59 protein-coding genes, 2 tRNA genes and 1 pseudogene (2 of these 62 running past the window's edge) are annotated in these 56594 nt (G+C 69.1%); 45 read left to right on the top strand and 17 right to left on the bottom strand.

Annotated features, from left to right (window positions below; translation table 11 throughout):
• From ACSU1G_RS24515 to ACSU1G_RS24470, 10 genes and pseudogenes are all read right to left on the bottom strand, one after another.
• Positions 1-803: the 5' portion of a hypothetical protein gene (locus tag ACSU1G_RS24515; protein ID WP_439282622.1), read on the bottom strand. It extends 235 nt beyond the left edge of the window; the window shows 803 of its 1038 coding nt (coding positions 1-803); its start codon is at positions 801-803; the stop codon falls past the left edge of the window.
• 31 nt (positions 804-834) lie between these two features.
• Positions 835-1152 (bottom strand): hypothetical protein, encoded by a 318-nt coding sequence (locus tag ACSU1G_RS24510; RefSeq protein WP_439282621.1) that lies wholly within the window; start codon positions 1150-1152, stop codon positions 835-837.
• A 76-nt stretch (positions 1153-1228) separates the two neighbouring features.
• On the bottom strand, positions 1229-1861 hold the full coding sequence (locus ACSU1G_RS24505) for a hypothetical protein (protein ID WP_439282620.1): 633 nt from the start codon (positions 1859-1861) through the stop codon (positions 1229-1231).
• A gap of 102 nt (positions 1862-1963) precedes the next feature.
• Positions 1964-2296 (bottom strand): hypothetical protein, encoded by a 333-nt coding sequence (locus ACSU1G_RS24500; RefSeq protein WP_439282619.1) that lies wholly within the window; start codon positions 2294-2296, stop codon positions 1964-1966.
• 1 nt (position 2297) lies between these two features.
• Complete coding sequence (locus ACSU1G_RS24495; RefSeq protein ID WP_439282618.1) at positions 2298-3134, bottom strand: RNA polymerase sigma factor; 837 nt, start codon at positions 3132-3134, stop codon at positions 2298-2300.
• Positions 3135-3180: 46 nt separating this feature from the next.
• Complete coding sequence (locus ACSU1G_RS24490; RefSeq protein ID WP_439282680.1) at positions 3181-3690, bottom strand: hypothetical protein; 510 nt, start codon at positions 3688-3690, stop codon at positions 3181-3183.
• A gap of 381 nt (positions 3691-4071) precedes the next feature.
• Positions 4072-4269, bottom strand: a pseudogene (locus ACSU1G_RS24485) (helix-turn-helix domain-containing protein); the annotation flags it as partial.
• A complete protein-coding gene (locus ACSU1G_RS24480) occupies positions 4266-5426 on the bottom strand; it encodes a DUF2637 domain-containing protein (protein WP_439282617.1) in 1161 nt (386 codons plus the stop codon). The gene ACSU1G_RS24480 and the pseudogene ACSU1G_RS24485, both read right to left, overlap by 4 nt.
• 17 nt (positions 5427-5443) lie before the next feature.
• Positions 5444-6325 carry a DNA-binding response regulator gene (locus ACSU1G_RS24475; RefSeq protein ID WP_439282616.1) on the bottom strand — a complete coding sequence of 294 codons (882 nt, stop codon included), beginning with the start codon at positions 6323-6325 and terminating at the stop codon, positions 5444-5446.
• Between the two features lies 1 nt (position 6326).
• Positions 6327-6536 (bottom strand): helix-turn-helix domain-containing protein, encoded by a 210-nt coding sequence (locus ACSU1G_RS24470; protein ID WP_439282615.1) that lies wholly within the window; start codon positions 6534-6536, stop codon positions 6327-6329.
• A gap of 155 nt (positions 6537-6691) precedes the next feature.
• Between ACSU1G_RS24470 and ACSU1G_RS24465 the strand changes: the two genes are divergently transcribed.
• A complete protein-coding gene (locus ACSU1G_RS24465) occupies positions 6692-7069 on the top strand; it encodes a helix-turn-helix domain-containing protein (RefSeq protein ID WP_439282679.1) in 378 nt (125 codons plus the stop codon).
• Here ACSU1G_RS24465 and ACSU1G_RS24460 read toward each other — a convergent pair.
• Positions 7031-7102, bottom strand: a tRNA-Asn gene (locus ACSU1G_RS24460). The two genes, ACSU1G_RS24465 and ACSU1G_RS24460, sit on opposite strands and share 39 nt — an antisense overlap.
• A gap of 116 nt (positions 7103-7218) precedes the next feature.
• On the opposite strand from ACSU1G_RS24460, the gene ACSU1G_RS24455 reads away from it, so the two are divergent.
• Positions 7219-8736: an MFS transporter gene (locus tag ACSU1G_RS24455; protein ID WP_439282614.1), complete on the top strand. Its 1518-nt coding sequence runs from the start codon at positions 7219-7221 to the stop codon at positions 8734-8736.
• On the opposite strand, the gene ACSU1G_RS24450 is transcribed toward ACSU1G_RS24455, so the two are convergent.
• Positions 8733-10379 (bottom strand): ATP-binding cassette domain-containing protein, encoded by a 1647-nt coding sequence (locus ACSU1G_RS24450; RefSeq protein ID WP_439282678.1) that lies wholly within the window; start codon positions 10377-10379, stop codon positions 8733-8735. The two genes, ACSU1G_RS24455 and ACSU1G_RS24450, sit on opposite strands and share 4 nt — an antisense overlap.
• A 253-nt stretch (positions 10380-10632) precedes the next feature.
• Between ACSU1G_RS24450 and ACSU1G_RS24445 the strand changes: the two genes are divergently transcribed.
• The 8 genes from ACSU1G_RS24445 (at position 10633) to ACSU1G_RS24410 (ending at position 18017) form a co-directional block, all read left to right on the top strand.
• Positions 10633-11844, top strand: coding sequence for an MFS transporter (locus ACSU1G_RS24445; protein ID WP_439282613.1), 1212 nt, complete (start codon positions 10633-10635; stop codon positions 11842-11844).
• A gap of 70 nt (positions 11845-11914) precedes the next feature.
• Positions 11915-12430 (top strand): ferritin, encoded by a 516-nt coding sequence (locus ACSU1G_RS24440; protein ID WP_439282612.1) that lies wholly within the window; start codon positions 11915-11917, stop codon positions 12428-12430.
• A 217-nt stretch (positions 12431-12647) separates the two neighbouring features.
• Positions 12648-13535, top strand: coding sequence for a phage holin family protein (locus ACSU1G_RS24435; protein ID WP_439282611.1), 888 nt, complete (start codon positions 12648-12650; stop codon positions 13533-13535).
• A gap of 24 nt (positions 13536-13559) precedes the next feature.
• The gene (locus tag ACSU1G_RS24430) at positions 13560-14204 is read left to right on the top strand and encodes a CDP-alcohol phosphatidyltransferase family protein (protein ID WP_439282610.1); all 645 of its coding nucleotides are present in this window, start codon (positions 13560-13562) and stop codon (positions 14202-14204) included.
• The gene (locus tag ACSU1G_RS24425; protein ID WP_439282609.1) at positions 14201-15115 is read left to right on the top strand and encodes a DMT family transporter; all 915 of its coding nucleotides are present in this window, start codon (positions 14201-14203) and stop codon (positions 15113-15115) included. Before ACSU1G_RS24430 ends, ACSU1G_RS24425 begins: the two co-directional genes overlap by 4 nt.
• A 46-nt stretch (positions 15116-15161) precedes the next feature.
• Positions 15162-16361 (top strand): glycosyltransferase, encoded by a 1200-nt coding sequence (locus ACSU1G_RS24420; protein WP_439282608.1) that lies wholly within the window; start codon positions 15162-15164, stop codon positions 16359-16361.
• Between the two features lie 40 nt (positions 16362-16401).
• A complete protein-coding gene (locus ACSU1G_RS24415; protein ID WP_439282607.1) occupies positions 16402-17907 on the top strand; it encodes a lipase maturation factor family protein in 1506 nt (501 codons plus the stop codon).
• Positions 17908-17943: 36 nt separating this feature from the next.
• A tRNA-Ile gene (locus ACSU1G_RS24410) sits at positions 17944-18017 on the top strand.
• Between the two features lie 37 nt (positions 18018-18054).
• Here ACSU1G_RS24410 and ACSU1G_RS24405 read toward each other — a convergent pair.
• Entirely contained in the window at positions 18055-19215 is a 1161-nt protein-coding gene (locus tag ACSU1G_RS24405; protein ID WP_439282606.1) for an S-layer homology domain-containing protein, read from the bottom strand.
• 287 nt (positions 19216-19502) lie between these two features.
• On the opposite strand from ACSU1G_RS24405, the gene ACSU1G_RS24400 reads away from it, so the two are divergent.
• Positions 19503-20666, top strand: coding sequence for a glycosyltransferase (locus tag ACSU1G_RS24400; protein WP_439282677.1), 1164 nt, complete (start codon positions 19503-19505; stop codon positions 20664-20666).
• A gap of 68 nt (positions 20667-20734) precedes the next feature.
• On the opposite strand, the gene ACSU1G_RS24395 is transcribed toward ACSU1G_RS24400, so the two are convergent.
• A complete protein-coding gene (locus tag ACSU1G_RS24395; RefSeq protein WP_439282605.1) occupies positions 20735-21337 on the bottom strand; it encodes a M23 family metallopeptidase in 603 nt (200 codons plus the stop codon).
• A gap of 367 nt (positions 21338-21704) precedes the next feature.
• Between ACSU1G_RS24395 and rpsB the strand changes: the two genes are divergently transcribed.
• The 6 genes from rpsB to ACSU1G_RS24365 all read left to right on the top strand — a co-directional run bounded on the left by rpsB (position 21705) and on the right by ACSU1G_RS24365 (position 26887).
• Positions 21705-22676 (top strand): 30S ribosomal protein S2, encoded by a 972-nt coding sequence (rpsB, locus tag ACSU1G_RS24390; protein ID WP_439282604.1) that lies wholly within the window; start codon positions 21705-21707, stop codon positions 22674-22676.
• Between the two features lie 129 nt (positions 22677-22805).
• The gene (tsf, locus tag ACSU1G_RS24385) at positions 22806-23642 is read left to right on the top strand and encodes a translation elongation factor Ts (protein WP_439282603.1); all 837 of its coding nucleotides are present in this window, start codon (positions 22806-22808) and stop codon (positions 23640-23642) included.
• A 158-nt stretch (positions 23643-23800) separates the two neighbouring features.
• The gene (gene pyrH, locus ACSU1G_RS24380) at positions 23801-24619 is read left to right on the top strand and encodes a UMP kinase (protein WP_439282602.1); all 819 of its coding nucleotides are present in this window, start codon (positions 23801-23803) and stop codon (positions 24617-24619) included.
• 51 nt (positions 24620-24670) lie between these two features.
• Positions 24671-25228, top strand: a complete 558-nt coding sequence (gene frr, locus ACSU1G_RS24375) for a ribosome recycling factor (RefSeq protein WP_439282601.1) — start codon at positions 24671-24673, stop codon at positions 25226-25228.
• A 15-nt stretch (positions 25229-25243) separates the two neighbouring features.
• A complete protein-coding gene (locus tag ACSU1G_RS24370) occupies positions 25244-26161 on the top strand; it encodes a phosphatidate cytidylyltransferase (protein WP_439282600.1) in 918 nt (305 codons plus the stop codon).
• A gap of 99 nt (positions 26162-26260) precedes the next feature.
• Positions 26261-26887 (top strand): DivIVA domain-containing protein, encoded by a 627-nt coding sequence (locus tag ACSU1G_RS24365; protein ID WP_439282599.1) that lies wholly within the window; start codon positions 26261-26263, stop codon positions 26885-26887.
• 52 nt (positions 26888-26939) lie between these two features.
• On the opposite strand, the gene ACSU1G_RS24360 is transcribed toward ACSU1G_RS24365, so the two are convergent.
• The gene (locus tag ACSU1G_RS24360) at positions 26940-27413 is read right to left on the bottom strand and encodes an Lrp/AsnC family transcriptional regulator (protein ID WP_439282598.1); all 474 of its coding nucleotides are present in this window, start codon (positions 27411-27413) and stop codon (positions 26940-26942) included.
• Between the two features lie 180 nt (positions 27414-27593).
• Between ACSU1G_RS24360 and pdhA the strand changes: the two genes are divergently transcribed.
• From pdhA to ACSU1G_RS24345, 3 genes are read left to right on the top strand one after another with little or no spacing between them, the layout of a single operon-like run.
• Positions 27594-28736, top strand: coding sequence for a pyruvate dehydrogenase (acetyl-transferring) E1 component subunit alpha (gene pdhA, locus ACSU1G_RS24355; protein WP_439282597.1), 1143 nt, complete (start codon positions 27594-27596; stop codon positions 28734-28736).
• 20 nt (positions 28737-28756) lie between these two features.
• Entirely contained in the window at positions 28757-29812 is a 1056-nt protein-coding gene (locus ACSU1G_RS24350; RefSeq protein ID WP_439282596.1) for an alpha-ketoacid dehydrogenase subunit beta, read from the top strand.
• Between the two features lies 1 nt (position 29813).
• Positions 29814-31253, top strand: coding sequence for a dihydrolipoamide acetyltransferase family protein (locus ACSU1G_RS24345; RefSeq protein WP_439282676.1), 1440 nt, complete (start codon positions 29814-29816; stop codon positions 31251-31253).
• A 15-nt stretch (positions 31254-31268) separates the two neighbouring features.
• On the opposite strand, the gene ACSU1G_RS24340 is transcribed toward ACSU1G_RS24345, so the two are convergent.
• Positions 31269-31733 (bottom strand): GNAT family N-acetyltransferase, encoded by a 465-nt coding sequence (locus ACSU1G_RS24340; RefSeq protein ID WP_439282595.1) that lies wholly within the window; start codon positions 31731-31733, stop codon positions 31269-31271.
• 52 nt (positions 31734-31785) lie between these two features.
• On the bottom strand, positions 31786-32391 hold the full coding sequence (locus ACSU1G_RS24335; protein ID WP_439282594.1) for a TetR/AcrR family transcriptional regulator: 606 nt from the start codon (positions 32389-32391) through the stop codon (positions 31786-31788).
• Between the two features lie 116 nt (positions 32392-32507).
• Between ACSU1G_RS24335 and ACSU1G_RS24330 the strand changes: the two genes are divergently transcribed.
• From ACSU1G_RS24330 to ACSU1G_RS24210, 25 genes are all read left to right on the top strand, one after another.
• Complete coding sequence (locus ACSU1G_RS24330) at positions 32508-33719, top strand: acyl-CoA dehydrogenase family protein (RefSeq protein ID WP_439282593.1); 1212 nt, start codon at positions 32508-32510, stop codon at positions 33717-33719.
• Positions 33720-33866: 147 nt separating this feature from the next.
• On the top strand, positions 33867-34271 hold the full coding sequence (locus ACSU1G_RS24325; protein WP_439282592.1) for a DUF485 domain-containing protein: 405 nt from the start codon (positions 33867-33869) through the stop codon (positions 34269-34271).
• A gap of 62 nt (positions 34272-34333) precedes the next feature.
• The gene (locus tag ACSU1G_RS24320) at positions 34334-35893 is read left to right on the top strand and encodes a solute symporter family protein (RefSeq protein WP_439282675.1); all 1560 of its coding nucleotides are present in this window, start codon (positions 34334-34336) and stop codon (positions 35891-35893) included.
• A 203-nt stretch (positions 35894-36096) separates the two neighbouring features.
• Entirely contained in the window at positions 36097-37335 is a 1239-nt protein-coding gene (dxr, locus tag ACSU1G_RS24315; RefSeq protein ID WP_439282674.1) for a 1-deoxy-D-xylulose-5-phosphate reductoisomerase, read from the top strand.
• Positions 37336-37337: 2 nt separating this feature from the next.
• Complete coding sequence (locus tag ACSU1G_RS24310) at positions 37338-38711, top strand: M50 family metallopeptidase (protein ID WP_439282591.1); 1374 nt, start codon at positions 37338-37340, stop codon at positions 38709-38711.
• 97 nt (positions 38712-38808) lie between these two features.
• The gene (locus ACSU1G_RS24305; protein WP_439282590.1) at positions 38809-39279 is read left to right on the top strand and encodes a hypothetical protein; all 471 of its coding nucleotides are present in this window, start codon (positions 38809-38811) and stop codon (positions 39277-39279) included.
• 18 nt (positions 39280-39297) lie between these two features.
• Complete coding sequence (locus ACSU1G_RS24300) at positions 39298-39612, top strand: YciI family protein (RefSeq protein ID WP_439282589.1); 315 nt, start codon at positions 39298-39300, stop codon at positions 39610-39612.
• 80 nt (positions 39613-39692) lie between these two features.
• Positions 39693-40616 (top strand): hypothetical protein, encoded by a 924-nt coding sequence (locus ACSU1G_RS24295; RefSeq protein ID WP_439282588.1) that lies wholly within the window; start codon positions 39693-39695, stop codon positions 40614-40616.
• A 65-nt stretch (positions 40617-40681) separates the two neighbouring features.
• Positions 40682-41845, top strand: coding sequence for a flavodoxin-dependent (E)-4-hydroxy-3-methylbut-2-enyl-diphosphate synthase (ispG, locus tag ACSU1G_RS24290; RefSeq protein ID WP_439282673.1), 1164 nt, complete (start codon positions 40682-40684; stop codon positions 41843-41845).
• Positions 41799-42731: a GNAT family N-acetyltransferase gene (locus ACSU1G_RS24285; protein ID WP_439282587.1), complete on the top strand. Its 933-nt coding sequence runs from the start codon at positions 41799-41801 to the stop codon at positions 42729-42731. Before ispG ends, ACSU1G_RS24285 begins: the two co-directional genes overlap by 47 nt.
• Positions 42732-42793: 62 nt before the next feature.
• Positions 42794-43654 carry a hypothetical protein gene (locus ACSU1G_RS24280; RefSeq protein WP_439282586.1) on the top strand — a complete coding sequence of 287 codons (861 nt, stop codon included), beginning with the start codon at positions 42794-42796 and terminating at the stop codon, positions 43652-43654.
• Between the two features lie 55 nt (positions 43655-43709).
• Positions 43710-45488, top strand: a complete 1779-nt coding sequence (locus ACSU1G_RS24275) for a proline--tRNA ligase (protein ID WP_439282585.1) — start codon at positions 43710-43712, stop codon at positions 45486-45488.
• Between the two features lie 2 nt (positions 45489-45490).
• Positions 45491-46282 (top strand): sulfite exporter TauE/SafE family protein, encoded by a 792-nt coding sequence (locus ACSU1G_RS24270; protein ID WP_439282584.1) that lies wholly within the window; start codon positions 45491-45493, stop codon positions 46280-46282.
• A gap of 108 nt (positions 46283-46390) precedes the next feature.
• The gene (gene rimP, locus ACSU1G_RS24265) at positions 46391-46996 is read left to right on the top strand and encodes a ribosome maturation factor RimP (RefSeq protein WP_439282583.1); all 606 of its coding nucleotides are present in this window, start codon (positions 46391-46393) and stop codon (positions 46994-46996) included.
• Positions 46997-47965, top strand: coding sequence for a transcription termination factor NusA (gene nusA / locus ACSU1G_RS24260; protein WP_439282582.1), 969 nt, complete (start codon positions 46997-46999; stop codon positions 47963-47965).
• Positions 47966-48026: 61 nt separating this feature from the next.
• Positions 48027-48338 carry a YlxR family protein gene (locus ACSU1G_RS24255; protein WP_439282581.1) on the top strand — a complete coding sequence of 104 codons (312 nt, stop codon included), beginning with the start codon at positions 48027-48029 and terminating at the stop codon, positions 48336-48338.
• A gap of 134 nt (positions 48339-48472) precedes the next feature.
• Positions 48473-51373 (top strand): translation initiation factor IF-2, encoded by a 2901-nt coding sequence (gene infB / locus ACSU1G_RS24250; protein WP_439282580.1) that lies wholly within the window; start codon positions 48473-48475, stop codon positions 51371-51373.
• Between the two features lie 64 nt (positions 51374-51437).
• Positions 51438-51911: a 30S ribosome-binding factor RbfA gene (rbfA, locus tag ACSU1G_RS24245; RefSeq protein ID WP_439282579.1), complete on the top strand. Its 474-nt coding sequence runs from the start codon at positions 51438-51440 to the stop codon at positions 51909-51911.
• 32 nt (positions 51912-51943) lie between these two features.
• The gene (truB, locus tag ACSU1G_RS24240) at positions 51944-52930 is read left to right on the top strand and encodes a tRNA pseudouridine(55) synthase TruB (RefSeq protein ID WP_439282672.1); all 987 of its coding nucleotides are present in this window, start codon (positions 51944-51946) and stop codon (positions 52928-52930) included.
• A complete protein-coding gene (locus ACSU1G_RS24235; protein ID WP_439282578.1) occupies positions 52927-53286 on the top strand; it encodes a hypothetical protein in 360 nt (119 codons plus the stop codon). The genes truB and ACSU1G_RS24235 overlap by 4 nt, the downstream gene beginning before the upstream one ends.
• Positions 53279-53761: a hypothetical protein gene (locus ACSU1G_RS24230; protein ID WP_439282577.1), complete on the top strand. Its 483-nt coding sequence runs from the start codon at positions 53279-53281 to the stop codon at positions 53759-53761. Before ACSU1G_RS24235 ends, ACSU1G_RS24230 begins: the two co-directional genes overlap by 8 nt.
• Before the next feature lie 43 nt (positions 53762-53804).
• Positions 53805-54761, top strand: coding sequence for a bifunctional riboflavin kinase/FAD synthetase (locus tag ACSU1G_RS24225; RefSeq protein ID WP_439282671.1), 957 nt, complete (start codon positions 53805-53807; stop codon positions 54759-54761).
• Positions 54758-55588 (top strand): class I SAM-dependent methyltransferase, encoded by an 831-nt coding sequence (locus tag ACSU1G_RS24220; protein ID WP_439282576.1) that lies wholly within the window; start codon positions 54758-54760, stop codon positions 55586-55588. The genes ACSU1G_RS24225 and ACSU1G_RS24220 overlap by 4 nt, the downstream gene beginning before the upstream one ends.
• Before the next feature lie 109 nt (positions 55589-55697).
• Positions 55698-55967, top strand: a complete 270-nt coding sequence (rpsO, locus tag ACSU1G_RS24215) for a 30S ribosomal protein S15 (protein WP_439282575.1) — start codon at positions 55698-55700, stop codon at positions 55965-55967.
• A gap of 248 nt (positions 55968-56215) precedes the next feature.
• On the top strand, positions 56216-56594 hold the start of the coding sequence (locus ACSU1G_RS24210; RefSeq protein ID WP_439282574.1) for a polyribonucleotide nucleotidyltransferase. 1898 nt of this gene lie beyond the right edge of the window; 379 of the gene's 2277 nt are visible here — the first part of the coding sequence; the start codon lies at positions 56216-56218; its stop codon lies off the right edge, out of view.

The following is a 56594-nucleotide window of genomic DNA, read 5'->3' as shown; positions in this document are numbered from 1 at the left end:
TCAGAGCCGATCGATGCGGAGATCATGCCGATCTTCACCACCAGTGCCGCCGCCGGTTTGGCCAGGATGAGCGCGAAGACCACCGACAGCCACCGGGAGAACACCGCTTTGGCCGGCTCCAGACTCAGGCTGAACACGGCGGCGGGCATCATCGCGGTCAACACCACGATGACCACCAGGCGGAAGATCATCATGAGCATCAGCAGTAGGCAGACCAAGACAATGATGATGCCGATGATGAACGGCAGGATCGCCATACCCGGGTTCTCGTTGTTGGTGGCCATCTGCCACTGGGCGTAGTTCTCATCCATCAACACTTCACCGTTGGCCGGGTCATAGGTCAGCCCGAACAAGTGCAGGATGGCCCCCAACGCGGCTTCGTCCCCGCCAGTCTCCCCGACCTGCAGGATCCACAGGCTCATCTGGTCTACTGCGCCGAGCACCACGAACATCAGCCCGGCGACCACGTACACCGCTGGGACGGACACCACGGCGACCGTCAGTGCCCGGATCACCCCGGCCGTAGAAGATCGGAACAGGGACCAGATCACCTGTACAGCGACGAAGATCATCAGGAAAGGGATCATGGCCAGCACCATGACGTTGAGCATCCCCGGGTGCTCAATCGTGGTGGCCGCCTGACCATCCACGTTCACCACCACGGTTCCGCCCACGATGGTCATCCACCACTCACTGGTCATGGACCCGGCCGAGAACGAATCCCGAATGAAAGCCCATGCCGCGGTGGCGAACGCCAGGATGCCGTCACGCAGGAATGCCTGCATCGGTTCCAACAGATTCAAGACCGGCCCCTTCCTGCCGCGCGCATCAGGTTCAGGCGAACAGGGGGACCCCGGTCGCCCAGGCGATGATCCCGCCGGCCGATCCGATGATGACGGCTCCGAGCGTTCCGTAGAGCAGGACCTTGAGTCCCGCGCCCTGGGCGTTAGGGCCCGCGCCGAGCTTGCCTGCGGCCCAGAGCACTGCGCCCAGGACGAGCACGATGCCCAGCACCACGATGGCGGTGGCCATGACCATCCCGCCGATGTTTTGCAGTGAGGGCATCCACGGGGCATTGAAGTTCGGGCTGATGCCCGGGTTATAGCCTTGAGCGACTACCGCCAGATCAGTCAGCTCATTCAGTTCGTTCATAGTTGGTTTCCTTTTGCTCGTGCCCCTCTACAGGGCGTCACCCATGCCCCCTTCGGGCACGGGAAGCGTCTGGGACTTACGCAGGGCACCCGTCACCGACGATGACTTTCCTGGCGTCCGTGGCAGCAACCCCGCCGAAGCCGATACCGCTGCTCTCGATCCCGATCTCGACTTCAGTGCACTCGGCCGCCCGAGTGTTTTCTCTCGAACAGTCCGGGCCGGCCGGGTACCACTTCAGAGATCTCATCTGTGGCTGCTGATTCGATTCATTGACGCGATAGTCGATCTGCTGACCGGCGACCTTCGACGCCAGCGCATACCGCTGCTCATTGGACGGTGGGTTGGACTCATCATCGAAGTCGCGCACGGCCTGCGAAGTGCAGGTCGTCTTGGGAGCTTTCCGGTCGATGACGACCTGCCCGGGTCGGGCGGCCTCGGGCATCAGCGAGGACGTGCCCATAGTTGATCCCCACTGCACCGCCCCGCCAATACTGCCCAGCACCACAGCTCCGACTACGCAGGCAGCGATCATCTTCAGGCCCTTGCCAGAACTGTTCGACGAGCTGGACAACCTGCCCCCGGCCCACCGGATGACGCCTAAGACAATGCCAATGCCCAGAAAGATGATGGCCGCGCCAAGGAATAGGCCGGCGACCGCGTTGAGACCGCCTGGCCCGGTCAGGCCCCAGGGGTCAATACCGTCGAGCATGGTGTCCTCCTTGAATGGTTCCTTGAGAGCAGTTCGCTTTCCGACACGACGATGTGTGTCCGCGTCGGCTCCCTGTGCCTGCGGCCCGACGCTTGGTCAATCTCAGAAAATGACAATCACAATGAAGACCACGGTCCAGAGCAGTAAGGCGATCACGGCTCCCACGGCCAGCAGCACCCGGCCGCGTCCGGTCGAGGCCCAGTCCGGCACCCACCGACGCGCCGAGTCGGGAAGATCGGCTTCCATCGTCGTGGCGATCCAGGTCTCGCGGGACTGACCTACCTTGGCCCGCCGCTCTGCTCTTCTGCGCCGTCGACGTTCACCACGGGACTCGCGGACACCGCTCATGTTGTCCCAGGTGGAGGCAACACCGGCACTGGGCAGGTCTTGGTCATCTGTGGTGCCGTCGTGGGCGGTTCGGATCGGGGAAGTCATCTCACTGCCTCGTCTTTGGCTCTTCGGACAACACGGTCATCGCGACCTGCAACAAGTGCCGGGTCTCGGCCAGGTACTGCCGGGCCGTATTGCGGCTGAACCCGGTCACCTCCATCACATGACCCACGGTCACCGCCTCGAACCGACCACCGGCCTGCGCGCAGGCCAACGCCATTTGTCGGACCCAGTCCCCGGACTCCCCATCGGCCGGCAGACACCCGATCAGCGTCCGCATCGTCACCGGGCCACCGGCATCCGCAGCTTCCTGGGCCCGGGTCACCACCTGACAACACCGGATCATTTCCCGGCGAGACTGGCGCAGCACCTCGGCCGAGACACCCAGTCCCCGGGCCGCCAGCGCCACGTCATCACCGAACACCAGCACCAAGGCCAGCGCCCGGGAGGTAGCTTCGCGGTTCTGCATGACCTGCTCGACCACCCCGAGTACCCGCCCGACGCGCTGCTGAGCCTCTATCGCGTTCACCGTGGCCTCGGAATGGTCCGCGGCCGTCAGCGTGACAGCTGACTGAACCCGTCCCTCGGCCAGCTGCTCAGCCTGCCCTTGCAGCACGGTGTCGCGCTGAAATGCTCGGACTCGGTCGATCGCCCGACGCCGAGCGATCGTGACCACCCAGGCATGCAACGATCCCTGCGCAGGATCGAACCGATGCCGCGCACTCCAGGCCGATTCCCACGTCGCTTGCGCCACGTCGTCCACATCAGCCGTCGACCCCATGTCTCCGAGCTGCGAAACGATCACCGGACGCACCCTTGCCACCGCCTCTGCGAGTTCTACACCATCCAGAGCAGCTGATTCCCGTACGATCTGATCCCTCATCGTCCACCCCTCCAAGGGCCTAATTCGTGCTGTCCCGCTGGTCCGGTCAGGCGCTAATCCTGCGACGCAGTGACGCCGGCAGCGTCTCGAGCTGCTCCGCGCTTAGCTGATCGACGTCCGCATCTTGTGTCGTGGGTGCAAGGCGGTTCTCCAGCCGGCACTGTGGGCAATCTGCAGGGTTGTAGATCCCGTCATGATCCGGATTCGTACATGGCACCGCCGGCACTGCAGCTTCTGCCGCCACCGCCTGCGCGGACCGCGGTGCCAGAGCGGGCGACTCCACCCCCTGGGGCCGGTGGTGGAAGGGCCACCGATCGGCGGCCGCGTCGAGGATGCCCTCGAAGTCCGCTCGTAGCGCCGTGGCCACGTACCGGGTCGGCGCCGCGACCCGGGCGGTGGCCCGGTCCAACACCACGTCCACTAGCGATGGCACGTACTCGAGCTCTATCTGTGCCAGCTCTGGCACCAGCTCGCAGAGCTGGGCCAGGCTCACACCCCGATACATCCCGCGGTCATCGTCGTTATCGTCCGGAGCGGACCGGGTACCCGCCGTCACGGAAGATCCCGAGCCGTGAGGATGATGAGGATTCTGATGGGGGTTAATCCGCGCGTGTTCCCTTAAGTGCCCTGTACCCGGATTTGCGTCTGAGTCGTGCACGGATTTGCGTCTGAGTGACTCAGACGCAGAACTTGCCTCTGGCGTGTTTTCGGTGGTTTCGGAGTCAAGCGCAATTTTTGCCTCTCGCGTCCTACTGCGGGACGCAGCTTCTGCCTTTCGCACCTCCGTGCGAGGAGCAACATTTGCACCTGAGTCGTCAACAGTGCCGTCAGCGGTGCCGTCAACGAGTCCGCTCAGGGCGTCTTCGTGGAGGTAGTAGCGCACTCCGATCCGGCCCCGTCCCCGCCCGTACCGGTTCTCCACACTGATCAGTCCCAACTGGCGGAGCCGTCCGATCTGTGAGGTGACCGTGCGTTTGGACTGGTTCGACTCCCGCGCGAGCTTCTGTTGTGACGGGTGGCAGGACCACGCCTCGTCAGCGTGGTCAGCCAGCATCCACAACAGCAATACCTCCGCTGGGCGCAGCACCCCCTGGGCGCCGACCAAGCGTGCCCAGTTCAAGGCCTGAATGCTCATGCCTGTTCCCTCCGGTTGCCGGAGACCAGTTCGCTGAACACCTCAGGACGCTCCTGACGCAGGGCGCTCAGCCGCCGCCGGCCGGTGCGTTCCGATATCCCGAACTGCTCGGCCAGCATCGTGGCGCTGACTTCAACGCCAGCTGCCATCTGGGCGGTGACGAACTCGGCCACCTCATCCAGAGCACCGCCCACGCCGGGCTTGCTGATAGGAAAGGTTGGCGGGCCGCCGCGAACCACATGCAGCCCGCTTGCATTCGGTTCCTCCACAGCCTCCATGTTCTGGTCCAGCGACTTGTCCTTCGGCGCTGCCTGGTGTGCCGTGTCGGGGGAGTGGCGCTCAGGTACCGGCTGGATGGCAAGCTTGACCTCCAGGTCTCGACTGGCCTGGAGCTTGGCCACTTCCGTCCGATGCCGTTCCCGGTCCAGCTCGGCCGTGCGCTCGGCCATCACCCGCTCATGGGCCATCTGCCGTTCCTGTTTCTCACGCTCGAATCCCAGCCGCACCAGTTGCCGATCGTGCTCGGCTCGGGCCTGCTCCATCCGCGACTGTTCCCTCAGCTCGGCCCGCCGGGACTCCGGGTCCTCCACCGCCACCCGCGAGAGCTGCTCCGTGGCCACGAAGATCGCCACCGGCACCATCCCGGCGATGACAGCCCCCACCACGCCCTGCCAAGCCTGGTCGTGGTCCTGGACGTACGACCACGCATGGGCTGCGTTGGCGAACACCGACAACACCGTGAAAGTGCCCAACGCTGCCCAAGATGCCAGTGTTCGTTCGCCACGGGCCTTGTGCACCAGCACTGACGCCGCGTACACCAGGATGGCCAGGTCGATGAACACCGGTACCGCCCACCACATGAACGGTGGCAACCCCAACCAACCGGCCACCTCGTACAGTGCCGTGAAGGAGATTGCGAACGCCACCACACCCGCGACCACAACTCCGGCGACCACCGCCCGGATGAATCGACCGTCGTCCGGATTGATCCGACGTGGACCCTTGGCTGCGGTGGCCCGGGCCTGCACCCGACTGTTAGCCTGTGGCGCATCGACAGCATCAGCCGTTCCCAAGGCGTCTGTCGATACTGAAATGAAGCCCCCGGCACCATCCCCCTCCACCGCCGGGGGTTTCGTACTGCCCACGTCACCGGCCATCACTTGCACTCCACCGCTCACGTCGATCCCGCCATCTGGCGCAATACCCGGTCCAGCTCACCCATCGAATCCCGCAGGTTTGCCTTGATCGCCGCCTCCGACTCACCGGAGGTCATTGACTCCCGGAGGGTGACCGCCGCATGTGCGAGAACGCACAACCCTCGGGACACGTCATAAGCGAGCTCGTGCAGCCGCTCTTCCGGCACCTCCGATCGCCCCGTCACCGGGGACACCAGCCCAGCCACCTGAGACGCCAACTTGATCGTCATCGGCAACGCCGCCGACCCCGACCCATGAAACTCCCGCAACAACCGCAACACCCGCTCACGACCCACACCAGCACGCTCGGCCAGGTCCAACGGCTCCACCCCAGCCACCGACGCCGGCAAATCCATCACTTCGTCCACCGACAACTGCCCTGGCACAGGAACACCCACTGCATCGACATCTATTGCGTCCTCGATAATGGGTTCCACCGGCCGTGACGGATGCGATGCCGCGTAAGTCTTACCGTCCTTGCCTTGAACAGTGGGTTGGTCAGGTGCGGCATTTGCCGCGCCCGCTGCCTTCAACTCGCGACGAACGGTGCGGTCATTGAGATTCGTGGCTTGGCCGATTGCACGTGTGCTCATCCGCGCCTCGCGCATCGAGAGGATGACTTCTTGTCGCTCCTCCTTGGGAGGCCGCAGATGAAGGTTCCCGAACTCTCTCGTCACGTACTCATCCCAGGATGAATACCCCATTGTCAACCAGGCTCGGCCCTGATAAGCCGCCTTGATCCATTGGTAAACGCCCTCCAAACCAGTGCGTATCCGATCCGTCAATTCACGTGCGGCATCAGCAGCGAGGTCACCTCGCTTATTGGCTGCAGCCCCTTCGTCCAACGCCAGGTCTTCCATGTCAGACCGCCGCGATCTGATCGTGGCCGGACTCTGATGCCTCTTGAAGTCCATCAAGCAAGACCTCGAGACGCACGTTGAGGAGATTCGCCACGGCCAGTAGCTCACAGAGACGGAACTCTGTTCGGCCTCGGAGTCGGGCGGACAGCCCCGTCTGCGTCATCCCGAGGGCAGAAGCGACGTCGTGTTGGTTCAAGTCGTTTCGGGCCATCTCGGCTCCAATGTTTGATCGAAGCTTTCGTGAGTAGTTGGTCATGACGCCTACCGTATTGCGTGAGGTAAAGTCAGTCAATAGGGACGATGCCATGAGGCCATAGGAATAAGCTCAGGGTGTACTTTCCTGCACGTGGTGCTTAGTCTTAGTACATGACCGCTGAAATCACCCATACTTTCTCCACGAGCCTGAATCGCCAGGTCGGTTTGGAGGTAAAGACTTGGTTGGTCCGTGCAGGCGCTAAGCAGGTGGATCTGGCGGCGGCGCTGCAGCTCTCGCAGACTGCGGTGTCAAAACGCCTATCGGGTCGGACACCGTTCGGCATCGACGAACTTTTCGTAGTCGCCGACTTCCTCGACATCCCACTGAGTCGGCTGCTCGGTAACGAGCTACTTAACGAAAGAAGCCCCCGTCCCGCTATGCGGGACGAGGGCCTTCGCGACCGAGCACCAATTGCTGCGCTCGATACGGGTAAATCTACTTCCGAGAAGCTCCCGCGGCTGGACTCGAACCAGCAACCCTTCGATTAACAGTCGAATGCTCTGCCATTGAGCTACGCGGGACCGTTGTCGCCGTTCCTGGAACAGCTGGACAGCGGGTTCTACTGTACCCAAGTTCGGCAGAACTGTGAAATCCCCGGTGCCCGGCCGCCGTCGGGCCCGGGGACTAGAGTTCTGCGGTGACCTCCGCCGCTGTGCCTGCCCCGCTGACCCCCGCCCGCCGTTGGCTGCTGCTGGTCACGGTCAGTGCCGGGGTGCTGTTGATCACGCTGGACAACACCATCCTCTACACGGCCCTGCCCACGCTGACGGCGGAGCTGGGGGCCGACGCCTCCGAATCCCTGTGGATCATCAATGCCTACCCGCTGGTGATGTGCGGTCTGCTGTTGGGGGCCGGGACCCTGGGGGACCGGTACGGGCACCGGCGGCTCTTCCTGACCGGGCTGGTGGTCTTCGGGGTGGCCTCCCTCGTGGCCGCCTTCGCGCCGGTCGTCTCCGTCCTCATCGCCGCGCGCGCCCTGCTGGCGGTCGGTGCGGCGTGCATGATGCCCGCCACGCTGGCGTTGATCCGCATCGGCTTCGATGACGTGCGGGAGCGCAATGTGGCGATCGGCGTCTGGGGGAGCATCTCCCTGGTGGGGGCCGCGCTCGGCCCGATCATCGGCGGGCTGCTGCTGGAGGCCTTCTGGTGGGGGTCGGTCTTCCTCATCAACGTGCCCGTGGTCCTCGCCGCCCTGATCCTGACCCCGTGGGTGGCCCCGCGCGGACGAACGGACCGCTCCACGCGCTGGGACGCCCTGAGTTCGGTCTACGCCATGGCGACGCTGACGGGGGCCGTGTTCGCGATCAAGCAGGCCACCGGCCCGGCCCCCTCCTGGCCGGTCCTGGCGGTCTCCGTGACCGTGGCCGTAGCCGGTGGGTGGGCCTTCACCCACCGCCAGCACCGCCTCGCCGCCCCTGTCCTGGACTTCGGGGTCTTCCGGAACCGGGCCTTCTCCGCCGGGGTCCTCGCGGCGGCCTGCTCCATGTTCGTGATCGGCGGCGTCCAGCTCGTCACCACCCAGCGGTTCCAACTTGTGGAGGGCTTCACACCCCTGCAGTCCGGGCTCCTGGTGGCGGCCGTGGCCGTGGGGTCGATGCCGGCCGCGCTCGCCGGCGGAGCCAGCCTGCACCGTCTCGGGCTGCGCACCCTGGTCTCCGGGGGATTCGCCGTTGCCACCGTCGGCATGGTCGTGACCGCCCTGGGCGCCACCACCAGCATCCCGTGGCTAGTGACCGGGCTCGTGCTCACCGGGGCCGGCCTGGGTGCCACCATGTCCGTGGCCTCCACGGCCATCATCGGCAACGTCCCCTCCCGCCAGGCCGGCATGGCCTCCTCCGTGGAGGAGGTGTCCTACGAGTTCGGCAACCTGCTCGCGGTGGCGCTGCTGGGCAGCCTGGCCACCCTGCTCTACACCGTCACGGTCCGGCTGCCGGCCGGCGCCCCGGAGGGGGCCGCGGACTCGATGTCCGGCGCGGCCGCCCTCGCCGGCGACGACCCGGACCTGTTGGCCGCCGCCGGTGCCGCCTACGACACGGCGTTCGTCACCGTGCTGGTCATCGTCACCGCGGTCGTCGCCGTGGCCGCCGTGGCCACCGGCTGGTTGTTGCGCCACTACGGCCCCGGCACCCCGGCCAGCGCCTACGAGGCCAACTAGGCCTCGCGAGCACCTCCGAGCTCCAGGCGCGGCCACCCGCCCAGGTCCCGCAGCATCTGCCGGTCGTGCGTCGCCACCACCACGGCGGCGGGCGTTTCCTGCAGTGCCTGGGTGAGGTCGTCCACCAGCGGCGCCGAGAGGTGGTTGCTCGGCTCATCCAGCAGCAGCACATCCGGCCGCTCCGCCAGCCGCAGCGCCAGGTGCAGACGGGACTGCTGTCCGGCGGACATGGCCCCCACCGGGGTGCGGAGGGCTTCCGCGTCCATCAGCCCGGTGGCGCCGATCGGGATCAGGTCCTGCTCGCGGTGGGTGCCGGCCGCCAGCAGCCGGTGCACGTGGCTCCGGTACAGCTCGTGCGCGAGGATCCGCGAGGGCCAGGACGGCGGCTCCTGACCGAGCAGCGCGATCCGTGCCCCGGACAGGTGCCGCACCTCGCCGGTGTCCGGTGCGATCGTGCCGGCCAGCACGCCCAGCACCGTCGACTTGCCCGCTCCGTTCGGCCCGGTCACGAGCAGCCGTTCGCCCCCGGCCAGCCGCACGTCCACCGGGCCGTCCAGCCGGCCGGCCACCGAGACGCCGCCGCCGTGCAGCAACGGCTGCCCCGCGCGGACCGTCAGGTCCGGGAAGGTCAGCCGCAGGGGCGGCTCCGGCACCGTGATCCGGTGCGCCTCCAGGTCCGCCTGGCGCCGCTTGACGGCCTGCACGACGCCGGGTGCCCGGCTCTGGCGTTGATGCCTGCCGTGACCTTTGGCAGGGCGCCACGCGGACTCCAGCCGGTCCCGGGCCGCGTCGGCGGCCCCGGCCAGGCGCCGGTGCTCGGCGGCCTGGGCCTGGAAATCCTGCTCCCAGCGCTCGCGGGCGGCCAGCCGGCCCGACTGCCAGCCTTCGTAGCCGCCGGCGTAGAGCACGGGCCGTCCGTCCTGGCTCGGGTCCAGGTCGAGGAACTCCTCGGCCACGTCCTGTAACAGCGCCCGGTCATGGGTGACGAGTGCCAGTCCGCCCGGGTGCTCGCGCAACCGCTCGGTCAGGAAGGCGAGGCTCTGGGCATCTAGGTGATTGCTCGGTTCGTCCAGCAGCAACAGGTCATACCGGGCGCCGAGCGCACAGGCCAGGCGGACCCGGTACCGCTGGCCCACGGACAGCCGGTCCAGCGGCCGGGAGCGGTCGGTGACGGCGTGCAGGCCGGCCAGGGCCAGGTCCACGCGGCGCTCGGCGTCCCAGGCGTCCAGCAGGGTGGCCGCCTCCAGGGCGGCGGCGTAGTCGTCCTCGGCTCCGGCCTCGCCGCGGGCCAGCGCCTCGGCCGAGGTGTCCAGTGCGGCCAGCGCCTGTCGCGAGGGGGCGATGGCCTCGCCCACGAGCGTGCCCACGCTCTGGCCGGGGCCGGCGTCCAGGGTCTGTTCGACGATCCCGCACGTGCCCGCCCGGGTGACCGAGCCGTCGTCGGGCCTCAGGGTTCCGGCGAGGACGTGCAGCAGGGTGCTCTTTCCGCGGCCGTTCTCGCCGACGATCGCCAGCCGGGACCGGGCGGACACGGTCACGCTGGCTCCGCGCAGGATCTCGCGGCCGCCGCGGACCACGCGTAGGCCCTCGGCGCGCAGGTGGGCCGCGGCGCCGGCGGGCAGGGTGGGCAGGGCGGTGGACAGGGCAGGGGACAGGGTGGAATGGGGATGGGGATGGGGGTGGGGGTGGTTCACGGTACTGCCTTCGACTCGTCATGGAGCCGGGCGCGCCGAAGGGCCGCCCGGCGGGGACCGGGACGACGGTCGGTGGATGAGGGTGAGGGGCCGGCCGCCGTCAGCGGGCGGGGCGCAGCCTCACCGAGGCGATACCGAGATCATGCATGGGGGACATTCTATCCGGGACGGTCCGTGTGTCACCGGCGGCTATCCTCAGGCCATGATCAGAACGCCCGCGGGGCCGCCGCAGCCACCCGGGCGTGGCCCCAGGCGCTCGCGGGTGGTGCTGGTCTCCGTGGCGGCCGTGGTGCTGATCGGTCTGAACCTCCGGGCCGGGATAGCCTCCGCCGGACCCCTGTTCCATGCCCTGCAGGATCTCCTGGACTATGGCGCGCTGGCCGCCTCCCTCCTGCCGACCGTCCCGGTGCTGTGTTTTGCGGTGGCCGGTGCGGCGACCGCCTGGCTGGTTCGCAGGGTGGGGCTGGAGCCGGCCATCGCGCTGGCGTTGCTCCTGCTCACGGGAGGTCTGGCGGTCCGCGCCGTGGACTCCACGCTGATGTTGATGGTCGGAACGGTCATCGGCATGAGCGGTCTGGCGGTGTGCAACGTGGCCATGCCGTCCTATATCCGTCAGCACCACACGGGACGTGCCGCCACCATGACGGCGGTGTACACGGTTTCCATGACCATCGGGGCCACCACCGCCTCGGCGGCGGCCGTGCCGATCGCCGCCGGCCTCGGTTCGCCCACCCTGGGTCTGGCGGCGTGGGCCCTCCCGGCCGCGGTGGCCTTGGCCGTCTTCCTGCCCCTGGCCGTCCGCAGCCGGCTGGCCGATGACGGGGCTGCACGCCAGGGCGTCCCCTATGTCTCACCCTGGCCGCTACTGAAGACCCGCAAGGGGCTGCTGTTCACGGCCCTGTTCGCGGCCCAGGCCTTTCTGGCCTACGGCGTCCTCGGGTGGTATCCGCACATCCTGGTCTCGCGCGGCCTCGACGAGGCCACGGCGGGTCTGATGCTGGGGCTGATGCAGCTGGTGGGGATCCCCGCCATGATGGTGCTGTTGGCGATGGCCGGCCGGCCATGGCTGTTGCGCACGGCGTTCCTGATCACCTGCAGTGCCTCGCTGTCCGGCTACGTGGTGTTGTTGTTCGCGCCGGTGGAGTGGGCGGTCGGCACCTCGATCCTGATGGGACTCGGCTTCTGCGTCTTCCCGCTGCTGATGCTGCTGATCAGCCGTAGCGGGTCCACCTCGGCGGAGACCACGGCGTTGTCCACGCTCGCGCAGTCGCTGGGGTATCTCGGAGCCGCCCTCGGCCCTTTCGGCCTGGGGCTGATGAACGGGCTGCTGGGAGATTGGACGATGGCCTTGGTGGTCGTGCTGGTGGTCTCCGCCGTCCAGATGGTGCTCAGCTACCGGGTGACCGCGTCCTAGTCAGGCTTGCCTTCGTTTGGCCAGCCTTTCCTTCGATGACACGGCGCGACTGTCGTCATACTGTGGTCCCATGAAGCTTTCAGATGACCTATTGAAGAAGTTCAACGAACAGATCACCCTCGAATTCGAGGCGTCGCTGGTCTACCGCCAGCTGGCGATCGAGGCCGATGAGCAGGATCTGAGCGGCATGGCCGCGTGGCTGCGTCACCAGGCGGACGAGGAGATCGTCCACGCCAACAAGTTCATCGATCATGTGGTGGACCGGGACAACCATGCCGAGATCGGATCGATCAATGCTCCTGTCGTCGAGCGGGGGCTCTCGCCCCTGGCCATCTTCGAGGCCTCCCTGGCCCATGAGGTGAAGGTGTCCAACGCCATCCGGGACCTGTACCGCGAGACCGACGCCGCCGGGGACCTCGACTCCCGCCCCCTGCTGAACTGGTTCGTGGACGAGCAGCTCGAGGAGGAGGCCACGGTCAGTGAGATCGTCGGCCGGATCAAGCTCATCGGTGATGACGGTGCCGGCCTGCTGCGCCTGGATGCGGAGCTCGGTTCGCGTTCCGTGGGCACCACCGAGGCGCACTGACGCCCCACCCACGAGGCCCTCTCAGGGCAGGGAAAAGCCGGTGCCGCCTTAAAGGGGGGGTGGGGCGACACCGGCTGGACGCGACTCTACCCGAATCACTTGAACTGTCAAGTGAGCTGGGGTGAGGCCACGAAAGTCGGTGGTAGGTTTGACCTGCCCGGACCCGTCCGGGTCAGTACCGGATTCCAGTCGTAGACCACAGGGAAGGCGTTCCTCCATGGCCAACCAGGGTTCTCCCCGCGTTTCGGACCAGACTCGCTCCAGCTCGTTGATCGATCTGGTCACCACTGCGGTCCGCTTGCTCCCGCTGCAGCTCAAGGACGAGCTGGCCATGGTCAAGGGCCAGATGGGCAAGAAGGGCATCACCGCCGGCATCGGCATCGGCCTGGCTGTCGTCGGCCTCTTCTTCCTGTTCATCACGGTCGTCTCCCTGATCGTCGCGATGATCGGCGGCTTCGCCCAGGACCGCCCCCTCTGGTTCTCCGCCCTGATGGTGGCCGCCGGAGCGCTGGTGGTTTCCCTGATCCTGATCCTGATCGGGCTGCTGCGCGTCAAGGCGGCCATGCCGTTGGTCCCCGCGGAGACCATCCAGGGCGTGAAGTATGACATGGGCTACCTCAAGGAAGGCAATGCCTTCGATCCGGCGGAGTTCGACCGCCTGGAGGCCCAGCGGGCCGAGGAGAAGAAGATCGCCGCAGCCCGCGAGGAGGAGCGCCGCAAGGCGGCTGCCGCAGAGGACAAGGCCGCCAAGAAGCGCGGCGAGGCGCCGAAGAACGCCACCGTCCAGGCCGCCTCCTACGCCGAGCTGCGCCGCCGCACGCAGTTGCGCCGGCAGCACCTGGGTGACCTGCGCTCCGGGCTCGAGGAGAAGGCAGACCTCAAGTCCCAGTTCTCCGCCTTCACGTCCCAGGCCAAGCACGGCGCAGCGGCCGGCACTCCAGGACAGGACCAGACCTCGCCGACCGCCCCGCACCACACGGGAGCCCGGGCCGGCCAGAAGGCCAACGACGCCGGCGAGTACGTGAAGGACCGCTGGCAGCCGCTGGCCCTGCTGGGTGCGGCGTCCACGGCCATCGCCGTCTTCGCCCGTCAGCTCAAGAAGTAATCACGCCACCAGGCGTTCGAGTACATGCGGCTGATCGGTGCGGGCACCCGGGATGACATCGACTATGTGATCACCGACCGGTTCTGGACCGTCCCCAACGGCATCACCCTCCTGCGGTTCTGCCTCGTCCCGGTCTTCGTGTGGCTGGTGGTCACCGAGCAACACCTGACCGCGTTCATCGTGCTGGCGCTCCTATCCAGTACCGATTGGGTGGACGGGTACATCGCCCGGCGCTTCAACCAGATCTCCACGGTGGGGCAGTGGCTGGACCCGCTGGCGGACCGACTCTCCCTGGTGGTCGTCGCCGTCACCCTGGTGGCCACCGGGATCGCCCCCTGGTGGCTGGTGGCCGCCCTGATCATCCCGGATGCCGTCCTGGCGGTGGCCGCCCTCCTCATGTTCCGCGGCAGCCCCGAACTCGAGGTCACGGCGCTGGGCAAGGTCCGTACGGCACTGTTGTTGGTGGCGACCCCCCTGCTGTTGCTGGCCCAGGTGCCCGGACTGGCCGAGACCGCGCTCACCGTGGCGGCCACGATCCTGCTGGCGCTGGGCTGCCTCGGCCACCTCTGGGCCGCGGGCGACTACCTGGTGGGATGTGTGCGCAAGCGCCGGGAGCTGATCGGACGGGGCCTGGACCCCCGAGACCGGGCCAGCTGGGCCCGGTCATGAAATGGCTCTCCATCCTGGCTGCCCTCGCGGCCGCCTTCTGTCTCGCCCTGGGCAGTGAGCGTCAGTCCGTCGGCGTCCGGCGCCATGAGGCAACGCTCCGACTGCACCCCCGCTCAGGGATCTTCACCCTGTTCCGCTCCCCGGTGTGGCTGGCCGGCGGCGCCCTCATGGTGGGGGGGATCATCCTCAACGTGTACGCCCTGGCCACGGCACCGCTGACCGTGGTGCAGCCGATCGGCGCGATCGCCGTGGTCATCACCACGGTGCTCAACGCCCGGATCCAGCGGCTGCGGCTGAACCGTCTGACCGTCTGGGCCATCACCGCCTGCGTGGCGGGTTCGGCCGGGTTCGTGCTGATCGCCATCGTGGCCACCGAGGAGAACCCGGCCCCCACCCTGGGGCAGGAGCACCTCACGGCCATCGTGGCCGTCACCGCCACGGCGTTGTTCGCGCTCCTGGCGGTGGTGGTACGACGCCGGCCCAGCGCCTTCGTCTATATCCTCGGCGCTGGCGTGTTGTTCGGTTTCGTCGCCGTCTTCGTGCGGCTGGCCTCCATCCACCTGCTGCGCGGTGACGCCGGCGGGGTGGCCGGCATCCCCTGGTACCACCTGGGGGTCATGGCCGGCGCCGGACTCCTGGGCATCTACTTCGTCCAGATGGCCCACCGGCACGGACCTCCGGACCTCGTGGTGGCCGGGTTGACGGTGGTGGACCCCATGGTCGGTGTGCTCACCGGGATCATCGTGCTCGGAGAATTACAGCCGAATCAGCCCTGGTGGGTGGGTTGGTGCATGGTCGCGGCGGCCGGAATTGCTACGCTCGGGGTGATCGCCCTGTCGCGTCACCACCCGGACGTGATCAAGCGTCGGGAGATGTCCCGCCGTGCCGCCACCATGACGGCGGAGGACTAGATCCGCGAGGCAGTAACCACCACCTTCGCAAAGGAGCCCCCTTCCCGTGACGGCAGCATCCGACCGGAAGCTCACGGTCCTCATTGCAGCAGACACCTATCCACCTGACGTCAACGGAGCCTCAGTCTTCTGCTACCGGCTCGCCCGGGCACTGCATGCCCGCGGGCACCGGGTGCACGTGGTGGCGGCTCGCAACGAGCCCGGTGCGGACTCCGTGGAATACAACGACGAGGCCACCATCCACCGGCTGCAGTCCGTGCGGGCCTTCACCCACGAGTACTACCGGCTCGTGTTCCCGAAGCACGCCCGGACCTCCATCGGTGCGCTGTTGGAGGAGATCCGCCCGGACGTGGTGCACGTGCAATGCCACTACATGATCGGTGAGGCCGCCATCAACGAGGCGGAGAAGCGGCGCGTCCGCACCATCTCCACCAACCACTTCATGCCGGAGAACCTGGAGCCGTTCCTGCCGTTCCCGCAGTGGTTCCTGGACATCGTGTCCCGGAACTCATGGCGGGACATGGGCCGGTTGATGCGGAAGACGGCAGCCGTCACCACCCCCACCGCCCTGGCCGCTCGGACCATGTCCGAGCATGCCGGCCTGGACCACGTGCTGCCCATCTCCAACGGCATCGACTCCTCCGCCTATGAGCTGGCGCCGGGGGAGACCATCGAGCGTCCGGAGCACCCCACCGTCCTGTTCGTGGGCCGGTTGGCGGTGGAGAAGAACGTGGACGTGCTCATCCGGGCCATCGGCGAACTCGCCTCCACGGTGGATGCACACCTGGAGATCGTCGGGGACGGGGAGCAGCGCACGGCCCTGCGGTCTCTGGTGGAGGAACTGGGGCTGCAGGACAGGGTGCACTTCCTCGGCCATGTCAGCGACGACGAGTTGCACCGGACCTACCTGCGTGCCGATGTCTTCTGCCAGCCCGGCACGGCGGAGCTGCAGTCGCTGGTGTCCCTGGAGGCCATGAGCGCCTCCCGCCCCGTGGTCCTGGCCAACGCCCTGGCCCTGCCGCACCTGGTGGCGGACGGGGACAACGGTTACCTGTTCACCCCGGGGGATCCGCAGGACCTCGCGGCCAAGCTCGCGACCGTGCTCACGGCCGGCGAGGCGGAACGGGCCCGCATGGGACGGGCCTCCCACGAGCGCGCCATGCAGCACTCGCAGGAGGAGACCGTCGACCTGTTTGAGATGCTGTACCGCGGCGCCACCGTGGAAGAGGTCCGCGCCCGGCTCTGAGTCCGGGCCGGGGCCCAGCGCAAGGTCTAGGATCGGCGTTGTGGAGTGGTTCACCCAGGTCTTGCCGGGATGGCTGGCCGCGCCCGACGCGGAGTGGGCGCGCCAGATCCTGCAACGCGGGGTCGCGGCCCTGTACCTCGTGGCGTTCATCTCCACCCTGAACCAGTTCCGTCCACTCCTCGGGGAGCGGGGCCTGTTGCCCGCCACGGAGCTGCTCGCAGCCGGACGCCAGCCCGGACCCACCCTCTTTCGCCGCTGGGGGTACAACGACGCCAAGCTGGTGGCCGTGGCTGTCGCCGGGATCTCGGTCTCGCTGCTGCTCCTGGCGGGTCTTCCGCAGGCGGGGCCGCCGTGGCTGCCCCTCGCATTGTTCCTGGGCTTGTACGGGCTCTACCTCTCGGTGGTGAACCTGGGCCAGGTGTTCTACGGATTCGGCTGGGAGATGCTCCTGCTGGAAGCCGGATTCACGGTGGGGCTGCTCGGGTCGGACCAGGTGCCGCCGCCGGCGCCGGTGATCGTGCTGATCGCGTGGCTGGTGTTCCGTCTTGAGTTCGGCGCCGGGATGATCAAGATGCGCGGCGGTCGCGAATGGCGTGACCTCACGGCGCTGGACTACCACCATCAGACCCAGCCGATGCCGAACCCGTGGAGCCGGCAGGCGCACCTCAAGCCGCGGTGGTGGCACCGCTGCGAGGTCCTCGGAAACCACGTGGCCCAACTCGGGGTGCCCTTCCTGCTCTTCCTGCCCCAACCCGTGGCCTCGATCGGCGCCGCGGTGATCATCCTCACCCAGGGCTGGCTCGTGGTCACGGGGAATTTTGCGTGGCTGAACTGGGCCACCATCGTGCTGGCAGCCGGATCGCTGGGTGACGGGGCGCTGCACGGACTGGTGCCCGCCGTGCCGGTGGATCTGGGAGCGGCCGGACTGGCCGCAGACGCCGGCAGGATCCCGGTCTACTGGACCGTCGTCGTGCTGGCCGGAACGGTGGCGGTCGTGGTGGCCAGCATCCCGGCGCTGCGGAACCTGTTCTCGCCGCGGCAGCTGATGAACGCCTCGTTCAACCGCTGGCAGGTGGGCAACGCCTACGGGGCTTTCGGTTCCGTGACCAAGGAGCGTGTCGAGGTGATCATCGAAGGCACCGAGGCGTCTTCGGCGGGCGGCTCTGCGGCCGGGACCACGGGGTTGCCGCCCGAGGATGACGCCGCGTGGCACGCCTATGAGTTCAAGGGCAAGCCCGGTGACGTCCGCCGGCGTCCTCGCCAGGTGGCGCCGTACCACCTGCGGCTGGACTGGATGATGTGGTTCCTGCCGCTCAGCGGCATCCGCCAACGCTGGTTCTTCGCGCTGCTCGCCCGGCTCCTGGCGGCGGACCCCGCCGTGCTGGGCCTGCTCGGCCGTGACCCCTTCGAGGGACGTCCGCCCCGGTTCATCCGCGTGCGGACCTACCGATACCGATTCGCCACGGCGGCCGAACGCCGGGCCACGGGCGACTACTGGATCCGCTCGGCCGGGCGCACCGTCATCGGGCCCCAGGCCGCGCGCTAGGATGTCACTCGTGCGCCCGGCCACACCGGGCGTCGCAGGGCGTTAGCTCAGTTGGTTAGAGCACAGGACTCATAATCCTTTGGTCCCGGGTTCAAGTCCCGGACGCCCTACTCCATGACGTCGAACCGGGGCCTTCCGGCCCCGTTCTCAGCTGTACCGGCCGGCCACGGAGAGCATGTTGTAGGGCGCGTAGTTGATGTTCGTGATGGACACGCCCTCCTTCTCATTGCGGGCGTGGGCGATCTGGCCGTTCCCCACGTAGACGGCGATGTGATAAACGGAGCCGCCACTGGACCAGTACACGAGGTCGCCGACCTGCACCTGGGACAGGGGCACATAGCTGTCGGCGGCCTTGTACTGATCGGCGGCCCGGCGCGGCAGGCCACCCTTGCCGCCGGCGGCGAAGGCCCCGATGACGAATCCGGAGCAGTCATAGCCGTTCGGGCCGTTGCCTCCCCACGCGTAGTAGGAACTGGGGCTCTTGGCCTTGGCGGTGGCCCAGTTGGCCGCCTTGGTCTTCCACGCCGCCGTGGAACCGGCGGCATTGCCGCCGCCGCTCGGCAACGGGCTGGCCACCGGCGTGGTGACGTCGCCGCGGGTGGCGATGTACCGGTGGGCGTTCTGGAGCATGATGGCGGTCTCGCCCCGGGTGATGTTCCGGCCGGGCTTGAAGGAGCCGCCCTTGTAACCGTTGGCGATCCCCTTCGCCTCGAGCCAGCTGGCCTCGTGGTAGAAGCCGGTGGACCAGCCCATGTCCTTGAAGGGGGAGTAGTTCGGTCCCTTCGCCGTGGCCCCGGCCAGCCGGTAGATGAAGGCCGCCATCTCCCCGCGGGTGACCGGGGCGCCGGGCCGGAACCGGCCGTCGGCACCTCCCTTGGCGAACCCGCCCTGTGCCATCCAGGCGACGGGGGCGGAATAGAAGGCGTTCTTGCCGGGGACGTCGAAGAAGTACGCCGCACCGTTCTTCGGGTGCTTCGGGGCGGTCTGCCGGTAGAGGAAGGTCGCCACCTCGCCCCGGGTCACCGACTTCCCGACCCCGAAGGAGCCGTTCGGATAACCCGTGGTGATGCCCTGGCAGGCGAGCCAGGTCACGGGTGCGTATTTGGGGGAGCTCCGCGGGACGTCCGTGAAGGACGAGGAGGAGCACTGGGCCGCGGCGGCGGAGGGGGCCGCGGCCACCTGCCCGGTCAGCCCGGCGAAGGCTACCCCGGCAGCGAGCGCGGTCACCCCGGCCAGGGCGGCCAGTCGGTGCCGGAGGGTGTGGCGCGGCCGGGCATGACGGCGTGCGGAGGAAGACGATGAAGACACAGTGGTCCCCTTCAAGGATGCGATCGCGAGCAGGAAAGAGCCCACGCCAGACGGTCCGAGTCCAGGGGAAGACGCGCGGAGACGGTGGCGAGACATGGGTGGAACACCAAGGATGTGTCCGGATGAATCGCAACCGTGATCGAGGATAGCTCACCGTTATAGAAACGTCATCTTGAGGTCGGGTGCGCGGCATTTGAGGTCGGGATGAGACAGATACCGCAACGGACCTCGGAGGCGCGAACGGATCCGCCCGGTACCGTGGGACGGTGCCCACCACCGAGGAACCCCTGCGCCTGTTCATGGACGCCCGCTATACCCGGACCGACTTCCATGACGGGATCTCCCGCTACGGTTCGAGCCTGATCGCTGCGGTGGCCCGGCTGTCCCCGGGGGTCGAGGTCACCATGGTCATCTCGGACGAGGCGCAGTTGGCGCTGCTGCCGCCCGGGCTGCCGTGGGTGAAGGCCTCGGATCCCACGTCACCCGCTGAACCGCTCATCGCCCGGCAGCTGAATCCGCACCGGCCGGACGTGGTCTTCTCACCCATGCAGACCATGGGCTCGGCCAGCCGGGACTACGCGCTGATCCTCACCCTGCATGACCTCATCTACTACCAGCACCGCACCCCGCCGCGGGACCTGCCCGCCCCGGTCCGCCTGTTGTGGAGGGTCTTCCACCTCGCCTACTGGCCCCAGCGGCTGGTGCTGGACCGGGCCGACGCCGTCGCCACCGTCTCGGCGACGACCCGGGCCCTGATGCGCCGCCACCGACTCACGAGCCGCGAGATCCGGATCGTCAGCAACGCACCCCAGCCCGTCGCCGCGCCCCGCGACCCCGAGCTCGCCCCGGAGAAGGACCTCGTCTACATGGGCTCCTTCATGGACTACAAGAACGTCGAGACGCTCATCCGGGCCATGGCCCACCTGCCCGGCTACCGGCTGCACCTGCTGTCCCGGATCACCGCGGACCGTGAGGCCGAACTCGTCGCCGTCGGCCGGGCCGCCGGGGCGGCGGAGGGCGCGGTGGTCTTCCACCACGGCACCACGGACGAGGACTACGAGGCCCTGTTGCGCACGGCCACCGCCCTCGTCACGTTGTCCCGCGCCGAGGGCTACGGCCTGCCGCTGGCCGAGGCCATGGCCCACGGCACCCCGGTGGTGGTCTCGGATCTGGAGATCTTCCGCGAGATCGGAGGGCCCGACGGCGGCGCGGCCCGGTATGTGCCCCTGGGACCCGAGCCGGTGGGTGGGGCAGTGGAGGCACCGGCGGGGGACGGTTCTCCGTCCGGCCTGGCCGCCCGCGTGCTCGAGTTGGAAGGACCGGGCCTCTTCGCCGAGGCGTCCAGGTCCGCGGTGAACCGCGCCGCCACCTTCAGCTGGGACGACTCCGCGCAGGCCCTCGTGGGCCTGGCCCGTGAGCTGGCCCGGCGGCGTTCGCGGTCCCGCGCCTGAGAGCCCGGTGCCGCCCCGCGTTCGTCCTCGAGGCGTGAGTGCGTGGCCAGTGAGTCGCGAGTGGGTCGTCAGGAGCCCGGCGGCCCGCCCTCGAGAGGCCACAGTACGGACGGCCCGGACCACCCCAGCAGCACGAGCGGATCGAGGTAGCGGTCCCACGCGGAACCGTCCACCACCCACCCGTCCGGCACCCGCACACCCCAGTGCACGCACTGCTGCGGGCAGTGCGGTGCCGCCCCGCCGGTCGCGGACACGGTGCCCAGCACCTCGCCGGCACCCATCGCGTCGCCGACGGCCAGACCCTCCGCGGCGGCCACCGGTTCCAAGGACGAGAACATGCCGTTGGCGTGCGCCAGGGTGATGACCGGGCGCCCGGCCACGTTCCCGGCGAAGTGCACCGTTCCGGCGGCCGGCGCCACCGCCCGCCCGTCCGCCACGGCCCAGTCCGCACCGCGATGGCCGGCCGCCCACGGTTGGGCCGGAGGGTCGAAGGGCCGCAGGAGGTCCCCGCTGGTGGGTGGCGACCACGCGCCGGCGTCCACCGCAGGGGCAGGGGCCGGGGGAGTGGTGTGCACCGCCAGCACCGCGGGGGACTGCGGGGTCATGCCGCCGCCCGCCAGCACGACCAGGACGGAGAAGCCGAGCAGCCGGGGCCAAGACCAAGGTGACATGCCCCCGATCCTGCGCGGCCGGCGTCGTGCGTGGGGTCCGGACTCAACCCACTGTGGACCGGTGGACCCGAACGGCCCGTTGTGGAGGAATGGACAGGTTCGGAGCAGCGGAAACGCTGGGGTAAGATCGACCCAGCAGTTGTGTGCCCGGGCCGCCAGTTGAGCGGCCGTGGGTCCATCACTGACTACGCGTATGACTGATGCCGGCCTGTCCCAGGTACGGCAGGTCCCCACCATCGGTCTCGACATCGCCCGTCCTCGGGCGTGGTCGGGTCAGCGTCGGGGGCGCCGGGTTCGCCCGCAGGCCATGCCAGGGACCGGACCACCACGGGCCGGTCGACAACCGACAATCTCTACAAGGAGCGACATGCCTGTCGTCACTATGCGCCAGCTACTGGACTCCGGCGTCCACTTCGGACACCAGACCCGCCGCTGGAACCCCAAGATGAAGCGCTTCATCTTCACCGAGCGCAACGGCATCTACATCATCGACCTGCAGCAGTCCCTGTCCTACATCGACCGGGCCTTCGAGTTCGTCAAGGAGACGGTGGCCCACGGCGGCACCATCCTCTTCGTCGGCACCAAGAAGCAGGGTCAGGAAGCCATTGCCGAGCAGGCCACCCGCGTGGGCATGCCCTACGTCAACCACCGCTGGCTCGGCGGCATGCTGACCAACTTCGCGACCGTCTCCAAGCGCGTGCAGCGCATGAAGGAGCTCGAGGAGATCGACTTCGAGGACGTCGCCGGTTCCGGCCACACCAAGAAGGAACTGCTCCTGCTGCAGCGAGAGCTGACCAAGCTCCAGTCCAACCTCGGCGGCATCCGCGGCATGACCCGGACCCCGTCCGCCGTCTGGATCGTGGACACCAAGAAGGAGCACCTCGCGGTGGACGAGGCCCAGAAGCTGGGCATCCCCGTGGTCGCCATCCTGGACACCAACTGCGACCCGGACGAGGTCACCTACCCGATCCCGGGCAACGATGACGCGATCCGCTCCGTCAACCTGCTGACCCGCGTGGTGGCTGACGCCGTGGCTGAGGGCCTGATCGCCCGCAACCAGGGCAAGTCCGGCGGCCAGGCCGCCGAGGAGCCCATGGCCGAGTGGGAGCGTGAACTCCTCGAGCAGCACCAGGCCGCCCAGGCCGCTGAGGCTCCGGCCGAAGCCGAAGCCGAAGCCGGGCCCGCCACCGGCGGCATGGTCTCCCCGCAGGGCGAGCAGGCGGCTCGCGATGACGTGGAGGCAGCCGGCCAGGTTCCCTCCTCCACCGACGCAGCCGAGGTCGCCGAGGCCGCTGAAGGCCCCGAGGCCGCCGGCGCCGGGTCTGCCCAGGCCGAGTGATCCATCACCGGCCGGCCCCACACGGGGCCGGCCGGTGTCTGCCCGGGCTGGGGCCTGGGCGCCAGAACCACCAACCACCACAACACCACTTCGGGACTACCCCGCTACAGGTAAGGATGGGTACCACGCATGGCGAACTACACCGCTGCTGACATCAAGGCCCTTCGTGAGCGCACCGGCGCAGGGATGATGGACGTCAAGAAGGCACTGGACGAGGCCGACGGCAACTCCGAGAAGGCCATTGAGATCATCCGCGTCAAGGGCCTCAAGGGCGCGACCAAGCGCGAGGGCCGCGCGGCCGTCGAGGGCCTGGTCGCCGCCACCGTCTCCGGCACCGTCGGCGTCATGGTCGAGGTCAACTGCGAGACCGACTTCGTGGCCAAGAACGAGAAGTTCATCGAACTGGGCAACGTCGTCCTCACGCAGGCCGCGTCCACCGGTGCGGCAGACCTCGAGACCCTGCTGGCCTCCGAATACAACGGGCGCACCCTGGGTGAGCACGTGGTCGACGAGGGCGCAGTGCTCGGCGAGAAGGTCGTCGTGCGCCGCATCGCCCGTGTGGAAGGCCTCTTCGTGGATGCCTACCTGCACAAGACCTCCAAGGACCTGCCGGCCCAGGTGGGCGTGCTGATGGCCGTGGATGCCGAGTCCGAGGCCGCGAAGACCGCGGCCCACGACGTCGCCGTGCACACCGCAGCCTTCGCTCCGACCTACCTGAGCCGTGAGGACGTGCCAGCGGAGACCGTCGAGAACGAGCGTCGTATCGCCGACGAGACGGCCCGCGCCGAGGGTAAGCCCGAGCAGGCCATGGCCAAGATCGTGGAAGGCCGCCTGACCGGGTTCTTCAAGGAGATCGTGCTCATGGACCAGCCCTTCGCCAAGGACCCGAAGCAGTCCGTGGGCAAGGTGCTGTCCGAGGCCGGCACCGCCGTCACCGGTTTCGCCCGCTTCCGCGTCGGCAACTGATCCACCGGACGGCGGGCCCGGTGCCCGCACGGTAGGATCGGACCGACCGCGTTGCGGAAGAACCTGGAAGGGGGTGGTCATCCACACTGGATGGCCACCCCCTTTGCTCTGCCCACGCCACCCCATCACGAGATCAGCCACGCCCAGGAGGCCAGCCCATGGAGAGCCCTGAGAAGCGCACCAGCCCGGATATCCGCGATGCCACGTCGTTCAGCGAATCACAGGACCTGCAGCGCGCCCAGGCCGGGGACACCCACGGTGACACCGGCCGTACCGAGAAGCGGCGGGTCCTGCTCAAGCTCTCCGGGGAGGTCTTCGGTGGCGGCAAGGTCGGTGTGGATCCCTCGACCGTCCGCGGTATGGCCGAGCAGATCGCCGATGCCCGGGGCGCCGTGGAGATCGCGATCGTGGTCGGCGGCGGCAACTTCTTCCGGGGGGCCGAGCTCTCCGAGAACGGCATGGACCGGCGCCGGGCCGATTACATGGGCATGCTCGGCACCGTGATGAACTGCCTGGCCCTGCAGGACTTCCTGGAGCAGGCCGGGGTGTCCACGCGCGTACAGTCCGCCATCCACATGGAGCAGGTGGCGGAGCCCTACATCCCGCTGCGCGCGATCCGGCACATGCAGAAGGGACGCGTGGTGATCTTCGGCGCCGGCACCGGCCTGCCCTACTTCTCCACCGACACTGTAGCCGCCCAGCGCGCCTTGGAGATCGGTGCCGACGAGGTCCTGATGGCCAAGTCCGGCGTGGACGGCGTGTACACCGCGGACCCGAAGAAGGACCCCTCGGCCGAGAAATATGACAGCCTCACCTATGACGAGGCGCTGCTGAACAACATCCGCGTCATGGACCAGACGGCCATGACCATGTGCAAGGACAACGGACTGTCCATGATGGTGTTCGGCATGGAGGGTCAGGGCAACGTCACCCGGGCGCTGCTGGGGGACCGGATCGGGACCACCGTCACCGTCTGAGACGCCGGTGTCCTAGGATTGATGACAAAACCACAGACCTCAGGAGAGAACGTGACGCAGGAAACGCTTCAGGCCGCCGCCGAACAGATGGCGAGGACCATCGAGGCCACCCGTGAGGACTTCGCCTCGGTCCGCACCGGCCGGGCCCACCCGGGGCTCTACTCCAAGGTCATGGTGGAGTACTACGGCTCCTTCACGCCGTTGCAGCAGCTGGCCTCCTTCACCACCACGGACGCCCGCACCCTGCTCATCTCACCTTTTGACACCACGGCGCTGCGCAACATCGAGAAGGCACTGTCCGATTCGGAGGTCGGGGCCAACCCGTCCAATGACGGCAAGGTCATCCGCGTGGTCATCCCGGAGCTGACGGAGGAGCGCCGCAAGGAGTACGTCAAGCTCATCAAGAACAAGGCCGAGGACCACAAGGTCTCGCTGCGCAGCACGCGCCGTAAGGCCAAGGAGACCTTGGACAAGATGGTCAAGGACGGAGACATCGGGGAGGACGAGGGCAGCCGAGCCGAGAAGGAACTCGACGCCACGACCCGCCGGTACACCGATGAGATCGATGAGATGTCCAAGCGCAAGGAAGCGGAACTCCTCGAAGTCTGAGTGACCCGTCCCGCCATGACCGATTCCCCCGCCCCGGCCACACCTCGGCCGGATCCGCCACCGGCTGAGCCGGGGCCGCCGATGACGCGGCGCCAGCGACGGGAAGCGGAGCAGGTCACGGCCAGGACGAAGAAGGCCGGCCGCAACCTGCCCGCCGCCATCACGGTGGGCGTGCTGTTGCTCGGCGGTGCCCTGGTCGGGTTGGTCTGGTGGCCGGTGGTGCTGGCGATCCTGGTGATCGCCCTCCTGCTGCTGGGCGTCACGGAGACCTCACGGGCGATCTCCCGCCGCGGCCTCGAGATCCCCCGGGTCCCCCTGTGGGTCGGGGCGATCGCCATGCCCGTCGGCGCCTTCGCCGGGGGCGTGGAGGCCTTGGTGCTGGCACTGCTGGGCACCATGCTGCTGATCCTGGTGTGGGCCGCGGTGGAGGACCTGCCGGCGCGGGGGGAGTCCGTGATGGCCTCGGGTTTCATCGTCCTGTGGGTCCCCTTCCTGCTGTCCTTCGCGATCGCGCTCCTGGGGCAGGATCAGGGGAACCTGATGGTGGCCTGCATGCTGCTGATGGTGGTCTCCAACGACACCTTCGGCTACATCGTCGGCGCCAACCTCGGCAAGCACCCGATGGCGCCGAAGATCAGCCCCAAGAAGTCCTGGGAGGGTTTCGCGGGTTCGGTGGCGGGTTCGGTGGTGGTGGGTACGCTCGCCGTCTACCTGTTCCTGGACCACCCGTGGTGGGTGGGCAGCCTGCTGGGACTGCTGACCGTTGCCTCCGCCACGGCCGGAGACTTCGCCGAGTCCATGATCAAGCGCGAACTGAACATCAAGGACATGGGTTCCATGCTGCCCGGCCACGGCGGGGCCATGGACCGGCTGGACTCGCTGGTGTTCTCCGCGCCCGTGGCCTACATGGTCTTCGCCCTGCCGTTCGTCTGAGACGGACCCGGCACGCGCGGCCGCCCTCACGGGACCGGCCGGCCCCGCTGGCTACGATGGACGTGGTGGCGGACCCCCTATCCTCAAGGAGCCTTCTCGATGGACCACGGCACGCGGCAGGATTCCGGTGGACTCCAGCGGCAGGTGATGGACTCGGCCGAGCGCCAGCCCTTCGACCTGGCGGAGCGCGGAACCTTCGGGTACCACCGCAAGCAGGTGGACCAGTTCATGGCCCGTGCCCGGGTGGCGTACGAGGGTGGCGGCGACCTGCGTGCCGCAGACATCCGCCACATCTCCTTTGACGCCGTGCAGGGTGGCTACCAGGCGGACCAGGTCGATGACGTGCTGGACCGCTTGGAGGATGCCCTGGCCCGATCCGAGCGTCAGCGGCGGATCGAGGCGGAGGGTGAAGAGTCCTGGCTGGCCCGGGTGGACGCCTCCATCGAGGTGCTGAGGGGCCGGCTGGACCGTCCCGACGGTGAGCGTTTCCGCCGGCCGGCCCGTGGACGGGACGCCAGCTACGACCGTGCCGGGGTGGATGCCTTGTGCCACCGGCTGTCCGCCCGCTTCGACCAGCGCCCCGGGAACGCCGGTGTGGATGACCTGACTGCCGCCGACCTGCGCCGCGTGGTCTTCGCGCCCGGTTCGGGCACTGACGGTTATGACGAGGCCCAGGTGGACGCCTACCTCGACGCCGCCATCGACGTCCTGACCGTCCTCGACTGAGCGGGCCGGGCCCAGGCCCGCCGGTGACCGGCCTGAGGTCGGTCCAACCCCGTCACCCCCGTTCCAGCAGGGAGTTCACGAGCGGCACCGTCCGCCAGGGTACAAGCTCGGTCATGGCCAGCGACGTGTCGGCCCGGTCCACCCCATCGATCCGCAGGATCCGGGAGTGGATCCTGAACAGGTCCTCCGCGTCGCGCGCCGCCACCCGGGCGAGGACGTCCGCCGATCCGGTGAGGCCATGGGCGTGGACGACCTCCGGGATGGCCTTCAGCGCCTCGGTGATCTGGGTGAGCTGCTGCTGGTGGACGTGGATCTGCACGAACGCCGTCAGCGGATGCCCCAGCGCGTCCAGGCTGATGCGGCGCTCGAAGGGCAGGAACACCCCTTCCCCGGTGAGCCGTGCCAGGCGCGCCTGGACCGTGTTGCGGGAGAGGGACAGTGACTGGGCCAGCGCCACGGTGGTGGAGTCCGGCGCCCGGGAGAGTGCCGCGAGGATTCTCAGGTCGGTGGTGTCCAAGGTGCGCATGATGCTCACTTTCCTTCGGCAGGTTGTCGTGTAGCTCGGGCAGAATGATCAATATGTTCAGCATATCTTGTGCAGATCCATCTTTGTGACTAGCCTCACAGTATCGAGCGGTCGCCACCGATGACCGCATCCGCTGTGGCGCAGCACCTACCCGGTGCCAGCCAGAACGAGGAGGTCGTCATGGGATCCACCAGTCTGATTCCCCCATCCACCGGCATGCACCACATCCCCGAGCCGGACCTCTTGCAGGTCCTCTCCGCGGAAGGGCAACGCCGCGAGGACCCTGACCTCGATCCCTGGCTCACGGACATCACGCCCCAGATGCTGGCCGCCCTGCACCGGGACATGACGGTCATCCGCCGCATCGACACCGAATGCACCCACCTCCAGCGTCAGGGTGAGTTGGCGCTGTGGCCCCCGCTGCTCGGGCAGGAGGCCGCCCAGGTCGGCTCCGCACTGGCCATGCAGGGTCAGGACTACGTCTTCCCGTCCTACCGCGAGAACGGCGTCGCCTACTTGCGTGGCATCGACCCCCTGGGTCTGGTCCGCCTCTGGCGCGGATCGACCTATGCCGGCTGGACGCCGTCGGACCACAACGTGGCCGCCCAGCAGATCATCATCGGCGCGCAGGCGCTGCACGCCGTCGGCTATGCCATGGGGATCACCCGGGACGGCTCGGATGCGGCCGCGATCGGCTACTTCGGGGACGGTGCCACGAGTCAGGGCGACGTCAACGAGGCCATGGTCTTCGCCGCCAGTTTCCACGCCCCGGTGGTGTTCTTCTGCCAGAACAACCAGTGGGCGATCTCCGAGCCGGTCGGGGTGCAGGCCAAGCGGCACATCGCCGACCGTCCCTGGGGTTTCGGCATCCCGGCCATGCGGGTCGACGGCAACGACGTCCTCGCCGTGCTGGCCGCCACCCGGCGTGCGCTCGAGCGCGCTCGCAACGGCGGCGGGCCCACCTTCATCGAGGCCGTCACCTACCGGATGGGCCCCCACACCACCGCGGACGATCCCACCCGGTACCGCGACGCGGCCGAGGTGGAGGCGTGGCGCGCCAAGGACCCCATCGACCGTCTGGAGAAGCACCTCGAGGGGTTGGGGGAGGACCTCGAGGGCATCCGGGCTGCTGCTGGTGCCGAGGCCGATGCCATGGCCGCTCAGCTGCGGGCCGGGGTCGCCACGCTGCAGGAGCCGGGGCCGGACGAGCTGTTCGACCAGGTGTACACGGAGCCGCACCACGAGCTCGAGCGCCAACGGGAGCACTACCGTCTCTACCTCGAGCAGTTCGACGGCCCGCAGCTGACGGCAGGTGCGCTGTGACCGGCGGATCCCCTGAGACCATGACCTTCGGCCAGGCCATCAACGCCGGACTGCGCTCCGCCCTGACGGAGGACCCCAAGGTGTTGCTGATGGGCGAGGACATCGGCCAGCTCGGCGGCGTCTTCCGGATCACGGACGGACTGCAGGACGAGTTCGGCGTGGACCGGGTGGTGGACACGCCCCTGGCCGAGTCCGGCATCATGGGCACCGCGGTCGGCCTGGCGTACCGCGGGTACCGGCCCGTGGTGGAGATCCAGTTCGACGGCTTCGTGTACCCGTCCTTCGACCAGATCGTCTCGCAGGTGGCCAAGATGTACCACCGCACCCGCGGGGCCGTGACCATGCCGCTGACCATCCGGATCCCCTTCGGCGGAGGGATCGGCTCACCGGAGCACCACTCCGAGTCGCCGGAGGCCTACTTCGCCCACACGGCCGGGCTGCGCGTGGTGTCCCCCTCCACACCGCAGGAGGGCTTCGACCTCATCCGGGCGGCCATCGCCAGCAACGACCCGGTGGTCTACCTCGAGCCGAAGCGCCGTTACCACGACAAGGCACCGGTGGACCTGGCTGCCCCGCTGCGCCCCATGGGGCCGGCCTCCGTGGTCGCGGCAGGCACGGACGTCACGCTGGTGGCCTACGGCCCTCTGGTCAAGACCTGCCTGCAGGTCGCCGAGGCGGCCGCCGCGGACGGGATCTCCATCGACGTGATCGACCTGCGCTCCCTGGCGCCGATCGACTTCGGGTTGATCGAGGCCTCGGTCCGGCGTACCGGCCGGCTGGTGATCGCCCATGAGGCCTCCCGCACCGGCGGGCTGGGTGCAGAGATCGCCGCCACCGTGACGGAGCGCTGCTTCCACTGGTTGGAGCATCCGCCGGTGCGCGTCACCGGATTCGACATCCCCTACCCGCCGGCCAAGCTCGAGCACCACCACGTGCCGGACCTGGACCGCATCCTCGACGGCGTGGACCGTGCCCTGGACCGGCCGAACTCGCTCGACTCCCTGGACCCCTTCGCCGCGCCGCAGCCACTGGGCTCCGTGAACAGCTCCATGACCGAGAAGACCGGAGGTGCCTGAGATGCTCAAGATCTTCAACCTGCCCGACCTGGGCGAGGGCCTGACCGAATCCGAGCTGCTGACCTGGAAAGTCGCCGTGGGGGACACGGTCAAGGTCAACGACGTGCTCGCCGAGGTGGAGACGGCCAAGGCCGTCGTGGAGCTCTCCTCCCCGTATGACGGGACCATCGCCGAACTCCACGGTGAGTCCGGGACCGTGGTCCAGGTCGGTGCGCCGATCATCTCCTTCAACCTGCCGGGTGACGATCCCCGTGATGATCCCGGCAGCGAACAGGGATCCGCCGCTGACGCCGCAACAGCCCAGGACACCGGGCCCGACGCCGGCTCCGCGAGTCTGCCGGATGGTCGCGTGCCGACACTGGTCGGCTATGGCGCAGCCGTGGAGGGGGCTGGCCGCCCGGCCCGGCGTACCCGGGTGGGGCGTCCGGCCGCGCCACATCCCGCGCCCACCGGACCGCCCGCGGGGTCCCCGGTGTCGGCTGCCGCCGACACGGCCAGATCTTCGGGCGCTGCCACGCTCACCATCGAGCGGCCCCGCTCGACGCCGCCGGTCCGCCGGCTGGCCAAGGAGCTGGGGATCGACCTCACCCGACTCGAGGGCAGCGGACGCGGGGGTGTGGTGACCCGCGAGGATGTCCAGCAGGCAGCGGAAGGTGCCCGGCCGGCGTCGGGCGCGGGGGTGCAGGGCGCGGAGGTCCAGCCCATGCCGGAGACCGTGGTCCGCACCCTCGGCGGGCGCCCGCGCACGGAGGAGGAGCCCATCCGCTCGGTGCGCAAGGCGACGGCCGCGGCCATGACGGCCAGTGCCTTCACCGCGCCGCATGTCACTGAGTTCCTGACCGTGGACGTCACCGAGTCCATGGAGCTGCTGGAGGACCTGAGGCGGCACCGGGACTTCCGGGACCTGAAGCTGACACCTCTGACCCTGGTGGCCCGTGCGGCCTGCCTGGCGTTGGAGCGCACGCCCGAGCTGAACTCCCGCTGGGATGGGGACGGCGGGCGGATCGTGCGGCAGAACTACGTGAACCTGGGCATCGCGGCCGCCACGCCCAGGGGGCTCATGGTGCCGAACATCCCCGATGCGCAGGCCGTGGACCTGCGGGGGATGGCGGGCCGACTGGCCGAGCTGACGTCCGTGGCACGTGAAGGTGCCCTGACGCCCGGTCAGCTGACCGGGGGGACGTTCACGCTGACCAATGTGGGGGTCTTCGGGGTGGATGCCGGGACACCGATCATCAACCCCGGGGAGGCCGGTATCCTCGCGATCGGGCAGGTCCGGCGGACCCCCTGGGAGCACCGGGGGGAGATCGCCCTGCGCCAGGTCATGACGCTGTCCCTGTCCTTCGACCACCGGCTGGTGGATGGCGAGCAGGGCTCGCGGTTCCTGGCGGACGTGGGTTCCGTGCTGAGCCGGCCCGGGATGGCGCTGGCCCTGTTCTAGCCGGTCCGGCGAGGATTAGCCGAGCTGCATGACCAGCTCGGTGACCACCTCGGAGCGGGCATTGGAGAAGGACTTGTCCTCGCCGACCACGGCGAAGCCGCGGCGGGTGAGGATCTTCTGCGAGCCGATGTTGTCTGCGGGCACGTGCGCGCGCAGGGGCCGTTCCGTGAAGGACTCCAGCAGGGTGTCCACGGCCGAGGTGGTGATGCCCTGTCCCCAGTAGTCACGGGAGGTCCAGAAGGAGAGTTCCGGTTCGGTGCCGATGCCGGAGACCACCACGGCGCCGGCCACCTTCCCGTCCTGCACGATGGTCCGGACCCGGGTGGCCGGGTCGTCCAGCAGCAGCGACCAGTGGAAGTCGAAGACTCCGCGGTCCTGTGGGTTGCGGGCGGCGAAGGCGGCCATCAGGTTGGCCTCGGGGTCCTGCTGGTGCTCAAAGAAGTAATCCAGGTCCTCGGACCGGACTTCACGAAGTTGCACGGAAATGGTGACCTCCTCGTCACGGTGTGGCCATCACACTGTACGTGGAATCCTAACCGTCTCCAGGACCGGCCAGCAGGGCCGAGAGCGCCATCCGCTCCAGCAGGGCGCCTCGGCCGGACTGTTCCGCGGGGGAGCGGCGGACCGAGTGGGGGGTCGAGTTCAGCAGGCCGAACGCGGCCTGCGCGCGGAAGATGGCCGTGGCCCGGTCCTCGCCCGGGTGTACCCGGAGCAGCTGTTCGGCCCAGAGGTCGATGTAGGCCCGCTGCAGCCGGACCACCTCGGCGCGGGCCGCCGGCTGAAGGTGTCGCATCTCCCGGTCCTGCACGGCGATGACGTCCCGGTGGGCCACCGCGAAGTCGGCCTGGAACCGGACCAGGGCGGTGAGGGTCCTGCGGGCCGGCTCGTCCCGTGCCGCCACGTGCTGCGCCCCGGTCAGCAGATCGTCGCTGACGTGGAGCAGAAGTTCGCCGAGCACGGCGTTCTTGCCCGCGAAGTGCCGGTAGACGCCGGGTCCGCTGATGCCGCAGGCCGCCCCGAGGTCCTCCAGCCGGACGGAGGTGAACCCCCGCTCGGCAAAGAGGCGTGCGGCGGCCTGCAGCAGGGCCTGCCTGCGGTCCGCCTTGGCGGCGGCCCGAGTGGTCTGTTCGGCGGTCATGGCGTCCTGGGGAGGGGCGTGCTGGTGGACAAGGGATGGTGGACAAGGGGTGGTGGAGGTGAATACGATCACAGCATAGCTTCAGTTAATCATCATTTACTCAGATGGGACACACCATGAGCACCACACGGCACTCCGCCCCGGGCGGCGGGCGCCCGGCCGGCCCCGAGCTGGACGAGGACTACCGCGATTTGGTCGCTACGGTCCGGGAGTTCGCCGACGAGGTGGTGGCGCCCGTCTCGGCGGAGATGGATGCCCGCCGCGAGTTCCCCTATGAGATCACCCGGCAGATGGGGGAGATGGGCCTGTTCGGCCTGCCCTTCCCGGAGGAGTACGGCGGCATGGGCGGGGACTACTTCGCCCTGGCCCTGGCCCTGGAGGAGCTGGGCCGGGTGAACCAGTCCGTGGCCATCACCCTGGAGGCCGGGGTGTCACTCGGTGCCATGCCGATCTACCGCTTCGGCACCGAGGAACAGCAGAACCGCTGGCTTCCGGACCTGGTGTCCGCGAAGGCCCTGGCCGGGTTCGGGTTGACCGAGCCCAACGGCGGCTCCGACGCCGGTGGCACCCAGACCACCGCCACCTTGGCGGACGGCACCTGGACCGTCAACGGGGCCAAGGAGTTCATCACCAACTCCGGCACGGATATCACCCGGCTCGTCACGGTCACCGCCGTGACCGGGGTCAACGAGGCGAAGAAGGGCCATGATGGCGGCCCGGCCAAGGAGATCTCCACCATCCTGGTGCCCTCGGACACCCCCGGGTTCACGGTGGGGGGTGCCTACGACAAGATGGGGTGGAACTCCTCGGACACCCACCCGCTGTTCTTCGACGGCGCCGAGGTCCCCGAGGCCAACCTGCTGGGGGAACGCGGGCGCGGTTATGCGAACTTCCTCTCGATCCTGGACGAGGGCCGCATCGCCATCGCGGCACTGTCCACCGGGGCGGCCCAGGGGTGTGTGGATGAGTCCATCGCCTATGCGCAGACCCGCACCGCCTTCGGCCAGGCCATCGGCAAGAACCAGGCCATCTCCTTCAAGATCGCCCGCATGCAGGCCCGCGCGCACACGGCCCGGCTGGCCTACTACGAGGCGGCGGCCAAGATGCTCGCCGGCCAGCCGTTCAAGACCGAGGCGGCCATCGCCAAGCTGGTCGCCGGGGAGGCCGCCATGGACAACGCCCGGGATGCCACCCAGGTGTTCGGTGGCTACGGGTTCATGAACGAATCCCTGGTGGCCCGCCACTACCGCGACTCGAAGATCCTGGAGATCGGTGAGGGCACCACCGAGGTCCAGCTGATGCTGATCGCGCGATCGCTCGGTCTCTGAGGTTCGTGCTCTGAGGCCCGGAGCGGATCGCCTCCCGGCTTCGAAACTCACCCCACCGAAAGGGTGTGGTCTGGGTCACTATCCCCTTAGGATGATCGGGTCATACTCACCGGTAGCCATCCGGTGTCACACCGACAGGGGGATTACGTGTCATCAACACCGCATCCAGACGTGGCCGACAACGGCCACGTCGATTTCCGGGCCGTCCAGGCCACGCCCCAGTTCCAGGGACTGCGCCGCACGCATCGCAGCTTCGTCTTCCCGTGGACTGTGGTCTTCATCGTCTGGTACTTCCTCTACGTGATCCTCGCGGCCTACGCGCCGGAGTTCATGTCCATCAAGGTCCTCGGCAACATCAACCTGGGGCTGGTCATCGGCCTGCTGCAGTTCGTCTCGACCTTCGTCATCACCGGGCTCTACGTGGCCTTCGCCAACAAGAAGCTGGATCCGCGCGCCACGGACATCCGTGACGAGCTCGAGGCCTTGGATCCGACCATCGCCCACCAGAGCCTCTCCGACCCCGGCGAGCCGACCGACGGAGGTCAGAAGTGAACACCCTTCCCCTCCTTGCTGCCACGACCGAGGGCACCAACGTCGGCGAGCCGTGGCTGAACATGCTCATCTTCGGCCTGTTCGTGGCAGTGACCCTCGTCATCGTCCTGCGGGCCTCCAGGAACACCAAGACCGCCGCCGACTTCTACGCTGGCGGCCGGTCCTTCACCGGAACCCAGAACGGCACGGCGATCGCCGGTGACTACCTCTCGGCCGCTTCCTTCCTCGGCATCGTGGGGGCCATCGCCATCAACGGCTACGACGGGTTCCTGTACTCCATCGGGTTCCTCGTCGCCTGGCTCGTCGCGCTGCTGCTGGTGGCCGAGATGCTGAGGAACACCGGCAAGTACACGATGGCGGACGTGCTCTCCTTCCGGCTGCGGCAGAAACCCGTCCGCATCGCGGCGGCCCTCGCCACCCTGATGGTCTGCCTGTTCTACCTGTTGGCCCAGATGGCCGGCGCCGGTGTGCTCGTCTCCCTGCTCCTGGGCATCGACGACCGGCTCGGGCAGTCCGTCGTCATCGCCATCGTCGGCGCGCTGATGATCCTCTACGTGCTGGTCGGTGGCATGAAGGGCACCACCTGGGTCCAGATCATCAAGGCGTGCCTGCTCATCGCCGGTGCCCTGGTCATGACCGTCTGGGTCCTCGTGATCTTCGGCTTCAACTTCTCGGCGCTGCTCGGGGCGGCGGTGGAGACCGCCGGCGGCGACGAGGCGCTGCTCAACCCGGGGCTGCAGTACGGCATCAGTGAGGTCACCAAGCTCGACTTCCTGTCCCTCGGCCTGGCTCTGGTCCTGGGCACCGCCGGGCTGCCACACGTGCTGATGCGCTTCTACACGGTCCCGACGGCCAAGGAGGCCCGCAAGTCCGTGGTCTGGGCCATCGTGCTCATCGGCGCCTTCTACCTGTTCACCCTGGTGCTGGGCTACGGCGCCGGTGCGCTGATCGGCCCGGAGCGGATCAACAGTGCCCCGGGCGGCGTGAATGCGGCGGCACCGCTGCTGGCCTTCGAGCTGGGCGGACCGCTGCTGCTGGGCCTGATCTCGGCCGTGGCCTTCGCGACCATCCTGGCGGTGGTGGCCGGCCTGACGATCACCGCTGCCGCATCCTTCGCGCACGACATCTACACGAACGTCCTGGCCAAGGGCGAGGTCAGCCCGGCGAAGGAGGTCAAGATCGCCCGACGCACGGTGGTCGTGATCGGTGTCCTCGCCATCATCGGCGGCATCGGCGCCCAGGGCCAGAACGTCGCGTTCCTCGTGGCGCTCGCCTTCGCGGTGGCCGCCTCGGCCAATCTGCCCACCATCCTCTACTCGCTGTTCTGGAAGGGCTTCACCACCCGGGGCGCCCTGTGGTCGATGTATGGCGGCCTGGCCACGGCCATCATCCTGATCGTCTTCTCACCGGTCATGTCCGGCACGGACACCTCGATGATCCAGGGGGTGGACTTCGCCCTCTTCCCGCTGAAGAACCCGGGCATCGTCTCGATCCCGCTGGCCTTCCTCCTCGGCTTCCTCGGCTCCAAGCTGGACCGGGGCACCGAGGACCCGCTCAAGCAGGCCGAAATGGAGGTGCGTTCCCTGACCGGTGTCGGCGCCGAGAAGGCGGTGGACCACTAGCTGTACTGCCGACTGCTGTGCGGGCACAGATCACCAGTGACCTCTGCCCGCACAGCTGGAGAACGACGCCGGTCCCGGACCTTCGCGGTCCGGGGCCGTCGCGCTGTGGTCCGGTGGTGCAGAATCCTCCCAGCGCGCCCGGCCATAATGGACCGGTGACCTCCGAGACCCCCCGCCCTCCGGCTCCGCCCGTTCCCGACTACCTGACCGACGCCGGCTCCTCCGCACCCCGCCGGGTGACCCTGATCGGGTCCACCGGTTCGATCGGGACCCAGGGACTGGACGTCATCGCTGCCGCGCCGGAGCGCTTCGAGGTCGCCGGGCTCGCCGGCGGCTCCAACACCGCACTGCTGGCCCGCCAGGCCGTGGCCACCGGCGCCGGCGCGGTCGGCAGCGCCACGGCCACCACGGACCAGTTGGCCGAGGCCATCGCCGCAGCCGCCCATCGGGCCGGCGTGCGCGCACCCCGCCCGGAGCTGTACTCCGGTCCCACCGCGGCCGCCGAGGTGGCCGCCTGGGAGGGGGCCGACGTCGTGCTCAACGGGATCACCGGGTCCATCGGCCTGGCCCCGACCCTGGCGGCCCTGAACGCCGGGCACCTGCTGGCGCTGGCCAACAAGGAGTCACTGATCGTGGGCGGAGCCCTCGTGAGGCAGGCCGCCGCACTGGGACAGCTGGTCCCGGTGGACTCCGAGCACTCCGCCCTGGCTCAGGCCCTGCGCTCCGGATCCGCAGCCGAGGTGCGGCGGCTGGTGCTCACCGCCTCCGGTGGCCCCTTCCGCGGCCGCAGCCGGGAGCAACTGTCCACCGTCACCCCGGCCGAGGCCCTGGCCCACCCGACCTGGGACATGGGCAAGGTGGTCACCACCAACTCGGCCTCCATGGTGAACAAAGCCCTCGAGGTGATCGAGGCCCACCTGCTGTTCGACATCGACCTGGCGGACATCGACGTGGTGGTCCACCCGCAGTCGATCGTGCACTCCATGGTCGAGTTCACGGACGGGTCCACCATCGCCCAGGCCTCCCCGCCGAGCATGCGCCTGCCCATCGCCCTCGGAATCGGCTGGCCGCACCGCGTGCCCGGCGCCAGCCCGGGGTGCGACTGGACCCAGGCGGCCACCTGGACGTTCGAACCCCTGGACGAGGACGCGTTCGGTGCCGTCCGCCTGGCCAAACAGGCGGCACGGGCCTCCGACACCCACATGGCCGTCTACAATGCGGCCAACGAGGAGGCCGTGGAGGCCTTCCACGCCGGGCAGATCGGCTTCACCGACATCGTGGACACCGTGCAGGCCACCGTGGAGCAGTACGATCCGGCCACCGTGCTGGGCGGTCAGGCCCTGAGTCTGCCGGCGCTCGCCGCCGCTGAGGACTGGGCCCGGACCACGGCCCGGCTGCGCTGGGGCGGAGCGTCCACCGGCCGGCCGGCGGGGGGACTCTGAGCATGGAGGTCCTCTGGTTCATCATCGGCGTGGCCGCCGTGGCCTTGGGCATCGCGCTGTCGATCGCCCTGCACGAGGTTGGTCACCTGGTCCCCGCCAAGCTCTTCGGCGTGCGCGTCACCCAGTACATGGTCGGCTTCGGGCCCACGGTCTTCTCCCGGTGCCGTGGCGAGACCGAGTACGGGGTGAAGGCCATCCCCCTGGGCGGTTACGTCTCCATGGTCGGGATGTACCCGCCCGAGCACCCGGAGCAGGGGGAGCGGCCCCGGAGCGCCAGCACCGGACTGTTCCAGCAGATGGCCACCGATGCCCGCCAGATCTCCGCCGAAGAGCTCCAGCCGGGGGATGAGCGGCGCATGTTCATCTCCCTGCCGGTGTGGAAACGCATCATCATCATGCTCGGCGGACCGTTCATGAACCTGCTGATCGCCTTCGTGCTGACCGCCGTCCTCGTGACCTCCACCGGGGTGGCCACCGCCACGACCACCGTCTCCGAGGTCTTCCGCTGCGTGGTCCCGGCGGCCGTCCAACAGCAGCGGGCTGCCGCCGGCGCCTCCGGCGGGCAGGGTGCGGCTGAAGCCTGCGAGCCCACGGACCCCACCGCACCGGCCTACCAGGCCGGCCTGGAACCCGGGGACACCATCACCGCTTTCAACGGCCAGGCGGTCGAGGACTGGGACGGCCTCTCCGGGGCGATCCGCGAGCGCGCCGGCGAGGCCACCGCCATCACCTGGGAGCGGGGCGGCGCCGAGATGACCGGCAGCATCACCCCGAAGCTGACCGAGCGCCCCGTCACGGACTCCAGCGGCCGCCCGCAGACGAATCCGGATGGCAGCACCGTCACGGAGGAGGTCGGCTTCGTCGGCATGGGTTCGGAGGTGCAGAACGTGCCACAACCGGTCACCGCGACCTTCGGCGTGATGGGCCAGCAGCTGAAGGCGACCGCCGACGTGGTGGTGGTGCTGCCGGTGAAGCTGTGGGAGACCGCCGTCGCCGTCTTCGGCCCCGCCGAGCGCGACCCCAACGGACCGATGTCCGTGGTCGGGGTGGGACGCATCGCGGGGGAGGCGGCGGCACTGGAGGACGTGCCGATCCAGGACAAGGCCTCCCTGTTGCTCTCCTTGGTGGCCGGGGTGAATGTGGCCCTGATGGTGTTCAACCTCATCCCGCTGCTGCCGCTGGACGGCGGCCACGTGGCCGGGGCTCTGTGGGAGTCCATCCGCCGCGGCTGGGCCAAGATCACCCGCCGCAAGGACCCCGGGGTCTTCGACATCGCCAAGCTACTGCCCCTGACCTACGTGGTCGGCATCGCGCTGCTCGGCATGGGGGTGCTGCTGATCATCGCGGACATCGTGGACCCCATCCGGATCTTCTGAGCTGAGGCCCCGGTCGGCAGGCCCTTGTGACGATCCCCACCACCTCCCTACGGTGGAAGGAACCTCAGGAGGCAGGCCATATCGCAGGAGGCAGGCCATGATGTCCCCGCGCCGTACCGTCAGACCCGCTGCCACCCACCGGACCCCGGCAGTGACAGTCCTGGCCGCCGCATCGCTGGCCCTTCCCCTGCTGGCGGGATGCCAGGCGGCCTCGAACGAGGGCCGGCTGTCCATCCTGGACGAGGAGCCGGCCGAATCCGTCCCCGGGTACGCCAATTCCATGGGCATCCTCGAGCCCGGAACGGCCCGGCTGTTGGGCTCCGTGGATGAGATCGAGTACTACGTCGGTGAGGAGGCCGGCACCCGCGGCATCGTCTGCCTGGTCCCTATCAACACCGAGGACCCGGAGGCGGGGTGGGGGGCTGCCTGTTCCACGGAGTCGTCCGACGTGATCGTGACCCACGAGGACGTGAACGGCGAGGCCGCCCTCGTGGCGGATGACGCCGACACCGACACCCTCGCCGAGGACGGCTGGACCGAGGTGTCGCGCAACCTCTGGACCCGCTGACTGGCCTACGCTGGCCCCATGGCCGAACCACAGAAGATCTTTGCCGTCCAGTATCACTACGTCCCCGGTCTCGCAGACCAGCGCGATGTCCACCGCGCCGCGCACCGCGAGTTCCTGGTCTCCCTCGGGCCGGCCATGGTGGCCGCCGGAGCCTACGTGGATGACCCCGCCGCGGCCCTGCTGCTCGTGAAGTCCGATTCCCCCGGGGCCGTCCGGGACCTGCTGGAGGGTGACCCGTTCAAACACCACGGGTTGATCAGCTCCACCGACGTCAACGAATGGTCATGCGCGGTCGGTGACAAGGCCGCCGCCCTCCGCGGGGACGAGGCCTGAGGATCGGACGCGCACCGCTGAACCGCCACGATGTTCTGAGCCGGCGCCGTCTGCTGAGCGGGCTCACCGGGGCCGGCGCCGTGGCCGCCCTGGCCGCCTGCACCGCCGGCCCTGACCCGGGTGCCGGCGGGCCGTCCGGCTCGGGTGCGGGGCCGACGTCGGGCACCGCCTCTCTCAGCCCCACGCCCACGCCGACCCCGACGCCGGTCCCCGAGCTTCCCGGCGGCGGCACCGCCCTGTTCCCGGGCCGCCGGATGGTGGCGCTGTATGGCACCCCCGGCACCGGTTCACTCGGCCTGCTGGGGGAGCAGGACGTGGACGCGGCGCTGACCCGCGCGGCCGATCTGGCCGCGGAGTACCAGCCGTTCAGCGAGGAGCTGGTGATCCCGGCCTTCGAGATCATCGCCACCGTGGCCAGCTCCGCCCCCGGGCCCACGGGCGACTACACGTCCTACGTGGAGGCGGAGCAGCTGGCGCGGTGGGTCGAGGCGGCGGGGGAGGCCGGCACCTACGTGGTCCTGGACCTGCAGCCCGGGACCGAGGACTTCACCACCCAGGCGAAGGCCTTCGAGGACCTGCTGCTGCTGCCACACGTGGGCCTGGCCCTGGACCCCGAGTGGCGGCTGCAGCCCGGCCAGCGGCATATGGAGCAGATCGGCCAGGTCTCGGCGGCGGAGATCAACGAGACCACCGGGTGGCTGGCCGGTCTGGTGGCCGAGCACCGCCTGCCGGAGAAACTGGTGATCCTGCACCAGTTCCAGACCCGGATGATCCCGGACCGCGCCGAGGTGGCCGAACGCGAGGGACTGGCGCTCCTGGTGCACGCGGACGGCAACGGCTCCGCGGAACAAAAGCTCGAGACGTGGCGTTCCCTGAAGGAGGACCTCCCGTCCGGGATGCGCCTGGGATGGAAGAACTTCATCGACGAGGACTCGCCGACCTTCACCCCCGAGCAGACCATGACCCAGGTCTCACCCCAGCCGTGGTTCGTCTCGTACCAGTAGACTGGGTCCAGAGCAACCCCTCCCCGAACCCCATCAGGAGTCTTGAATTGCCCGTCCGTCTTGGCATGCCCGCCGCACCACCGCCCGTCCTGGCCCCGCGCCGCAAGACGAGGCAGCTGCACGTCGGCAAGATCGGGGTGGGCTCAGACCACCAGGTCTCGGTCCAGACCATGACCACTACCAAGACGCATGACATCGGCGCCACGCTGCAGCAGATCGCCGAGCTGACGGCCGCCGGCTGTGACATCGTGCGGGTGGCCTGCCCCACGGACAAGGACGCCGAGGCCCTGTCCGTCATCGCGAAGCAGTCCACCATCCCGGTGATCGCGGACATCCACTTCCAGCCGAAGTACGTCTTCGCGGCGATCGAGGCCGGTTGTGGCGCGGTGCGCGTGAACCCGGGCAACATCCGGAAGTTCGACGACCAGGTCAAGGAGATCGCTCGGGCGGCCTCGGACCACGGCACGTCCATCCGGATCGGCGTCAACGCGGGTTCGCTGCACCCGGACCTGCTGAAGAAGTACGGCAAGGCCACCCCGGAGGCGCTCGTGGAGTCCGCCGTCTGGGAGGCCTCCCTGTTCGAGGAACACGGTTTCCGCGACTTCAAGATCTCCGTCAAGCACAGCGACCCGGTGATCATGTCCCGCGCCTATGAGCTGCTGGCTGAGCGCGGCGACTGGCCGTTGCACCTCGGCGTGACCGAGGCCGGCCCCGCCTTCCAGGGCACCATCAAGTCGGCCACCGCCTTCGGCTACCTGCTGGGCCAGGGCATCGGGGACACCATCCGCGTCTCCCTGTCCGCCCCACCCGTGGAGGAGGTCAAGGTCGGTCTGCAGATCCTGCAGTCACTGAACCTGCGCGAGCGCAAGCTGGACATCGTCTCCTGCCCCTCCTGTGGACGGGCCCAGGTGGATGTCTACTCGCTGGCCGATGAGGTCACTGAAGGCCTGAAGGACCTGACCGTCCCGCTGCGCGTGGCCGTCATGGGCTGCGTGGTCAACGGACCGGGTGAGGCCCGTGAGGCCGATCTCGGGGTGGCCTCCGGCAACGGCAAGGGCCAGATCTTCATCAAGGGCGAAGTGGTCAAGACGGTCCCGGAGGACCAGATCGTGGAGACGCTGCTGGCTGAGGCCCGCCGTCTCGCCGCGGAATCCGGATACGAGGAAGGTGGGGAGGGCGCTGATGGCCAGAATCCTGTCCAGGGCCCGCCCGTGGTCTCCGTCTCCTGACGATGCCGTCCGCCGGGCCACCGGCGGCGCCGTCCGCGTCCTGAGCCACGCCGACACCACGGCCCTCACTGCGTTGGCTGCCAGCGATCCGGTGGCCAACTGCTTCGTGGAGTCCATGCTCGAGAAGGGCCGGGACGCCTCGCCCGTCCGCTCCGGCGGATCCCTGTTCCTCGGGATCTCCGGGGCGGGCTCCCCGGCCACCATGGGGCGCCCCGGTGCCCTGGAGGCTGCCTGCTGGGTGGGGGCGAACGTGGTGCCCATCGGGGCCACCGCGGAGTCCGGGGCCCTGTTCGGGGTGGCGCTGGCCGCCCTGCACCGCCGCTTCGCCTCCGTCTACGGCCCGCGGGAGGCCGTCCTGCACCTGTGGAAGGAACTCTCCCGGGGCCCTCAGCAGGCGCGTCAGATCCGCGAGAACCAGCCGCTCATGGTGCTGCCCGGCGCCCCCGCGGTGGAGCCCTCGCCCCGGGTCCGCCCGTCCCGTACCGACGAGTACTCCGTGGTGCTGCCGGCCTGCGTGGCCATGTTCGAGGAGGAGCTCGGTTTCTCCCCCCTGCTGAACGGGGCCGTGCAGTACCGGCTGCGGGTGGAGGACCTGATCCGCAACGGCTGGTCGCTGGTGGACCTCGACGACTCCGGCCAGGTCCGCTTCAAGGCCGACCTGGGCGTGGTGTCCGCCCAGTGCTCGCAGATCCAGGGCGTCTGGGTGGCCCCGGAACACCGGGGCCGGGGCCTGGCGGCCCCGGCGGTGGCCGCGGTGGCCGAGCACGCCCGCGGCATCGCCCCCTGGGTGAGCCTCTACGTCAACAGCTTCAACACGGCCGCCCTGCGGACCTACCGGACCGTGGGGTTCGAACAGGTCGGCACCTTCGCCACGGTATTGCTCTAGCGGTGGCCTATGCTTTTCCTAGCCAGACGGGAAGACCGGCCGCATCCACAGGGGGACCAGACGTGAACCGCCAGCACCGCAGACATCGAGCCGCCACCCTCCCCGCGGCCGCCGGCCTCGGCCTGCTCGCCCTCACCCTCGCCGCGTGCAGTGGCACCGACGACGGCGGTTCCGGTGCCTCCTCCAGTGCGCCGGCCCCCAGTCAGAGCGCGTCGCCCGCCGGAACTGCCTCCGGAGAGGGCTCGGTCAGTGCCTCACCCAGTGGCTCACCCAGCGCGTCCGCCAGCAGCTCGGACCCGGATGACGAGGCCGGGGATATCGAGGCGGCGCTGAAGACGGTCCTCGGGGACGAGGCCCAGATCGTCTCCGGCGACCAGCTCGAGGAGCTGCAGCAGTCCACCCAGGGCCTGACCGAGGGGGTCACCGTCACCCCGGCCGAGTGCGGCCCGGAGGGCCAGGCCTCCGCCACCGCAGAATTGCCCGAGGACACCGAGATGACCGGTGCCGTGGTGGTGGAGACCACCGAGACCGGCGGCGCTACCTCGGACATGCTCAGCGTGTCCGTGTACCCGGAGGCAGATCAGGCCGCCGCTGCGATGGCGGCCTTCAACGACTACGCCGAGGCCTGCCCCAGCTACACGCTCGAGATGGGAGAGGGCCTCACCGCGGAAGCCACCATGGCGGTGGAGGACGTCGAGGCCGCCGGTGACGCCGCAGTCGCCGTCACCGTCGGCACCACCGTGTCCGTGGAGGGGGCCTCCCTGCCGGCTGGAGCCGGCAACAGCACCTCCACCACCGTCAACGTCCAGGACGGCGAGCGGCTGATCAGCTTCGCCGGCACCGCCGCCGGTGGCGACGAGCCGCGGTCCGCGGCCGAGGGCGTGGAGCTCATCGACGCCCTGCGCGCCGAGCTCGACGGTTAGCACCCACTCACTTCACGACCCCTTCACCTCCACCCCCTTCGAACGGAGCCCCGACGTGCCCCTGCGCCTGTCCACCCTCTTCCTGCGCACCCTGCGTGACGATCCGGCCGACGCCGAGGTGGCCAGCCACAAGCTGCTCGTCCGCGCCGGGTACATCCGGCGGTCCGGCCCGGGTGCCTACACCTGGCTGCCGCTGGGCCTGCGGGTGAAGAACAAGGTCGAGGCGATCGTGCGCGAGGAGATGGACGCGATCGGCGGTCAGGAGGTCCAGTTCCCGGCCCTGCTGCCGAAGGAGCCCTACGAGAGGACCGGCCGCTGGGACGACTACGGCGATTCCCTCTTCCGGGTCCAGGACCGCAAGGGTGCCGACTTCCTGCTGGCCCCCACCCACGAGGAGATGTTCACCCTCCTGGTCAAGGACCACTATTCCTCCTACAAGGACCTGCCGGCGTACCTGTACCAGATCCAGACCAAGTTCCGTGACGAGGCGCGCCCCCGGGCCGGACTGTTGCGCGTGCGCGAGTTCATCATGAAGGACTCCTACTCCTTCACGGTGGACGACGCCGGCCTGGACCAGGCCTATGCCGCCCACCGTGAGGCGTACCTGAAGATCTTCGCCCGGCTGGGCTTGGAGGTCGTCCCCGTGCGGGCCCAGGCCGGCGCCATGGGTGGCTCGCAGTCCGAGGAGTTCCTGCATCCCTCGCCGATCGGTGAGGACACCTTCGTGGAGTCCGACGCCGGCTACCGCGCCAATGTCGAGGCCGTCACCACGGTGCCCCCGGCCTCGCTGGACGAGGCGGCGATGGCCGCCCTGCCGGCCGCCCAGGTCAAGGACACCCCCGACTCCACCACCATCGCCGCCCTCGTGGACGTCGCCAACCAGCTGGCACCGCTCGACGACGGCGGCCAGTGGGCGGCCGCGGACACCCTGAAGTGTGTGGTCCTCACCGCTGTGCTGGACGGCAATGAACGGCGTCAGTTCATCGTGGCCCTCCCCGGCGACCGGGACGTGGACCTCAAGCGGCTCGAGGCCGGCATCGGTGCCCTGCTCGAGGTGGCCGGTGAGCCCGGCGTGGAGCAGGCCACCGAGGAGGACCTCTCCAAGCACCCCGCCCTCGTCAAGGGGTACATCGGCCCGAACAACAGCTCCGGCATGCCGTTCTTCGTGGACCCGCGGATCGCTCCGGGCACCGCCTGGATCACCGGTGCCAACGCGCCGCAGCAGCACGTCTTCGGACTCGTGGCCGGCCGCGACTTCTCCTGGGACGGGGTCATCGAGGCCACCGAGGTCCGCGACGGCGATCCCGCGCCGGACGGCTCCGGCCCGCTGCACACCCGCCGCGGCATCGAGATGGGCCACATCTTCCAGCTCGGGCGCAAGTACGCCGAAGCCCTCGACCTGAAGGTCCTCAACGAGAACGGCAAGCAGGTGGTGGTGACCATGGGCTCCTACGGCATCGGCGTCACCCGCGCCGTGGCGGCCCTGGCCGAGTCGCACCACGACGAGAAGGGCCTGGTCTGGCCCCGCGCGGTCGCACCGGCCGACATCCACGTGGTGGCCACCGGCAAGGGCGAGGAGATCTCCGCCGCCGCCGAGCAGCTCGTGGCCGAGCTCGAGTCACAGGGGCTGACGGTCCTCTACGACGATCGGAAGAAGGTCTCCGCCGGCGTGAAGTTCTCGGACGTCGAACTGATCGGCATCCCCACCTCCGTGGTGGTGGGCCGTGGCCTGGCCGAGGGCTTCGTGGAGGTCAAGGACCGCGAGACCGGCGAGGCCGTGAACGTCCCGGTGGACGCGGCGGCGGAGACGCTCGCACGCATCATCCGGGGCTGACCGTGCTGACCGGCCTCGAGGAGATCACCCTCGCCACCCTGGCGATGGTGGTCCTCGCGGGGTTCGCGGCCGGCTGGATCGACGCGGTGGTCGGCGGGGGAGGGCTGCTGCAGCTGCCCGTGCTGCTGATGGTCCCCGGGATCACCCCGGTCCAGGCGTTGGCCACCAACAAGCTCGGCTCCGTCTTCGGGACCACCACGAGCGCCATCACCTACTACCGGCGCGTGCACCCCGACCTGGCCACGGCCCTGCCGATGGGCGTGGTCGCTCTGGTGGGCAGCTTCGGCGGGGCGATCGTGGCAACACTGCTGCCGGCCGAGGTCATCAAGCCCGTCATCGTGGCGGCCCTGATCGGGGTGGCCGTCTTCACCGCGGCCAGACCGCAGCTGGGCCGGGACTCGGGGTTGCGGTACACGGGCCGACGCCACCTGGTGGTGGCCCTGGTCATCGGCCTGGTGATCGGTTTCTATGACGGCGTCCTCGGGCCGGGCACCGGCACGTTCCTGGTGATCTCCCTCGTGGCGGTCCTGGGCTACACGTTCCTGCAGGGCTCGGCGAAGGCCAAGATCGTGAACCTCTTCACCAACGTGGGGGCCATCGCGTTCTTCCTGCCCTCCGGGCACATCCTGCTGGGGCTGGGTCTGGTCCTCGGAGTGGCCAACATGATCGGCGGCTACCTCGGGGCACGGATGGCCATCCAACGCGGTTCAGGCTTCATCCGGATCGTGTTCCTCGTGGTGGTGTTCGTCCTGATCGCCAAGCTCGGCTACGACCTGATCGTTGAATGGACCTGAGCGGGCCCGTGTTGGCCTGAGCGGGCCTGAGCGGGCCTGAGCGGGCCTGAGGGGGCCTGAAGGGGTCTGAGTGGGCCTGGATGGCCCGAATGCGTTTGAATGGACTCCATGAACACATCCCCTGACGCCACCGGACTGGACGCGCTGGTCCGGCCCGCCGTCGACACCCTCGGACTGCACTTGGAATCCGCCACCGTGGGCGGTGAACCCGCGCAGCGGATCCTGACGGTCGTCGTGGACCGCGCGGAGGGCACCGACGGACTCGACCTGGACGAACTGGCCGAGGCCGCCCGGACCGTCTCGGCCGCGCTGGACGCGGCGGGGGAGGACCTGCCCGGACTCGGCACCGAACCGTATGAGCTCGAGATCTCGACGCCGGGGGTCTCCCGCCCGTTGACGGAACCGCGTCATTGGCGGCGGAACGTGGGGCGCCTGGTCACCGTGGAGATCCTGGCGGAACCCGGCAGCGGCGCGGAACCCGCCGCTGATCCTGCCGTTGTACCCGGCCCCGCGCTGACCGCACGGATCCAGGCCGCGGACGAGGCCGGCGTCGTGCTCATCCCCGTGCGGCCGGGCGCCAAGAAGGGGATGCCGGCGAAGGTGGGCGAGCCCGAACGGCACGCCTACGACCGTCTGGGACCGGCTCAAGTGCAGGTAGAGTTGACCCGCGGCGGCGCTGGTGCCGCCACCGGAGAACTGAACACGGAGGTCTGAGTGGACATCGATATGAGCGCCCTGCGGATGCTGGAGGCCGAGCGCGAGATCCCTCTGGACCGCCTCATCCCCACCATCGAACAGGCCCTGGTGGTGGCCTACCACAAGTCTCCGGGGGCCCTGCCCCGTGCCCGCGCGGAGATCGACCGCAAGTCCGGCCACGTGACCATCTGGGCCACCGAGATCGACGAGGCCGGCCAGGGGATCGGTGAGTTCGACGACACCCCGCAGGGGTTCGGTCGCATCGCCGCCTCCACCGCCCGGCAGATCATCCTCCAGCGCCTGCGGGACGAGGAGGACGACAACATCCTGGGTGAGTTCAAAGGCCGGGAGGGCGAGATCATCTCCGGGCTCATCCAGCAGGGCAACAACCCGCACATGATCCAGGTGAACCTGGGGGCGGTGGAGGCCGTGCTGCCGCCGCCGGAGCAGGTCCCCGGCGAGGACTACTCCCACGGGCTGCGGGTGCGTGCCTACGTGGTGGATGTGCACCGCGGGCTCAAAGGGCCTTCGATCACGCTCTCCCGGTCCCACCCCGGGCTGGTCCGCAAGCTCTTCGAACTGGAGGTGCCCGAGATCGCGGACGGGTCGGTGGAGATCCTCGCCCTGGCCCGCGAGGCCGGACACCGCACCAAGATGGCGGTGAAGGCGACGAAGGCCGGCATCAACGCCAAGGGTGCGTGCATCGGTGAGATGGGCTCCCGCGTCCGCGCGGTCATGAGCGAGCTGAACGACGAGAAGATCGACATCGTCGACTTCAACGAGGACCCGGCGAAGTTCATCTCCTCCGCACTGTCCCCGGCGCGGGTCACCTCGGTCGAGATCGTGGACGAGGCCACCCGCTCGGCACGCGTGATCGTGCCGCGGGACGTGCTCTCGTTGGCGATCGGCAAGGAGGGGCAGAATGCCCGCCTGGCGGCCAAGCTGACCGGCTGGCGCATCGACATCGCCGGCGAGGACGCCGGCTGAGACGGACTGGGGTAGACTGGGTGAGGTCCATTTCCCTCTCCTGACGTAAGCAGGCGTGTTCATGCAGGCACACACCCCGGTGCGCACCTGCATCGGATGCCGGGGGAAAGAGGACCACACCAAGCTGGTGCGACTGGTGCTGGACGGAGTCGCGGGTGCCCCATCCGTGCTTCCCGATTGGCGCCGCCGCATGCCGGGCCGAGGGGCCTGGCTCCATCCGGATGATGCTTGCCTGCAGGTGGCCCTGAAACGGGGCGCATTCAACCGGGCCTTCCGAGGCCGTGTGGATGCGACCTCCCTGGCCGGACTGCTGGCTGCACGCCCGGGGACACCGGCACTGAAGACCGACAACGAAAGCGGGTCAGAGATCTGATGGAAACCCGATGAGCACCACACGATGAGTGCCCAACGATGAACACCACCCGTCATTACGGTCCGCTTGACACGGCCCGAGGGAGCTGCTGAGGCTCCCCTCGAGGCCACGACGCGGACCAGAACAGGAGAACCGTGGCCAAGGTCCGCGTCCACGAGCTCGCCAAAGAGCTCGGCATTTCATCCAAGGAGGCCCTGAACAAGCTTCAGGACATGGGCGAATTCGTTCGTTCCGCCTCCTCGACCATCGAACCCCCGGTGGTCAAGAAGTTGCGTTCCGCCTATGCGGACGCCGCTCCGAAGGCACCCGCCAAGCCGGCCGCAGGGAAGCCCGCGTCCGCGCCGGCCTCCGCAAGGCCCTCCACACCGGCCACCGCGAAGCCGGGCGCCCAGCCTGCCGCGCCGGCCGCCGAGAAGCCCGCTGCCCCGGCCGCTGAGAAGCCGGCAGCACCGGTTGCCCCTGCTGCATCGAAGGCACCCACCCCGGGTCCGGCGACCCCCGCTCCGTCGCAGCCTGCTGCGGCTGCGCAGGACAGCCCCGCCCAGGACACCCCTGCCCAAGACACCCCGGCCGCGGCGAGCCCGGGAGCACCCACGCCGGCCGCCCCGTCGCGCCCGGACGCACCCAAGCCGGGCGGCGCCAAACCGGCCGCCAGCAAGCCGGCCGCGCCGCGGCCCGGCAACAACCCCTTCACGTCCAAGCAGTCCGCTCCCCGTGCCGATGAGCGCGGCGGCGAACGCCCCGGTGGTCCGCGTCCCGGTGGCCCGCGCCCCGGTGGTCCTCGCCCCGGCAACAACCCGTTCGCGCCCAAGCAGGGCATGCGCTCGGGACGTCCTGATGCCGGTGAGCGTGCTGGTGGTCCCCGCCCGGGTGCTCCGCGTCCGGCCGGTGCGGGCGCCGCTGCCGGTGCCGGTGCTCCTCGTCCCGGTGGGGCACGTCCCAGCCCGAACATGATGCCGGGCCACATCAACAAGCCGCAGCCCGCCGCCGCCCGTCCGGGTGCCGGCGGCCGTGGCCGTCCCGGTGGCGGCCCCGGCGGTGCGCCGGGCGGCGGTCCCGGTGGTCCCCCCCGGGGTGCCGGCCGCGGTGGCCGCGGTGGCACTCAGGGTGCGTTCGGCCGCGGTGGCGGTCCGCGTGGCAAGCAGCGCAAGTCGAAGCGTGCAAAGCGCCAGGAGATGGAGCAGTCGCGTACCCGCGAGATCGGGGGCGTCCGCGTCCCCCGTGGTGACGGCGAGACCGTCATCCGTCTGCGCCGCGGTTCCTCCCTGTCCGATCTGGGCGAGAAGATCAATGCGGACGCCGCCTCGCTGGTGACCGTGTTGTTCCAGCTCGGTGAGATGGCCAACGCCAACCAGTCACTGGATGAGGAGACCTTCTCGGTGCTCGCCGAGGAACTCGGCTACCGGATCGAGATCGTGTCCCCGGAGGACGAGGACAGGGAGCTCCTGGAGGGCTTCGACATCGACCTCGACGCCGAGGAGGAGGCCGAGACCGAGGCCGACCTCGAGAAGCGCCCGGCAGTGGTCACCGTCATGGGTCACGTGGACCACGGCAAGACCCGTCTGCTGGATGCCATCCGCTCCACCAAGGTCATCGAGGGCGAGGCCGGCGGCATCACCCAGCACATCGGTGCCTACCAGGTGGACTTCAAGCACGGTGAGACTGACCGCAGCCTGACCTTCATCGACACCCCGGGCCACGAGGCGTTCACCGCCATGCGTGCCCGTGGTGCCAAGGTCACGGACATCGCCGTGCTCGTGGTCGCCGCCGATGACGGCGTCATGCCGCAGACGGTGGAGGCCCTGAACCACGCCAAGGCGGCCAACGTGCCGATCGTGGTGGCGGTCAACAAGATCGACAAGGCCGAAGCGTCCCCGGAGAAGATCCGTGGCCAGCTCGCCGAGTACGGTGTCGTGCCGGAGGAGTACGGCGGCGACACGATGTTCGTGGACGTCTCCGCCAGGAACAACCTCAACATCGATGAGTTGCTCTCCGCCATCATGCTCACCGCGGATGCCGCCCTCGAGCTCACCGCCAACCCGAACAAGGGTGCCCGTGGTGTGGCCATCGAGGCGAACCTGGACAAGGGCCGCGGTGCAGTGGTGACGGTGCTCGTGCAGTCCGGCACCTTGCGCGTCGGCGACACCATGGTGGTGGGCAACGCCCACGGCCGTGTCCGTGCGATGTTCGACGACGACGGCACCACCGTGACCGAGGCGCCGCCGTCGCGTCCGGTCCAAGTGTTGGGCCTGTCCTCCGTGCCCCGTGCCGGTGACACCTTCCTGGTGACCGAGGACGACCGCACGGCCCGCCAGATCGCTGAGAAGCGTGAGGCGGCGGACCGCAACGCCATGCTGGCCAAGCGCCGCAAGCGGATCTCCCTGGAGAACTTCGACCAGGCCGTGGCCGAGGGCAAGATCGACACCCTCAACCTCATCATCAAGGGCGACGCCTCCGGCGCCGTGGAGGCCCTCGAGGACTCCCTGCTCGAGATCGTGGTCGGCGACGATGTCCAGTTGCGCGTCATCCACCGTGGCGTGGGTGCCATCACGCAGAACGACGTCAACCTGGCCACCGTGGACAACGCCATCATCCTCGGCTTCAACGTCCGTCCGGCCGAGCGTGTCACCGACCTTGCCGACAAGGAAGGCGTGGACATGCGCTTCTACTCGGTGATCTATGACGCGATCGATGACATCGAGAGTGCTCTGAAGGGCATGCTCAAGCCGGAGTACGAAGAGGTCCAGCTGGGCTCCGCGGAGGTCCGCGAGGTCTTCCGGTCCTCCAAGTGGGGCAGCATCGCCGGTTCCCTGGTCCGTTCCGGGCTCATCCGCCGCAACTCCTCCGCCCGCCTCGTGCGGGACGGCAACGTGGTGGCGGACAAGCTCAAGATCGAGTCCCTGCGCCGGTTCAAGGACGATGCCACCGAGGTCCGCGAGGGCTACGAGTGCGGTATCGGCCTGGGCAGCTTCAATGACGTCAAGGAAGGCGACGTCATCGAGACCTTCGAGATGCAGGAGAAGCCGCGCGTCTGAACCGACGCCGTGGTTCGAATGCAGTCACAACGACAGTCACAACGAGTAGGAGAGGACTGAGCCCATGGTGGATCAGGCACGCGCGGCCCGATTGGCCCAACGAATCAAGGTCCTGGTCGCCGAGGCCCTGCGCAAGCGGGTCAAGGACGATCGGGCCGAGGCCATCACCCTCACCGAGGTGCGGGTGACCAACGACCTGCAGCACGCCACCGTGTACTACACGGTGCTCGGCGATGCTGCGGCGTCGGAGGGGGCCCGGGAGGTCCTGGCGGCCAACCACGGTGCCCTCCGGCACGAGGTGGGACGTCAACTGACCATCCGGCTCGTCCCGACCCTGGAGTTCGTGGCGGACGAGATCCCCGAGTCCGCCGCGCACCTCGAGGAGGTGCTCGCGGCGGCCAGGGAGCAGGATGCCGAACTGGCGCGGCTGCGTGAGAACGCCACCTTCGCCGGGGACGCGGATCCCTACAAGAAGGATGCAGAGGCAGCGGCAGAGGCCGACGCCGGCCCGGACGGGAACGAGGACACGGCCCGTTGAGCGGGACCTCCCAGCGGGGCCCCAGCCGGGAGCTGCCCCCGGGCGCTCCCGGCACCCAGGCCTCCGGCCTGGTGCTCGTGGACAAGCCAGCCGGCGTGACCTCCCATGACGTGGTCGGGAAGGTGCGCCGGCTGGCCGGCACCCGCAAGGTCGGCCACGCCGGCACCCTCGACCCGATGGCCACCGGACTGCTGGTCATCGGGTTCAACAAGGCGACCCGGCTGCTGACCACCATCACGGGCGCCGACAAGACCTATCTGGCGACCATCCGGCTCGGGGTCACCACCGTGACGGACGACGCCGAGGGTGAGGTCGTGCAGACCCGGCTGGCCAATGCCGTCACCCCGGAACGGGTGGCCGCCGCCATCGCCGACCTCACGGGCGACCTCCAGCAGGTCCCCTCTGCGGTCTCCGCCATCAAGGTGGACGGCCAGCGAGCCTACCAGCGCGTCCGGGCCGGCGAGGACGTCCACCTGACGGCCCGGCCGGTCACGGTGCACCGCTTCGAGGTCACCGGATACCACCGCGCCGCGGACGGCACCACGGTGGACGTGGACGTCGAGGTCGACTGCACCACCGGGACCTACATCAGGGCCCTGGCCCGAGACCTGGGGGAGGCCCTGGAGACCGGCGGCCACCTCACCGCACTGCGACGCACCGTCGTCGGACCCTTCTCCGTGGCCGACGCCGTGACCCTCGAGGACCTGGCCGTGAGGTTCACCGCTACCGAGCTCTCCCACGCCGCCGCCGGGCTGTTCCCCGTGCGCCAGCTGACCGGACACGAGGCCTCCGAGCTGTCCTTCGGGCGGCGGATCCACGCCACCGGCACCGAGGGCCTGGTGGCCGCACAGGATCCGGCCGGGGCCGTCGTCGCCCTGATCTCCGACCAGGCCCGCAAGGGCGGCGCCGAGGGGGAGATCTCCGCGAAGCCCGAGATCGTCTTCGCCCCTGCAACCGGACCCTCCACCGGCCCCGCGTCCGGCCCCTCCACCGGCCCCCGGGACGGCGGGGCGGGATGATCGCCGATGCCTGGTTCTGGGTGGGCACCGCGATCTGCGCGCTCTCGCTGCTGGTCTGTGTGGCCATGACGTTCCTGCGCAGACACCCGGCCGACTCCTCCATCCTCTCGATCGCCGCCATCGAGCTGTTCCTGCTGGTCTACGGCGTGGGATCACTGCTGCGCGGAGGTTCCGAGCCCATCCAAGGCGAGCTGTGGGAGTTCTGGGGCTATGTCATCACGGCGCTGATCGTGCCGGTCGTCGCCTTCCTCTGGGCGGTGACGGACAAGACCCGCTGGTCCAACCTCGTGATGGCGGCGGTGGGCCCCACCGTTTTCGTGATGTTGCACAGGATGCAGGTGATCTGGTTTGGCTGAGAAGACATCCCCGGCGGGAACGGAGCCGTTGAAGCGCAATCAGGGACTCGGCCGCATCCTGGTCATGGTCTATGCGGTCTTCGCGCTGTCCTCCTTCGCCCGGTCGATCTACCAGATCCTCGTGCACTTCGACGAGGCGCCGCTGGCCTATCTGCTCTCCGCATTCGCCGCCGCCGTCTACATCGTGGCCACGCTGTCCCTGGCCCGGGCGGGGCGGACCGCCTGGTTCGTCTCCCTCGTGGCCGTCGGCATCGAGCTGCTCGGCGTGATCGCGATCGGTCTGTGGACGGTGCTGGACCCGCAGCTGTTCGCCGATGACACGGTCTGGAGCCGCTTCGGCGCCGGATACGGCTACATCCCGCTGGTGCTACCCGTGATCGGGATGGCCTGGCTGCTGGTGCACCGCCCCGTGTCCGCCCGCGGCCCCGTCCGGGGCGAGGGCCCCGGCAGGGCGCCGGTCCGACCGCACCCGTGATCGGGTGGATAATCGAGTGGTGAGCCGAAGCGGAGGAACAACGATGCACTACTGGGACGGGCTGACCGCCGTGCCCCGGGACACCGCCCCCTCGGTGGTCACCATCGGCAACTTCGACGGCGTGCACCGCGGCCACCGGCACGTCCTGGAGCAGGTGGTCCGCGCCGCACGGACCGCAGGAGCGGTCTCCGTGGCCATCACCTTCGACCCGCACCCCCGCGTGGTGCACCGCCCCAACGACCTCCAGGAGGCCATCACCGGCTACGAGGAGAAGGCCCAACTGATCGAACGGGCCGGGATCGACGCCATGCTCGTCATCCACTACACCCTCGAGTTCGCCCAGCAGAGTCCCGAGGAATTCGTCAAGAACGTGATCGTGGACGCCCTCAAGGCCCGGGCCGTGGTGGTCGGCCGGGACGTGCGGTTCGGCTTCCGCAACTCCGGGGACTTCAGCACCATGGTGGAGTTGGGCCGGAAGTACGGTTTCGAGGTCATCGACGTGGCGGACTTCGGTGAGGACCGCCGCTGCTCCTCCACCTGGATCCGAGAGTCCCTGCGTCAGGGCGATGTCGGCGCGGCCGCCCACGTGCTGGGCCGCCGGCACCGCGTCCACGGTGAGGTGGTCCACGGCTACGCCCGCGGGCGCGAGCTCGGCTTCCCCACCGCCAACCTCTCGGACGAGGTCCAGGGCATGATCCCCGCCGACGGCGTCTACGCCGGATGGCTGCACGACCAGGCCGGGCGCCGGTGGCCGGTGGCGATCTCCATCGGCTCCAACCCGACCTTCGACGGCGTCTCCCGCGTGGTGGAGGCCCACGTCATCGATCGGCCGCACGAACAGGTCGAGGACTTCGACCTCTACGGCCAGTTCGTGACGGTGGAGTTCGTGGAGCGGCTGCGCGGCATGGTGGCGTTCGAGGGCATCCCCACCCTGATCGATCAGATGACCCAGGACGTGGAGCGCACCCGAGAGGTGCTGGCCGCCGTCCCGGGCCCGTGACCACCCCATCCCGTCCCGTGCGGCCTCGTCCCGCCCCGCCCCGCCCCGTCCCGCCCCGGCCGGCCGGTGACCCGCGGCTGGACGGGACCGCCCGCCGAAGACTCGGCGCAGCGTTCCAAGCCGGCGGAGAGCACTACCACGCGGTGCGACCCGGCTATCCGGAGCAGATCGTCGATTTCATGGTCCCCGCCGGTGCCCGCACCGCCGTGGACCTCGGCGCCGGCACCGGACTCTTCACGCGCCTGCTGGCCGGTCGCGGACTGGAGGTGGCCGCCGTCGACCCCTCCGCCTCTATGCTGGAACCGCTGCGGCGCGCGCTGCCGGCCGTCACCGCCGTGCAGGCCACCGCGGAACGCACCGGCCTGCCCGCCGGGGCCTTCGACCTGGCGGTGAGCGCCCAGGCCTGGCACTGGATCGACCCCGAGGCCGGCTCGGCGGAGGCCGCCCGCCTGCTGCGGCCCGGGGGCACCCTGGCCCTGGTGTGGAACCAGCTGGACACCACGGTGCCGTGGGTGCACCGGCTGACCCGGATCATGCACGCCGGGGACGTCCACGCCCCCGGGACGCACGGGGAGGGCCGGCGGCGCGCTCGCGCGCCCTTCGGCGCGGAGCAGCACTGTCAGGTGCACTGGACGGATGGCACGACGCCGGCCGGCCTGCACGCGCTGATGGCGTCCCGTTCCTATTGGCTCCGGTCGGGGACAGTCATCCGGGCGAGGATGACCACGAACCTGGACTGGTACCTGTTCGAGCACCTCGGGTTCGCCGCCGGGCAGCCGATCGAGCTGCCGTACCTGACCTTCGCGGTGCGGACGCGGGTGGACTGACCGGAGCCGTCCCGCCGGGTCCTGCTAGACTGTCGGGTTGGTGCCCGCTGTAGTCCGCGGTGGCGGGGTCACCGTTCATGATCGCGGCACAACTCTCTAAGGAGTTCGCGTGGCACTCGACCCCGCCGTCAAGCAGGACATCATCAAGGAATACGCCACCCACGAGGGCGACACCGGTTCCCCGGAAGTACAGATCGCTGTGCTGTCCCGCCGCATCTCGGACCTGACGGAACACCTGAAGTCCCACAAGCACGACCACCACACCCGCCGCGGCCTGATGGCCATGGTCGGTCGGCGTCGTCGCATGCTCGGCTACCTGTCCAACACCGATATCGGCCGTTACCGCGCCCTGATCGAGCGTCTGGGCCTGCGCAAGTAGCGTCTGGAGACGGAGGCGGTGTCCCGAGGGGGTTTTCCCATTCAGGCCACCGCCTCTAGTCTTATCCTGGGGGCGGTCACCCGATGTGCCCGTTCCCATCACCATCCACCACGCCCCGAGCCCGAATCCAATCGCGGTCCTCGACAGTGGCTTCCGGAATCCTCCCGACCTGTGCGTCCGGAGGGTCCGTGGGCTTCGATCGAAGACCGGCTGGTGCCGCGCCGGGCGAGAAGAAAGGACACCCACCTATGGAGGGTCCCGAGATCAAGTTCGCCGAAGCCGTCATCGACAACGGCACCTATGGCCAGCGCGTCGTGCGCTTCGAAACCGGCCGTCTGGCCCAGCAGGCCGCCGGCGCGGCCATGGTCTACATCGATGAGGAAACCTCGATGCTGGCCGCCACCACCGTCGGCAAGTCCCCGCGTGAGGGCTTCGACTTCTTCCCCCTGACCGTGGACGTCGAGGAGCGCATGTACGCTGCCGGCCGCATCCCCGGTTCCTTCTTCCGCCGTGAGGGCCGCCCGTCCACGGACGCCGTCCTCACCTGCCGGCTGATCGACCGCCCACTGCGCCCGGCCTTCACCAAGGGCATCCGCAACGAGGTCCAGGTCGTCATCACCGTCACCT

This window comes from Microbacterium sp. A93 (assembly GCF_051842835.1).
Note: the sequence above shows the minus strand (reverse complement) of the source record. Positions and strands in the feature narration are given on the sequence as shown.

Bases quoted from the DNA above. Each gene is read 5' to 3' on its own strand.
- ACSU1G_RS24510 (WP_439282621.1), bottom strand. From the start codon at position 1,152: ATGAACGAACTGAATGAGCTGACTGATCTGGCGGTAGTCGCTCAAGGC.
- ACSU1G_RS24505 (WP_439282620.1), bottom strand. From the start codon at position 1,861: ATGCTCGACGGTATTGACCCCTGGGGCCTGACCGGGCCAGGCGGTCTC.
- ACSU1G_RS24500 (WP_439282619.1), bottom strand. From the start codon at position 2,296: ATGACTTCCCCGATCCGAACCGCCCACGACGGCACCACAGATGACCAA.
- ACSU1G_RS24495 (WP_439282618.1), bottom strand. From the start codon at position 3,134: ATGAGGGATCAGATCGTACGGGAATCAGCTGCTCTGGATGGTGTAGAA.
- ACSU1G_RS24480 (WP_439282617.1), bottom strand. From the start codon at position 5,426: ATGGCCGGTGACGTGGGCAGTACGAAACCCCCGGCGGTGGAGGGGGAT.
- ACSU1G_RS24475 (WP_439282616.1), bottom strand. From the start codon at position 6,325: ATGGAAGACCTGGCGTTGGACGAAGGGGCTGCAGCCAATAAGCGAGGT.
- ACSU1G_RS24470 (WP_439282615.1), bottom strand. From the start codon at position 6,536: ATGGCCCGAAACGACTTGAACCAACACGACGTCGCTTCTGCCCTCGGG.
- ACSU1G_RS24465 (WP_439282679.1), top strand. From the start codon at position 6,692: ATGACCGCTGAAATCACCCATACTTTCTCCACGAGCCTGAATCGCCAG.
- ACSU1G_RS24445 (WP_439282613.1), top strand. From the start codon at position 10,633: ATGATCAGAACGCCCGCGGGGCCGCCGCAGCCACCCGGGCGTGGCCCC.
- ACSU1G_RS24440 (WP_439282612.1), top strand. From the start codon at position 11,915: ATGAAGCTTTCAGATGACCTATTGAAGAAGTTCAACGAACAGATCACC.
- ACSU1G_RS24435 (WP_439282611.1), top strand. From the start codon at position 12,648: ATGGCCAACCAGGGTTCTCCCCGCGTTTCGGACCAGACTCGCTCCAGC.
- ACSU1G_RS24430 (WP_439282610.1), top strand. From the start codon at position 13,560: ATGCGGCTGATCGGTGCGGGCACCCGGGATGACATCGACTATGTGATC.
- ACSU1G_RS24425 (WP_439282609.1), top strand. From the start codon at position 14,201: ATGAAATGGCTCTCCATCCTGGCTGCCCTCGCGGCCGCCTTCTGTCTC.
- ACSU1G_RS24395 (WP_439282605.1), bottom strand. From the start codon at position 21,337: ATGTCACCTTGGTCTTGGCCCCGGCTGCTCGGCTTCTCCGTCCTGGTC.
- rpsB (WP_439282604.1), top strand. From the start codon at position 21,705: ATGCCTGTCGTCACTATGCGCCAGCTACTGGACTCCGGCGTCCACTTC.
- tsf (WP_439282603.1), top strand. From the start codon at position 22,806: ATGGCGAACTACACCGCTGCTGACATCAAGGCCCTTCGTGAGCGCACC.
- pyrH (WP_439282602.1), top strand. From the start codon at position 23,801: ATGGAGAGCCCTGAGAAGCGCACCAGCCCGGATATCCGCGATGCCACG.
- ACSU1G_RS24370 (WP_439282600.1), top strand. From the start codon at position 25,244: ATGACCGATTCCCCCGCCCCGGCCACACCTCGGCCGGATCCGCCACCG.
- ACSU1G_RS24365 (WP_439282599.1), top strand. From the start codon at position 26,261: ATGGACCACGGCACGCGGCAGGATTCCGGTGGACTCCAGCGGCAGGTG.
- ACSU1G_RS24360 (WP_439282598.1), bottom strand. From the start codon at position 27,413: ATGCGCACCTTGGACACCACCGACCTGAGAATCCTCGCGGCACTCTCC.
- pdhA (WP_439282597.1), top strand. From the start codon at position 27,594: ATGGGATCCACCAGTCTGATTCCCCCATCCACCGGCATGCACCACATC.
- ACSU1G_RS24350 (WP_439282596.1), top strand. From the start codon at position 28,757: ATGACCTTCGGCCAGGCCATCAACGCCGGACTGCGCTCCGCCCTGACG.
- ACSU1G_RS24345 (WP_439282676.1), top strand. From the start codon at position 29,814: ATGCTCAAGATCTTCAACCTGCCCGACCTGGGCGAGGGCCTGACCGAA.
- ACSU1G_RS24335 (WP_439282594.1), bottom strand. From the start codon at position 32,391: ATGACCGCCGAACAGACCACTCGGGCCGCCGCCAAGGCGGACCGCAGG.
- ACSU1G_RS24330 (WP_439282593.1), top strand. From the start codon at position 32,508: ATGAGCACCACACGGCACTCCGCCCCGGGCGGCGGGCGCCCGGCCGGC.
- ACSU1G_RS24320 (WP_439282675.1), top strand. From the start codon at position 34,334: ATGCTCATCTTCGGCCTGTTCGTGGCAGTGACCCTCGTCATCGTCCTG.
- ACSU1G_RS24310 (WP_439282591.1), top strand. From the start codon at position 37,338: ATGGAGGTCCTCTGGTTCATCATCGGCGTGGCCGCCGTGGCCTTGGGC.
- ACSU1G_RS24305 (WP_439282590.1), top strand. From the start codon at position 38,809: ATGATGTCCCCGCGCCGTACCGTCAGACCCGCTGCCACCCACCGGACC.
- ACSU1G_RS24300 (WP_439282589.1), top strand. From the start codon at position 39,298: ATGGCCGAACCACAGAAGATCTTTGCCGTCCAGTATCACTACGTCCCC.
- ispG (WP_439282673.1), top strand. From the start codon at position 40,682: ATGCCCGCCGCACCACCGCCCGTCCTGGCCCCGCGCCGCAAGACGAGG.
- ACSU1G_RS24285 (WP_439282587.1), top strand. From the start codon at position 41,799: ATGGCCAGAATCCTGTCCAGGGCCCGCCCGTGGTCTCCGTCTCCTGAC.
- rimP (WP_439282583.1), top strand. From the start codon at position 46,391: ATGAACACATCCCCTGACGCCACCGGACTGGACGCGCTGGTCCGGCCC.
- ACSU1G_RS24255 (WP_439282581.1), top strand. From the start codon at position 48,027: ATGCAGGCACACACCCCGGTGCGCACCTGCATCGGATGCCGGGGGAAA.
- rbfA (WP_439282579.1), top strand. From the start codon at position 51,438: ATGGTGGATCAGGCACGCGCGGCCCGATTGGCCCAACGAATCAAGGTC.
- ACSU1G_RS24235 (WP_439282578.1), top strand. From the start codon at position 52,927: ATGATCGCCGATGCCTGGTTCTGGGTGGGCACCGCGATCTGCGCGCTC.
- ACSU1G_RS24225 (WP_439282671.1), top strand. From the start codon at position 53,805: ATGCACTACTGGGACGGGCTGACCGCCGTGCCCCGGGACACCGCCCCC.